Source organism: Thioalkalivibrio sulfidiphilus (assembly GCF_000377945.1).
Taxonomy (GTDB): Bacteria; Pseudomonadota; Gammaproteobacteria; order Ectothiorhodospirales; family Ectothiorhodospiraceae; genus Thioalkalivibrio_A; species Thioalkalivibrio_A sulfidiphilus_A.
This window is the reverse complement of the sequence record NZ_KB898924.1, coordinates 72186-122117: the sequence shown is the minus strand read 5'-3', so window position 1 is coordinate 122117 and position 49932 is coordinate 72186. Positions and strand designations below refer to the sequence as shown.

Below are 49932 nucleotides of genomic sequence, written 5' to 3'. Positions count from 1 at the left end.
GGTGCGGCATCGGGGTGTCCTTCTTTTGGTTACTTTTCTTGGACAAGCAAGACAAAATCGCCGGGAGCGATTTTGCGCGCAAGCCCCGAAGGGGTGAGGCGCATGGACGCGCCGAACAAAAGTAACCCGAGCCCCGTGCAACGGGGATCGGAAGCCTTTGACGTTAAATCAACCCAACCGCCCCCTACCCCCTCCCCGCCTGCACACACCGCAACACCCCATACGAATACACCCCATCCAGCGCATCAAACACCGGCCTCAACGCCGGCGCCGCCGGATCGAAATGGGTGTCAAAGGCCTCTTCCACCTGTCGAAGCTCGGCATCAGACAACCCCACCGCCTCACGCAAGGGGATCTCCCCGGCCTGCACCGAGCGGGCAAGGTGGTTGTAGACGGTGTCCACCGTCAGCCCGCGCCGGGCGGCGATGGCCTCGGCGTCGAAGCCCAGGCGGAACAGGGACAGGGTCTCCAGCACCGTGTCGCTGACACCGCTGTCATCCCCGGCCCCGGCATGCTCCAGGATCACCGACAGGAAGTCCTCGCCGTACTGGGCGAGCTTGCGCTGGCCGACGCCGGAGACCTCCGCCAGTTCGTCCAGGGTGCGGGGCTGGACCGCTACCATCTCCCTCAATGTCGCATCGTTGAAGATCACGTAGGCGGGCACGTCCTGGGCGTCGGCAAGACTGCGGCGCAGGGCGCGCAGGGCGTCGAACAGGGCCTCGCCGGGTCCGTCCACGGGGCCCGTAGACGCCCGCTTGCTGACACGCTCCTTGCGGCCCCCGCCCCGGGGCGGGCGGGCATCCTTGCGCAGCCAGACCTCCTGCTCGCCGCGCAGCACGGGGCGGCAGGCCTCGGTAAGTTTCAGGGCGCCGAATCCCTCGGCGTCCACGGTGAGCAGGCCAGCGGCCACCAGCTGGCGGAACACGGCGCGCCACTGGTGGGCATCCAGCTCCTTGCCGATGCCGTAGGTGGAGAGCTTGTCGTGGCCCAGTTGCCGGATGCGCTCGCTGCCCTTGCCCAGCAGCACGTCCAGCACGTGATTCACGCCGAAGCGCTGGCCGGTGCGGTGCACGCAGGAGAGCGCCTTCTGGGCCGCCACGGTGGCGTCCCAGGTCTCCGGCGGTTCCAGACAAGTGTCGCAGTTGCCGCAGGGCTCGGGCAGGCGCTCACCGAAGTACTCCAGCAGACGCTGGCGGCGGCAGGTGGTCAGCTCGCAGTAGCCCAGCATGGCCTCGAGCCGCGCCCGCTCGATGCGCTTGTGGGTCTCCTCCGCCTCGGAGGATTCCAGCATCTGGCGCAGCATGATCACGTCCTGCAGGCCGTAGGCCATCCAGGCATCGGCGGGCAGGCCGTCGCGGCCGGCGCGGCCGGTCTCCTGATAATAGGCCTCCAGGCTCTTGGGCAGGTCCAGGTGGGCCACGAAGCGCACGTTGGGCTTGTCGATGCCCATGCCGAAGGCGATGGTAGCCACCACGATCACCCCCTCCTCGCGCAGGAAGCGGGACTGGTGGTCCTGGCGGATCTCCTGGGCCAGACCGGCGTGATAGGGCAGCGCGGTGAGGCCCTTGCCCTCCAGCCATTGGGCCGTGTCGTCCACCTTCTTGCGCGACAGGCAGTAGACGATGCCCGCCTCGCCCTCGTGGTGGTCCTTGATGAAGCGCAACAGCTCGTTGCGGGTGCCGGCATGTTTCTGGGTCACCCGGTAGCGGATGTTGGGCCGGTCGAAGCCGCTGATGAAATGGCGCGCATCCACGAGACCCAGGCGCTCGGCGATCTCCCGGCGGGTGGGTGCGTCGGCGGTGGCGGTGAGCGCCACCCGGGGCACCTCGGGGAAACGCTCGTGCAGGGCGGAGAGCTTGAGGTACTCGGGGCGGAAGTTGTGCCCCCACTGGGACACGCAGTGGGCCTCGTCGATGGCGAACAGGGCCAGGCGGCTGCGCGTGAGCAGGTCCATCATGCGCTCGGTCATAAGCCGCTCAGGCGCCACGTAGAGCAGATCCAGCTCCCCGGCCAGCAGGGCCTGTTCTACCTCCCGGGCGGTGCGGGCGTCCAGGCTGGAGTTCAGGAACGCGGCGCGCACGCCCACCTGCCGGAGTGCGTCCACCTGGTCCTGCATCAGGGCGATCAGCGGCGAGACCACGATGCCGGTGCCTTCCCGCACCAGGGAGGGGATCTGGTAGCACAGCGACTTGCCGCCGCCGGTGGGCATGAGCACCAGGGCCTCGTTGCCCGCCACCAGGTGTTCGACGATCTCCCCCTGGGTGGGGCGGAAGTCGGGGTAGCCGAAGGTGTCCCGCAGGACCTGTCTTGCTGTATCCATGGTCGCCTCCCTGTGACCATTGAGGGTTTGGGTCATGTCTCGTCCCGGCGGTTTTCCCGGAGCATGTGCATGAACAGCTCCCCCTGCTCCCGGGCATCGTCCAACGCCACGTGGGTGTGGGGGCGCTGCTCGGAGAACCAGCGCTTGGGCAGGTAGCTCTTGCCGCTCTTGCGGTATTCAAGCCGGCGCAGGGCCATGGCGTAGGTGCGGATGTCCAGGGCGTTCTCGTGGAACGGGCGCCGGCCGGTGAAGCGCATCAGGTACCAGTACACCCACATGAAGTCCCACCCCGCCGGCCAGCCCACGAACACCGCCCGCCCGGGCAGGGCCTCGATCCAGTCCGCGTAGGCCTGCATGGCCGGCTCCGGCGCCACCAGGTCCTTGCGGCACGCGTCCCAAGCCTCGGGAAACTGCGCCCACCACTCCACCATGCGCGGATGGGCCTCGGCCCCTTCCAGGGTCTCCAGATTCACGGAGAAACTGCCCAGCTCGTTACCCTCAGGATCATAGGCCACCGATGCCAGGCTCAGCATGGAATGGGGGCCAGGGATGGGACCGTCGGCCTCGATGTCGGTGGAGACGTAGATCTCGGGATTGGTTTTGGAATCTGGCATGGTGGGTTCAGGGTATCCGAAAAGCTCGAAAAGACTTCAACGCAAAGACGCAGAGGCGCAAAGAGCGCTAAAAATATTTAAAGCAAAATAGCACTTACTATTAATAAGTTTTTGTTTTACTTATTTATTTAACTTTGCGATCTCTGCGTCTTCGCGTCTTTGCGTTGAAAGCTTTTTACGTTGAGTACCTTAACTGTCTAGCGACCATTCAACCGCCGCAGCATCTCCACCAGCGCCGAGGAATCCAGTTCACCCATGTCCTGGCCCACCAGGGCGTTGATGAACTGGGTGGCCACGGCAGAGCCGGGGGTGGCCACGCCCAGTTCGGCGGCGGTCTGCAGGGCGATGCCCATGTCCTTGCGGTGCAGCCGGGCCTTGAAGCCGGGGCGGTAGTTCCTGTCCAGCATGCGCTGGCCGTGGACCTCCAGGATGCGCGAGTAGGCGAAACCGCCCAGCAGCGCCTCCCGCACCCGGGCGGGATCGACGCCGGCGGCCTCAGCCAGGGTGAAGGCCTCGCCGATGGCCTGCAGGCTCTGGGCCACAATCATCTGGTTGCAGGTCTTGGCGATCTGGCCGGCGCCGGGGCCGCCCACGTGGGTGATGGTGCCGCCCACCACTTCCAGCAGGGGCCGCACCTTCTCCAGGGCCTCGGCCTCGCCACCCACCATCAGGGTAAGCGTGCCATCGATGGCCCCCTGTTCGCCGCCGGAGACCGGCACGTCGAGCATCTGAATGCCCTGCGCCGCCAGCTTTTCAGCCATGCGCCGGGACGCGCCGGCGGCGATGGTGCTGTGGTCCACCACGATCAGTCCCGGGCGGGCGCCGTGGATCACGCCGTTCGCGCCCAGCAGGACCACCTCCACGTCCGCGGTGTCGGAGACGTTGGTGAACACCACGTCCACCTGCCCCGCCAGCTCGGCGGGCGAGGCGGCCACCGCGGCACCGGCGGCCTTGAGCGGCTCCAGGCTCTCCGGCCGGCGCGCCCAGACGCACACCGGGTAGCCGGCCTTCAGCAGGTTCGCCGCCATGGGGCGGCCCATGATGCCCAGTCCGATGTAGCCGACCTTCATGCGCGTCTCCTGGTCTCGATCAGGCCCGATGCTCCGGCAGTGTGACATTGAGTTCCAGCACCTCGCAGTCGCCGTCGCGCTCCAGCTGGATGCTCACCGCGTCCTCGTCCACCTGCACGTACTTGCGGATCACGTTGAGGATCTCCTCCTGGAGTCGGGGCAGGTAGTCCGGGCCGTCCCGGTGCACCCGCTCCCGGGCCACGATCACCTGCAGCCGTTCCTTGGCCACCTGGGCGGACTTCTTCTTCTGGGATCGGAAGTAGTTGAAGAAATTCATCGCTTAACTCCCGAACAGGCGGCCGAACAGGCCCTTTTTCTGCACGGTGAGGAAGCGGTGCTCCCTATCCTCGCCCAGGAACCGGGCCACCGCATCCTGGTAGGCCTGACCGGCATCGGAATTCTCGTCCATGATCACCGGGGTGCCGGCGTTGGAGGCGTTGAGCACCGCCTGGGACTCGGGGATCACCCCCAGCAGGTCCACGGCCAGGATCTCCTGCACGTCCTCCACGCTCAGCATCTCGCCCTTGACCACCCGCTCCGGGGAATAACGGGTCAGCAGCAGCCGCCCGGGGATCGAGCCCTTGCCCTGCTCAGCATGGCGGGTCTTGCTGGCCAGGATGCCCAGGATGCGGTCCGAGTCACGCACGCTGGAGACCTCCGGGTTGGTGACCACGATGGCCTCATCGGCGAAGTAGGCGGCCATCAGCGCGCCGCGCTCGATGCCGGCGGGGCTGTCGCAGACGATGTAGTCGAACTCCTCGGCCAGCTCGTTCAGGACCTTTTCCACACCCTCGGTGGTCAGGGCGTCCTTGTCCCGGGTCTGGGAGGCGGGCAGGACGTAGAGCCCCTCCACCCGCTTGTCCTTGATCAGCGCCTGCTTCAGGTTGGCGTCGCCGTTGATGACGTTGACGAAGTCGTACACCACCCGGCGCTCCACGCCCATGATCAGGTCCAGGTTACGCAGGCCCACGTCGAAATCCACCACCGCGGTGCGGTGCCCGGCCTGGGCCAGTCCGGTGGAAATGGCGGCGCTGGTGGTGGTCTTGCCCACCCCGCCCTTGCCCGAGGTCACAACGACAATCTTCGCCACTGACTATCTCCGTAAGTTTTTAAAATCAATTAGTTGAGAAACATTTCTCACAAACAAAAAGAATTGAACATGAGGCCTGCGGGCCCACCCGCTACATGGGCTCGATCAACAGGCTCTCGCCCTCCAGGCGGATCTGCACCGGCCCCTCGCGCTCCGCATCGCTGATCTGTTCGCTCAGGCGGTAATGCCCGGCCACCGCCACCAGCTCGCAGTCCAGACGCTGGCAGAAGATGCGTGCGCCGGTGTCCCCCAGGACCCCGGCCATGGCCCGGCCCCGCAGGGGCGCGTAGACGTGGATATTGCCGTCCGCCATCACCTCGGCCCCGGCGCTCACCGGCGCGGTGAGGATCAGGTCCCCGCCCCGGGCATAGACCTGCTGACCGGAACGCACCGGCTGGGTCACCAGCAGGCTGCGCACCGGCTCGGCCGCCATGGGGGCTGCAGCCTCCGCTTCACGCCGGGGTGCGGCCCGGCCCCCATCCACGTTGAGCACCGCCAGTCCGGCCGCACTGGCCCGGGCGCGGATCGCCTCGCCGCTGTCGCGCAGGCCGATCAGGGTCACCCCCCGCTCCCGCAGCAGGGTGGCCAGGGCCGCCAGATCCAGCCCCCCGGCGGCCTCCCCCAGCGCTTCCAGGTCCAGCACGGTGGGCAGCCCGGCGAGCAGACCGCTGCCATCGGACAGGCAGGCGTCCAGTTCCCGGGACAGCACCTCCGGGGAGGCATCCAGCAGGCGCAGCACGGTCACCGTGATCATGCGCCCCTTGAACTGCAGGGCGGCCGGTCGGGCAGCGGCGGCGGGAGCGCTCATGGGGCGGAATTCCAGGGGGTGGGTACGGAGCTGGTGGCGGGGCTGGGGATCATCGAGGGCACGTGCGTCCTGGCGGTTCAGAGGCATGGGTTGAAGCATCCTATGGTATCAGCCGAGCCCCGGATAAGCAGGATTGACACCACAGAATCCCTGCGCCGGCGGGCGCAAAATGACCCGACAGACGCTGACAGCCCCGGGGCAGACGCGTACCATCCGGGGACACGCAAGCGATCGGAACCCTGACTCATGGCGGCCGCCCAGCCGAGCGATACCCCAGCCCGCAGCCCCAATCATCCCCTGGTCCAGGCCCACGGCCTGACCAAGCGCTATGACGGGCGCACCGTGGTGGACGGCGTGGGTCTCACGGTGCGCACCGGCGAATGCTTCGGCCTGCTGGGCCCCAACGGCGCCGGCAAGACCACCACCCTGCGCATGCTCCTGGGCCTGACCCCGCCGGACGCCGGCGAGCTCACGGTGCTGGGCGAACCCATTCCCGAGCGCGCCCGGGAGGCCCGCACCCGCATCGGCGTGGTACCCCAGTTCGACACCCTGGACCCGGACTTCACCGTGCGGGAGAACCTCATCACCTACGCCAGCTACTTCGGCCTGAAGGGCGAGACCCTCGCGCGGCGGGTGGAGGAGCTGCTGGAATTCGCCAGCCTCAAGGGCCGGGAAGACGTCAACATCCAGTCCCTGTCCGGCGGCATGAAGCGACGCCTGACCCTGGCCCGTGCGCTCATCAACCAGCCGGCCCTGGTGGTCCTGGACGAGCCCACCACGGGCCTCGACCCCCAGGCGCGCCACCACATCTGGCACCGCCTGCGCACCCTGCTGTCCCGGGACACCACCCTGATCATCACCACCCATTACATGGAAGAGGCCGAACGACTCTGCGACCGCCTGGCCATCATCGACCAGGGCCGGGTGATCGCCTGCGACAGCCCCCGGGCACTGATCCAGGCCCACATCGAGCCCCACGTGGTGGAACTCTCCGGCCATGCCGCCACCGTGTGGCTGGACAAACAGGGCGCACTCCCCGAGGGCGAGCGCCTGCACCGGGTCGGAGACATCGCCCTGATCTACACCCACGACCCGCGCCCGCTGCTGCAACGCCTGGACGCCGACGGCCTGCGCTACCTGCACCGCCCGGCGAACCTGGAGGACGTGTTTTTGAAACTCACCGGGCATGACCTGCGGGACTGATTGAAGTGTGAAGTGTGAATTGGGAAGTACGAATTGAAGTGCGAAGTGAGAATTGAGAAGTGGGACAAAGAGCAACAAACCCTATACCGCCTAAGCCGGTACGCCTGTGGTTTCCTCGCACTTCCCAATTCTCACTTCGCACTTCAATCCACGCTGTTTCCGAAGCAACCGAAACTCAACATCCTGCCGCTCTGAACAACGCCACCCCATGTCCCCCAACCTCCGCTTCCTCCACGTCTGGCGCCGCAACCTCAAGGTCTGGCGCAAGATCCTCATCCCCTCGATCATGGGCAACTTCGGCGAGCCGGTGCTCTACCTGCTGGCCTTCGGCTACGGCTTCGGCATGCTGGTGGGGGATCTGGGCGAGATGCCCTACATGGTCTTCCTGGCCTCCGGCATCATCTGCTCCAGCGCCATGTTCACGGCCAGCTTCGAGGGCATGTACTCCGCCTACACCCGCATGGACGTGCAGCACACCTGGAGCGCCATGCTGGGCGCGCCGCTCACCGTGGACGACATCGTGCTGGGCGAAGTGGCCTGGGCGGCCACCAAGGGACTGATGAGCGCGGCGGCGATCCTGGTGGTGGCCGCGGTGCTGGGCCTGGTGGCCAACGCCTGGGCCCTGCTGGCCCTGCCGGTGCTGCTGCTCACCGGCTTCACCTTCGGCGCCTGCGCCATGGTGGTCACCGCCTTCTCCAAGAGCTACGACTTCTTCCTCTACTACTTCACCCTGGTGATCACGCCAACGCTGCTGCTCTCCGGCGTGTTCTTCCCCCTGGAGCAGTTCCCGGCCCCGGTGCAGATGCTCGCCTACCTGCTGCCCCTGGCCCACACCGTGGAACTGGTGCGTCCGCTGCTGACCGGTACCATGCCGACGCAGGTGCTGCTGCATCTCGCGGTGATCGCGGCCTACGGGGTGGCGGGCCTGATGATTGCGACGCGCCTGATCCGCAGGCGGCTGATTCGCTGAGCATCGCATCGTTTACCGGACTGACGATGACAGTGTGTTTATCGCACAACTTCGTTATCACTACTGAAGACTGTGACGCCCTATTGAGCCGCGCAGGCCTGCAGGATTAATCTGAGCCTGCAATCGGCGCAGGGAAGTCCGGGCCAGTTTCCCCACCGCGGCCGATCATTCGGACAGGCTCGACACCCATGCCCCAGCAAAGCTCCCCCGGCAACACCCCGCAACCGACCTCGTTCAAGGTCGTGTTCTTCGGCCTCGGCGCCGTCGGCTCCGCCATGCTCATCTGCCTGAGTGAACTGGCGGAACGGGACGCGGTGCCGATCCACTTCGTGGTCTACACCCGCGACCCCGAGGCGGCCAGGGATGCCCTGTTCCACGCCGAGCGCCTGTTCGAGCGCATCGAGTTCATCCAGCTGCCGGAGTTCGCCCCGGTGTTCGCCCTGGCACCCGAACACGTCAAGAGCCTGGAAGGGGCCACGGTGCTGATCAACGCGGCCCTGCCGGAATTCGACCTGCCGATGATCGAACTGGCCCTGCGCATCGGTGCCCACACCGTGAGCCTCGCCTCGGACATGTACGACACCGAGACCGAGCGCAGCCTGACCTTCCCCCAGTACCGCTACGAAGCCGAACTGCGCAAGCGCGGCATCGCCGCCCTGATCAACCTGGGCATCGCCCCCGGCGCCACCGACTTCCTGATCGGCCGGCGGATGCACGACCTGCTCACCGCCGACCGCAAGGACCTGGAGGTGGAGAGTATTGATCTATTCCTGCTCGAGGACATCGATTCCGACTCCATCGTGTTCTCCTGGTCGCCCATTGTGGCCCTGGAAGAAATGGCCCAGCGGCCCCGGGTCATCCGCAACGGCCTGCTGCAGGTGCTGGACCCGTTCTCCGGCGCGCGGGAGTACCACTTCCCCCACGAGGCCGAACCCACGCGTCAGTACCCCCTGTACCAGGAAGAGCTGCTCGCGCTGCACCGCGCCTTTCCCGAGGTGGAATCCATCGGCGTCTACACGGGTGGCTCCGAGGTCGAACTGCTCAAGGCGCTGTTCCAGCTCAACCTGCTCTCCAAGCGCACCCTGCCGGATCGGCCCGACCTCACCGTGGAGGCGCTGGTGCGCTCCATCCTGCCCGGCATGAACAAGCCCCGCCGCATCGAGGCCTTCCTGCGCGACGGCGTGATCCGGCGGGCCCATTTCGCCGCCGCCGCCGAGATCCGCATCTCGGAGACCGTGCGCAACGAGCGCCAGACCGTGGTCGAGACCGTCGGGCTCAGTTACCTGCGCTATCCGGGTCTGATCGGTACGCCCTATGCAGGCGCCACCTACATCTCCTTCCCCACCGCAGTCGGCGCCGCCATCCTGGCCTGGCATGCGCTCGACTACGCGCGCTCCGGGAGCGGCTCACGCCTGACCGGCGTACTGGGCGGCGTGGACCTGGCCCGCATCCTGCCCCGCGCCCGGGCCGACGCCATCCGCCGCGACCTGGTGGCCTGGGACATCGATCTGTTCGACAGCGTGCGTGATGCGACCGAGACCTGAGACGGGGTTCTCTCGCAGAGGCGCTGAGGCGCGGGTGAAGTCAAAAAACTGGGTCTCTCGCGAAGTCGCGAAGTCGCAAAGGAATCAGATTGTTAATCGCTTGATGTCTTCCTTGGCGTCTTTGCGCCTTCGCGAGAGACCCTGCTGTTTGCCTTTCCCCCTGCAAACCATGGGTGTCCCAAACCTCCCAACTCCTTGACACTGACTTCTGTCCGCAATCTACTGTGCAGAGCCACTTCATCTCTTAAATGCCCATGAAAAAACTGACTGCCTCGGATATTGCTGAAATGCCCGTCGAGCAGCGTATCCAACTGGTCGAGGACATCTGGGACTCGATCCTTGAGTTGCCAGAATCGGTCCAGGTACCCGAATGGCACAAACAGGAGCTCGATGCGAGGCTTGAGGCCTACCACGCAGCCCCGGATCTCGGGTCTCCCTGGCATGACGTCAAGGAACGCATCCTGAGTCGCTGATCCGCATGTTACGAATTCGCAAGGAAGCGGAAAGGGACCTCAAGGAAGCGTTCGAATGGTACGAACGTCAGCGCATTCGTAGCGAGGGCGTCGATTAGTCCGATGTCGGATCAGACAGCCGACATCGTGTCACTGCGCAGGAAACCGGACATCCTCCACCCTGGCACGGAAGAACGGAAAGTAGTCCCCGGTGCCGAAGTGATTGCCACCCTCGACCCGAGTTGGCAGGGCGAAGCCGCCGAAGTCCTTGAAACCGTCGAGCGTGCCTCCAAACGGTTGTACCCGCCATTTCCCCTCCGGATTCGCGTTGCTCCAGCGCGGAATCATCACCCACAGCGGCTGCCCATCCTCTGCCACCTCGATCTCGAGCGACTGGGTCAGGGACCCGTGGGTCAACAGCGCCCGTGCCCGGCCCGGCGCGTCGCCCTCCTCCCACTGCACACCGTCCCGGGGTAGCAGTGTTGCCGGTGCCCAGAACACCGCCTCCGCCACCACCCGGCCGAATGAGGCGCGCAGGTGGTTCGCATCGGCCCCCGCCCGCACCACCGGCAGTGTCCCGAGCAGCCAGAAGCGGGTCCACGACCGCTCGCCGACCATGGCATCCGAACCGCTCATGCGTAGCGCCCCTGAGCCCGCCGACTCAAGCCGCCAGACGAAGCCATGGGGCGGCGCGAGGATCTGGCGAGCCCGCATCGGCTGATAGGCCGGAGCCTCCCGGTCGCCGAGTCCGATCTCACCGACCATCCGGATCTCGCTCACGGGATGCAGCGGCGTCCCGGGAGCGATGGTGTACAGAAAGTAGCGCCTTGCAGCCTCGGGCAGCCCCTCGACCATGGCAGGGTCGAACAGCTCGACGGGCCCAGGCGCCTCGGCCTGCAACTGCGTCCAGGCCGCGTCGGAGGCCCGCAGATCCGCCAGCCGCCAGGCCTGCATGGCCAGGAGGAGCGCAGCAATAAGCACCAGGACTGCGATCAGGGCCGTCAGCAATCTTCGTCTCATCTCATCTCATTCCGCCGCGTTGCTCGGATGTCTTGCCCTCGACCAGGAGACCCGCCAGCCGTTCCTCGATAACCCCCAGCACGTCCTCATCACTGTCGACAATGTCCCTATCCGTATTGATCTGGAACGCAATCGTCAGGCCGTACTCCGGATAATGACGCAGACTGGACACATAACCCGGTATCCAGCCGGCGTGACCATACACGGGTCCGAACCGAGGGCTTGAGGACACCGCGACACCGGCACCGTATTGGCTGTCGCCCCTCGCCTTGTTGATCGGAACCGACCTGAGTAACTCAGGAAGGTAGTCGCCGGCCATGGCCCGTCCGGTGAACAGGGCCTCTCCCCAGCGGGCCAGATCCAGGGAGGTGCTGACCAGTCCGCCACCGGCCCATTCCAATGCGGGGTGCCACAGCAAGCGGCCACGTTCGTCCAGCGTCCTGGCAGGCAAGCCGAGGGCACCGTCCTGGTGGATGTATCCGACAGCCAGTCCGCCCAACTCGCGACGATCGGCAGGCGATGTATCGGACATCGCCAGTGGAAGCAGGAACCGCTCACGAATCTCGTCGAACAAGGGCTTCCCGGTGACCGCTTCCACGACCAGTCCGGCGATGATGTAGCCCGTATCCGAATATGCCCATCCTTGTCCCGGCGGGAACAGCGCAGGCTCGTCAAGCACAAAGGCCACAAGACGATCCGGAGGCAACGGGTTGTCGGACTCGTGCAGGGCGCTCACGAACGCCGCTGCGAATGCCTCCGTGTACACATGATCCGGAAGCCCTGCGCTGTGGGTGAGCAGATGGCGCACGGTGATGGACGCGTGGTTCGGCAGCCGGTCGAACCAGTCATTGGCACTCAGCCAGCGGGACACCGGATCATCCAGGGCCAGCTGTCCTTCCAGGGCAAGCTGCACGCACAGGGCGGCCACGAAACTCTTGCCGATGCTCGCCGCGCATGCGGGAGTGCACCGTCATCGGTTCACCGGCCTCGAGGTCGGCCATGCCGGATGCCACCGTGCCGCTTGAGCCGTCGTTCAAGACGTATGCGGCCGTCATGCCCGGAAAGCCGAACTCAGCCCGCACCCGGTCGAGTTCGCCCTGGAATCGTCCCGCATGGTCGTCAGACGGAATCGTGCCGCAGCCCGCAACTGCGGCGACGCAGACCATCCAGAGCATCACTTTCATTTCGGGAGCACCTGTGTGACCGCGCCCCGGCGGGTAAACATGGAATCCCGATTGAGCCATACCACCACCACGGCAAGCGCCGCGAACAGCCAGATGTCGTAGGGTTGCGCGTCCGGCCACAGCGGGTTGATCAACTGCAGGTGAAGCAGCGCGGGGAGCAGGATGCTTCCGCGGGTGCTGTTGAACAGCGGCGTGATGATGACACTGATGGCAATGGTGCCCACGAAAAACGGGGTGAACGCCCAGGCGCTTTGGGGTGTGCCGCTGAGCACAAAGGCCGGGAGATGCCAGAGGCCCCAGATGGCGCCAAGCACCACGGCGGCCCAGATCGGCGCCATGCTGCGCTGCAGAAGCGGCAGCGCCAGCCCTCTCCAGCCGATTTCCTCGACCGGCCCCTTGATGGCCATGAGCAGCAGCGCAAGCAGATAGGCCTGCACAGACGCAAACGGAAACAGCGTGTCATACGTGCCTTCCTTGAAAAACGCCGAGACGTAGAATACCAACGGCACGCCAACGAGCAGCAGGATGTACCAGTAAACCGACGCACGCCACAGCAACAGCCGCGCGAGAAACCCCCGCAGGCCCGCGAACCCATATCGATACAGAACCACTGCCATCGCGGCAATGGCCGGCGCGTATACCGCGAGATAGAACAGGGGGTGTTCGCCGCTCAGATCACCGAACATTCCGGCCATCGGTCCCGGCGCGAAGACATAGAGCGCGAGTATCCCCCAGGAGATCAGGAAGGTGATGGCAAGAAACGGGATCAGATCACGAGGACGCATGGCAGGATCACCTCAAGGCCACTCCAATGAAGTCAGAGACAATGGAGCCGGAGACACTAGATCTAAGCGTATTCGTTCACACATCTAGGCTGAAGCATCAGAAGCGTCCGACGAATGATCCGGTCTGCCGCTGACCCCGATCATCACCCACTGATCCCCTTGCTTGAGATAGATTTCGGTCCACTTTCCGGTGACACGAAATGACGTCGCGCCCTTTGGCGCGACGGTGGCCGAGTAGGTGTAGTGAACGATGCCTGCAACGTGGTCGTAGACCTCGATGCTGAGCGGCCTGAGCTGGTAGTCCTCCACCACTGGTGAGTCACCCAGTACGGACTGGACTGCGGTGTCCCGGTCGTGGGGCACCGGGCTGTTCATATCCCAGCCCATGTACCTGGGATGCAAGGTGCTCCGGATCTTCTCGGCGTTGCGTTCCACGGACAGGGCCCACAGATCATTGACCCGCTTCCAAAGATCCTGCTGTTCAGGCGACAGGTCATCAACGCGCAGATCGGACATCATCACTCCGGCTCCGTCAGGCCCTGGGTGAGCGCTAAGGTTACAGCCCCATCAAGCCTGCCGCTCCGGTCACTGGCTGATGGAATCGATGTCGGTGTGGAAACACCCGTCCTTGCCGGACATACGGGGTCCCTGCCGGTCATGGGCCAACCTGCATTCAAGCCTGGGTCGCTTCACGCGCCTGGCGCACGTTGCGAGCGATCTCCTCCAGGTGCACATGCCCGGTGCCGCAGCAGCCGCCCCAGATGTCCATGTGCGGATAGCGCTGCGCTAGGCCGCCCATGAGGCGGCCGAGCTCTTCCGGGTCGCCCTCCTCCAGGTGGCCAAGCTGACACAAGGCGATCTTCTCCATCTTCGAGGCATTGGGCCGGAACCCCCTCATGCGCTGGATCCAGTCGCCCGTTTCGAGGCCCGGCTCGAACTCCACGGGATGGGAGCAATTCAACAGGTAGCAGACCGGCGCGGCATCGGTCTGCTCGTCGATGGCCGCCACGGCCTCAGCCAGCGATGGACCGGATTTGAGGCGTGACGTGCCGTCCACCGTCAGGGACATGACCAGGGGGACACCGGCACCGGCGGCAGCACGTGCCACACCCACAGCCTCCTCGATGTTGTTGAAGGTCATGGCACAAGCAAAATCCACACCGGCCTGGCGCAGCGTGGACAACTGGACCGAGTGATAATCCTCGGCCTCGGCAGCCGTGATATCCCGGTTCAGCTGATAGGCGTCACCCCGCGGCCCGACGATACCGCCCACCAGGGTGGTTTCGATGTCCCCCTCGTATTCCGCCGCCACATCGCGCAGGAACTCGATGGCCTGGTGATTGGCGTCGGCCAGCCCCTGAGGCGAATACCCGAGCAGCGCCCCCCAATCGGGACTGGCCCGGTAATCGAGACCCGTGAGCATGGCAGACAGGCCCTGTGCCGCCGCCACGTCCAGGCAACGACGGTAGATGTCGCGCATCACATCCAGCGCCTTGGGATCTTCAAGCAAGGGGAAGGCCGCGAAATGGGGCAACTCGAAGCCCCACTTATACATGAGTTCGGTCTCGATCCCGCCTTCGGTCAGGAAGGTCTCGGAACCGGGTTCGCTGGGAAACCCCGTATCGGTGTTCATGGGCCACCTCCTTCCGGCATAGACCGGAGCGTCGTTGGTCACCCCCTTTCGTAGCAGCCGATCCCGAAACCGTCAAAAACCCAAGGGGCCGGGGAAATACAATGCTCGTTAATCACCACCCCCATTCATGAACTCTGGGGAGGCACTGGGGAAGTCAACAACAGGGTCTCTCGCAAAGGCGCAAAGCCGCGAAGGAAAAGCTTTTTGAGTTTTTACCCCTTCAATGCCTTTCTTTGCGTCTTCGCGTCTTCGCGTCTTTGCGAGAAACAGTGCTTTTGATTTCCTCCGCGCCTCAACGCCTCCGCGAGAGACCATGCCTTTGATTTGCCGCTAAACACCGGCTGGCAGCTTGGATGACATCAGCTTTCTGCGGTCCAGCGTCCTGCCATCCACGATGAATGTCCCATCACCCACGGCATGCACGGTGCGCATTTCCTTGCGCGTCGTGTCCACGTATGCCGCCACAGCCTCCAGCACCACGATGTCGTGCTTTCTGACGATGTCGATCACCCTGCACTCGATGTTGGCCAGGCACTCCTTGATCAAGGGGGCCTTGACCAACTTCCCCGGCACCGCCGTCAACCCGAACCGGGTGAACTTGTCCGTATCCGCGCCGGAGCAGATGCCGATGCCGAGCACCTTATCCAGCATGTCCACGGTGGGGATCGCGATCACGCACTCCCGGGTCTTCTTGAGCGCGCGGAAGGAATAGTTCCAGGCCCCCGTGGTGATAGCGAACTTGGGCGTGAAGTCCATCACCATGGTCCAGGAGATGGTCATGATGTTGTTCTGCTTCCCGTCATGGGTGGTGACCAGGACAACGGGGCCGGGCTCGATGAGGGTGAAGGCCTTGCTCAGTTTCAACGATCGCATGGGGGCCCCTGCCTGGGTCAGCCAGGCATCTGAAAATGGGGTCGGTGACAAAAGAGAATCAATCGTCGCCGACCCTATGATTGGGTGATACGCCGGTACAGCCGGCAGTCTCCCGCCGCCTGCCAGGAACCTGCACCTGCGGCTGGTGCGCGCATCCAGGTACCTGCGGCGACAACGCCACCTGGACCGCGCAACTCACCCTCAAGCACCAGGATTTCGATGATGCCGTGGCCCGGCACCGGCAGCGAGGCACCGTTGGCCAGCTGCATCAAACACACATCTTCAGGATAGCCCGACTCCCGGTAGAGCACCTTCTCCTGGACCCCCGGCACACCGGTCTCCGCCCAGTCCATCCGGTCCGTGTCGAGACAGCGCGCGGCCCGTTCGCGGCCGGGGTACTGACGAAGCCGCACGAACAGGTCGCAGCCAGGCTCCGAGCGCGGTGCATGGCTACTGCCGTCCGGACTCAGGAACCAGGTGCCGGCCGGGTACTCGCCGTGCTCGTCGGCGAACACCCCGTCCAGCACCAGGATCTCCTCGCCCTCGGGATGACTGTGGGGACGGAATGCCCCACCCGGCGCGTAACGCACCAGGCTGGTCACCGGTCCAAACTCGCCGCCAAACCGGTAGAGCGGCTTGCGCCATACCGTGCCGCTGGGGCTCGGCTCCCAGGCCATCACCCCGGTGTCGACCCGTACGGCCTCGTGCGGATCAGCGTTCACGTCCGCCAGGTCATCGATAGTCTTCTGCATGTCCGCCAACAACCTGCTGTGTCGGGAAGAAAGATGCTTGCCCACGATCAAACCATATCTCGTTCATAGGCGCGAGTGACCACGCTGACAACCCTGATCACCAATCCCGTCCATGGAAAAAATGTCTATATTCCAGTCTCAAGCCTCGGCCTCATCCCCGCGACCCCCAATTCGTGGTGTGGCCACTGAACAACCCCTCCGCTTTGAAATCCTCGCATCCCGGGAGGTGCCCGATGGACGAAGCACTCAGAAACAAGATCCTGAACCTGCTGGACGAACACCGGATCATGAGCGTCGCCACCCTGCGCCCGGATGGCTGGCCCCAAGTGACCACCGTCGGCTACGTGCACGATGGCCTGACGCTTTACTTCCTGTGCGGCCTGGACAGCCAGAAGGCCCGGAACCTGGCCCATGACAACCGGGTGTCCCTGACCATCGACCACGACACCGCCGACCTGATGGCCATCAGTGGACTTTCCATGGCGGCCCATGCGGAACCGGTGGGTGATCGGGACGAAGCCCAGAAGGTCCTGGACCTGCTCGCCCAGGCGTATCCCGAACAGGACACGTCAAAACTGGATATTGAAATGCCCACCCCGGAGGACGTCCGGATATTCCGTGTCACGCCGACGGTGATCTCGGTGCTGGATTACTCGAAGGGGTTCGGGCATACGGATCTGGTGGAGGTGGGGGATGGGTGAGGCGTGTGGTGATGGCTTGGACGCATCATTTGGGTGTGAAAAGTGGGCGTTTAAGGGCCGTTTGCGCCTTATTTACCGATAAATTCTCTTGTTTTTCAGTTAGTTGCCGTGGACCGACCCCGTTATCCCCTTCTCCCCTTCCGGCACTTCGCTTGTATCCGTTTTATTAGCGCATTGAAATTTATTCCCAACCCCATGAAGTTTGGTTTCAGATCGACGATATCGTTTGCTCCAGGCAAAATTTCCGGGGTTTTAACCCGATCATTGCGCAGGTGAATAGCGAGCTCCGCGTGAACTGAAGCCAATGCGCGCCGCGTTGAATTTTGTACCCCTGCCTCGAACAGCGATGACGCAATATCGGTTCTATATGCTCGACGGTTAAACTTTAGCCCGTAGCGTGCTGCCGCCCGTTCAACACCTCCAAGGAAACCTTCAAATCTATGAAGATACCGCTCCCCCTCAAAGTAGCCTGCAACATGCTTCTTGGCGCGCTCCAGCTCATCCGTGTTATGGAATCCACCGGAGGTGCTTAGGATTCGCGATATCTCAGCATTAAACCGCTTTTCTTTGCATGAAATGACCGAAACCATAATATTCGCCACGCTCTGAAAATCGGGTACACGAAGCCGCCCGCTTTCGTATTTGATATTCGAATACAGATCATTAACTTCTTTGCGAGTCTCGCTCTCGCAGTCTTGGTCAATGTAAGCAAGCTTCGTTTTAATGAGCTTGTTTATTTCTGAATCAGTTTGCACCAGCTCTCCTGGAAACCTAACCGTGCTAACCGGCCGCGGGCCGATAGTGGTTGGTTTGAACGTAACATTTCCCCGCAGGCCCGGTTGAGCACATAGTTAGATTTCATTACCCGCCGCAGCCAGGGGGCAAATACTGAACAGACGAAATGTTGATTGTGCGGAACAGGTGGGAAACCGCATCAAGCGCGCAAGCGAAGAAACAGGAAGAAACAGGGTCAGAGAACAAATATCGCTAATATTAGAGAAAATGCCTCTCTGACCCAGGTTATATGCGAGCAATGGGACATGATGCAATCCATCAATACTCACATACACTCCATTCTCAAGAACAATATCTTTTGTGCTCCTTAAGTGATCAAATTTTGTGCACTCCCCCAGCAACGGAGACACACGATACTTTCCGGTAAGATTGCGATGCAGGTGCGCCCAATCATGCTTGAATAACTCGCAATTATCCCAAAGCATGATTATCGCCGTATTGAGGGACGGGCAAAGCTCATTGCACTTTTCAGTCGTGATTGCGCCATGCCCTCTCGTTCGATTGCGAACCGCTGCAGCGAACTCGAAAAACTGTCGCAATGCGACTCTGTTTCCAATTTTTGCGTTTATGCCTAGCCGCTCTGCGGCGCCAGCAATTATCTGCACTACAGTAAATCTCCAGTCTCCCTCTGGAACACGCTCTGTGAGTTCGCGTGAAATGTGCGTGGTCTGAGGGCGGAAGAATTGCGCCGACGGCCCAGTCAACGCAGATTGCAGAATCCCAACCCAATCCCCAATACTGTCTGCACGGACAAGCTCATACTCGAGGGAGTAACGGCTACGATCAGCATCGTCACCTAGACAAGATATAACTCCTGAAACTAGCACCTTCGTGAGGTACTCGATTTCGAGAAGCAATGCGTAGTAGTACGCAATATCGCCTTCATCCCCATCAAAGTTTATGCGGGAACGGATTTTATCTTTTAGTGGCCCTGTACTCATCCAGGAGTTCCTCGAAATCTATCAGTGAGGCCAAGCGGCAGTGCCTGCCCGGCATCTAATTGAACGCAATTATCTCCCGGGCAACATGCCTGGATTTGCGAGAAGGAGAGTTCAAATTAGGCGGAGTCATCCCTGCCAGTTCCCGCGCAGCCTTGCGATTATTCGATAACCACTTGAGACAACTGGAGAAACATGCGATTCAGGAACATCAGCGGCGCTGCTATGTCAGGCATGTCGTGACCTTCATTAAGGCCCAAAACGGACGCCGGATCAACCATTGACCTGCCGCATCATCTGCCTATCTTCTGGCATTCCCAGCGGCTCCGTGCCTCCGTGAGAGGACAACAAGCTTTTTCTCTCACCGAGACACAGAGCCACGGAGGAAACACATTTGAAGCGATACTCAACCGGACAGTGACACACCCACACATCGGATCTATCGTTATCCCATCACCCGATGCCGATCCTCGCCCCCATGCCCACCCTCCCCCACTGGCAGCACTTCCCCCACCAGGCCGACATGGGCGTGCGCGGCCATGGGGAGACCCTGGCCCAGGCCTTTGAGCAGGCGGCGATGGCGATGACCGCCGTGGTCACCGATCCCGCCGGCATTGAGCCCCGGGAGGCGCTGGAGATCCACTGCGAGGCACCGGAGGCCGAGATCCTGCTCTATGATTTTCTCAATGCCCTGGTCTATGAAATGGCGGTGGGCAAGCGCCTGTTCTCCCGCTTCGAGGTGCGCATCGAGGGCGAGAAGCTCAGCGCCACGGCCTGGGGCGAAGCGGTGGACGTGGCCCGCCACCAGCCGGCGGTGGAGGTCAAGGGCGCCACCTTCACCCAGCTCCAGGTGGCCCGGCAGCCGGACGGGCAATGGATGGCGCAGTGTGTGCTGGATATCTGAAAACCTTGTTCTCTCGCGGAGGCGCGGAGACGCGGGGGAAAGTCAAAGGCATGATCTCTCACGAAGGCGCGAAGACGCCAAGAAAGGCATTGAATAAGTTAAAGCTCAAGAACGCTTTTCCTTCGCGCCTTCGCGTCTTTGCGAGAAATAGTGTTTTGATTTTCCCCGCGCCTCCGCGCCTCTGCGAGAGTCCATGCATTTGACTTTCCCCCACGAGAGAACCGCCTTTCCTGATTTCGGAGACCCCCCATGGACCCGAATCGCTTCACGAAACTCTCCGACACCGCCTGGCAGCTTGAACCCACGGGCAAGATGCGCGTGCCGGCGATCCTCTACGCCAGCGAGGCGCTGCTGCGGGAGATGGACGACAAGGTGGCCGAGCAGGCCAGCAACGTGGCCACCCTGCCCGGCATCGTGCAGGCGAGCTACGCCATGCCCGACGCCCACTGGGGCTACGGCTTCCCCATCGGCGGCGTGGCCGCCTTCGATGCCGACGCGGGCGGCGTGGTCTCCGCCGGCGGCGTGGGCTTCGACGTCTCCTGCGGCGTGCGCACCCTGCACACGGGGCTGACCCGGGAGGCGATCGAGAAGCTCAAGCCGGCCCTGGCCGATGCCCTGTTCGAGACCATCCCGGCGGGGCTGGGCAGCACGGGCCACATCCACCTGCGGGACCAGCAGATGACCGAGATGCTGGCCGGCGGCGCGGCCTGGGCGGTGGAACAGGGCTACGGCGAGGCGGCGGACCTGGAACGCATCGAGGAACACGGCCGCATGGGCGGCGCCGATCCCCACGCGGTCTCGGAGCAGGCGCGCAAGCGCCAGCGCAACGAGATGGGCACCCTGGGTTCAGGCAATCACTATCTCGAGGTGCAGCACGTCACCGAGATCTACGATCCCGCCGTGGCCAAGGTGTTCGGCCTGGCCGTGGGCCAGGTGGTGGTGAGCATCCATTGCGGCTCCCGGGGCCTGGGCCACCAGATCGGCACCGAATTCCTGCGCGAGATGGCGGTGGCGGCGAACCGCCACGGCATCGAGCTGCCGGACCGGGAACTGGCCTGCGCGCCCATCCGCTCGGAGCTGGGCGAGCGCTACCTGGGCGCCATGCGCTCGGCCATCAACTGCGCGCTGGCCAACCGCCAGATCCTCACCCACCTGACCCGGCGCGTGTTCGCGAAGGTCCTGCCCGAGGCGCGTCTGGACCTGCTCTACGACGTCTCCCACAACACCTGCAAGGTGGAGACCCACAGCATCGACGGCAGCCCCCGCCAGCTCTACGTGCACCGCAAGGGCGCCACCCGCGCCTTCGGCCCCGGCCACCCGGACCTGCCCGACGCCCTGCGCCCGGTGGGCCAGCCGGTGCTGATCGGCGGCTCCATGGGCACGGCCTCCTACATCCTGGTGGGCACCAACGAGAGCGAGCGGCTGTCCTTCAATTCCGCCTGCCACGGCGCGGGCCGGGCCATGAGCCGGCATGCGGCGACCCGCCAGTGGCGCGGCCGCGCGCTGGTGGATGAGCTGGCGGCGCGCGGCATCCTGATCCGAAGCCCCAGCCTGCGCGGCGTGGCCGAGGAGGCGCCGGGGGCGTACAAGGACGTGAGCGAGGTGGTGAAGGCGACTCACCAGGCGGGCCTGGCGAGGATGGTGGCGCGGGTGGAGCCGCTGGTGTGCATCAAGGGGTAGCCGGTTCGGCCCGGGGTCGGGCCTCCTACATCGACCACATCGTAGGCCGGATAAGCGCAGCGCATCCGGCAGTCTTTGTATGTGTTCTCGATAACGCAAAGGGCGCAGAGACGCAGAGGACGCAAAGCTTTCTTCCGTGATGAAAAATCTTTGCGGCCTTTGCGCGGCGATCTCTGCGCCGCCAGATCTGCCAACGTGGTACGCCGGATGCGCTGCGCTTATCCGGCCTACGGTGTAAGAGACTTTTCTCTGTGACCTCTGTGCCCTCTGTGGCGAATCGCCGTTTGGTTCGTTGGGGTTCGCTTTGCTCACCCCAACCACCATGAACACGTGGGCATAGATCGCGTTTTGCCGGATCGACTTTGAACTTGCGCCTGGATCCTTGTTAGGGTGGTGAGGTACTCATCAGACCCGAAAGGAGGATCGCCATGGGTGATCGCGACACGAACCTCACCCGCCGCCGTCTGCTTGCAGGCCTCGTGGCCGTACCCGCCGCGCCCCTGATGTTCATGCCCGCCATGGCCAGCGAACGGCTGAGCGAGGATGACCCCCAGGCCCGGGCGCTGAGCTATGTCCACGACGCCAGTACCACGGACCACCCCGATTACCGCGAAGGCCAGACCTGCCTCAACTGCCAGCTGTACACCGATGCCGATGCCGCCGAATGGGGGCCCTGCGCAGTATTCCCCGGCAAGCTGGTAGCAGCGGCCGGCTGGTGCAGCGCCTGGGTGCCGAGGGCTTAACCCGCATATCTCACCGGGATCGCGGGAGCAGGCGAAGGATTCGCGTTTGTAGGCGCCGCTCTGGAGCGAAACCCATAGCGTTGCTATGGGTTGAGTGAAGAGCAAGCCTACGAACGCGAAGACGAGCCTGAACCGCGATAGGACACCGGCGGGAACAGACTGTGATGCTGAGGTTGCCGACCATTTCAGTGTATTCCACTTGCATTTCAGCCTGTTACGCGTCCGCCGGTGTCCGACCGGTGAGATATGCGGGTTAAGTGCGTAGCTTGGGGTGAACAGCGTGAACCCCAACAGGGGCAATACCGGTCACACCGCCCCGTTGGGCTTGGCGGTGCTCAGCCCAGGCTACCGCTGACAAGCCAAGCATCACTCGCCCCGGGGTCGGGGCGCCTGCGCGATGACTGGACAAAGAAAAAGGCCGGCGTGATCCGCGATCACGCCGGCCTTTTTCATGTACACATCAGATCAATGACGGTGATGATTGTGCTGCTGGTGCTGACCGTGACCCTGGTGGTGACCGCCCATGGTCATGCGGCGAACGGGGGCCATGATCTCCAGGGTGCTGCCGTCGTCGAACTCCAGGGTCAGGGGCACGTCGGTGCCGGGCTGCAGGTCGGTGTTCAGGTCCATGAGCATGATGTGCAGGCCGCCGGGCTCCAGCGCCACGGTCTGGCCGGCGGGCAGGTCGATGTGCTCCACGTGACGCATCTGCATCATGCCGGTCTGCATGTCGTGCACGTGGGTGTGCAGTTCCACCCGACCCGAGACCGGAGAGTGGGCAGCCACCAGTCGGCGGTCGGTGTCGGAGATGTTGCGCAGGCTCATGTAGCCGGCGGTGATCTTCATGTTGGGGGGCGTGGAACGGACCCAGGGTTCCCCCACCACCTCGACATCGCAGACGGCATGATGGGCGAACACGGGGCTGGCGAAGGCAAGGCTGGCGAGCAGCAGGCTGATGAAGAGATTTTTCATATCGGTTGTACCGTGTGCTGTATTGAGCGGAATGTCGTGCAATCCTGATAGCGGTCACCGGGACCGGTGCTCATACAGCGGGCGGGGCGCGCACGGGCGGTCGTTCGTGGACCGGCGCGAGCGCTGGCAGCGCGATGCTGCCTGAAGTCGGTGTCTCAACGGCCCCGGCATGCGCGGCGGGCGGCACTCCGGGCGGCAGCACGACCGCCTGCAACAGCTTGCAGGTGAGGCAGTCGCACACAGGCATCTCGTGGCCCGCCTGCTGATTCGCATGATCCGGATCGGCCGCGTCCAGGGACACCGGCTGTCCGCAGAACTCGCCGTGCAGGCTGGCGAGCCAGAGGGCATCGTCCTGACCCGCCGGCATGGCGTGCAGCACCGGCATCAGCAACTGCAGGCACACCGCCAGCAGGCCGAGCCAGCGGCCTGCGCGGTGGGTCAGTCGTGATGTCCGGGAGCGTGCGCGCACCTGCACCTCGAAGTCATTCGGATCAATGACTGCCATTAAACCCCACGCGGGCGGCTTTGAACAGCACCGCCCGGCGCGGGGAACCGGCCGCGAGCAGGCTGTTGAAAAAGTCTCCGGCGGATGCCAGGCAAGGCGGAAAGCGGCGAAAAAGCGCAGTGTACAGGCGAGTACATGAGCATTTTGAGCCGCTTTCCAACGCAGCATGGCGCCGCCCGAGGGTTTTTCAACAGCTTGCTAGGACTTGCCCGCCGTGAAGCCGCCATCCACCAGCAGGTTGGCGCCGGTGATGAAGCTGGCATCATCAGAGGCCAGGAAGCTCACCGCCTTGGCCACCTCCTCCGAACGGCCCAGGCGGCCGATGGGATGCAGGGCGATGAGCGCCTTGAGGGTGGCCTCGTCCAGGTCCCGCAGCAGGGGCGTGTCGATGTAGGCGGGCGAGACGGTGTTGACCCGCACGCCGTGGGGCGCCATCTCCAGGGCCAGGGTGCGGGTGAGGTTGACCACCCCGCCCTTGGCGGCGGAATAGGCGGCGGTCATGGACTGGCCCACGTTGCCGAGGATGGAGGCGCAGTTGATCAGGCTGCCTGAGCCCTGACGCTTCATGTGGCCGAGGGCGTGCTTGGCCACCAGGAACACGCCGGTCAGGTTGATGTCGATGATGCGCTGCCAGTCTTCGAGCGGATAGCTCTCCGCCGCGGCCATGCCGCCGATGCCGGCGTTGTTGAACACCGCGTCCACGGTGCCCAGGCGCGAGACGGTGGTCTCGAAAAGGGTCTCCACCTGGGTCTCGTCGCTCACGTCCACGGGCTGGAAGTGGCGCAGCCTTCCTGCCGCTCGTTGAGTTTCAGCGCCAGGGCCTCGCCCAGCTGCTCGTCCATGTCGGCGATCACCACCCGGGCGCCTTCGTTGATCATGTCCACCACCGTGGCCTCGCCGATGCCGCTGGCACCGCCGGTGACCACCGCGATCTTGTTCTTGAGTCGCATGTTGACCTCCTGAAATGCGTCTGGCAGGCGGTTGTTCAACAGCCTGCTAGGCTCTATGCATCACTGATTGGGTTTCTTTCACCCTGGACTATCTAGCGACCAGATTCCACAAGGAGTGGTTCAACTATGAAAATCGTCAGACACCGATTGCATCTGCACGACAACGACCCCTGCGAATACCGCAAGAGCCCCTGCCAAGGCGGCAAGATGACACCGCGCCTGCTGGTGATCCACTTCACCGCCGGGGCCAGCGCGGAATCCTCCATCAACTGGTTCCTCAACCCCCAGGCCAAGGCCTCGGCGCACCTGGTGATCGACCGGGACGGCCACATCACCCAGATGGTGCCCTTCGACACCGTGGCCTGGCACGCGGGGGCGAGCCGCTGGAACGATCTCAGCGGCCTCAACCGACACAGCATCGGCATCGAACTGGACAACGCCGGGCGCCTGCAGCCCCACGGGGACCAATGGCGATCCTGGTTCGGACGGGATTACCACGATGACGAGGTGCTGGTGGCCCGCCACAAGCACGAGACGGAGCCCAGCGGCTGGCAGCTCTACACCCGGGAGCAGATCGAGGCCACCCTGGAGGTGGCCCAGTGCCTGTTCGCCCGCTACGGCCTGGAGGACATCGTCGGCCACGAAGACATCTCCCCGGGCCGCAAGTCCGACCCGGGCCCCGCCTTCCCCATGGGCTCGCTGCGCGCCCGGCTGCTGGGCCGACAGGAGGACAGCCTGCCGGTGATGCGCACCACCACGGGACTCAACATCCGCAGCGGCCCGGGCGTGAGGCACCCGCTGCTGCCCAGCGGCCCGCTACCCCTGGGAGTGAAACTGGAAGTGATAGACCAGGACGGGGACTGGCGCCGGGTCAGCGTGCTGGAGGCGGTCAACGGGCTGTCGGACCTGGAGGGGTGGGTGCACGGGCGGTATCTGGAGGCGGTGGAGGCATGACGACGGGGTTCCCGCAGGTCGGCCTGAAGGCCGATGGGCGGGGCTTCGATAGACACCGGCTGTCGGGCTGAAGCCCGACCTACGGGACGGCGGGCTTCAGCCCTGGGCGCCGTGCTGCTTGAGCCAGGCCAGGCGCCAGAGCTTGAGGGCGAGCAGCACCACGGGGGCCAGGTGCATGAACAGGTCGAAGATGTCCAGGGGCCGGGTGAGCGTGCCCTCGAACAGCATGCGGGTCTTCTCGACCAGGTGGGGCTCCGGCACGAAGGGCGCAAGGCCCAGGCCGATACCGAAGAACAGGGCGAACATCAGCGGGACGCTGTCGATGAATCTGAGGGCGCGATCTTTCATGGGGCGCGATTGTACACAAGCGGGCACCAGGATGCCCGTGATGCCTGGCCCGTCAGTCGCCCAGGGCGTCGAGATTGACCCGCAGCAGGTCCTCGGGCCGGTCCAGGTCGGCCAGCGGCTCCAGGCACTGTACGGCAAGCCCCGCGTCGCGGGCCCGTGCGAGCGTCTCTGCAAACACCCGCTCCGTCCCCCAGGGCATGTGGGTGAACAGGACCGGCTCAGGCCGCCCCGCGCCGATGAGCACGTAACCGCCGTCCTCGGCGGGTCCCAGCACCAGGTCCGCGCCCGACTCGAGCCAGTCCCTGGCACGGCGCAGGTGGTCCGCCGAGAGTGCCGGGCAGTCGGTGCCCACCAGCACCGCATGCTCGCCCGCCGCCCGGGCATCGCGGAGCGCCGCGAACATGCGCGCCCCCAGGTCACCCTCGGGCTGTTCCCGTAGCACTACCCCGTAACGATCCTCGCAGGTCCCGAAGAAATCATCCCCGGCATCGGGGCTGCACCAGAGTTCAACAGTCCCCGGCGCGGCCTCCCGGGCCACCCGCAGGGTGCGATGGACGAGCCGGGCATGCAGCGCGGCCGCCCCCTCGGCCCCCAGGGCCGGGATCAGCCGGGTCTTGGTCTGCCCGGGTCGGGGCGCGCGGGCGAAGACCTGGATGCGGGTCACCGGTACCACCTCGCCAGGCGCGCCGGCTTCACGCCCAGGGCATAGGCCAGGCGCAGCCACCACATGAGCAGAACGGTGCGCAGGATGCCGCGGGTCTCCCAGCGTCGGCTGGAGGTGGTGAGCGGCACGCGCACACAGGCGGGGCGGCCCAGGGCGCGCTTCAGGCGCTTGCTGAGGGCGATGTCCTCCATGAGTTCGATGGCGGGAAAACCGCCCAGAGACTGGAAGTCCTCACGCCCCAGGAACATCCCCTGGTCGCCGGTAGCGATGCCGGTCAGGCAGGAGCGCAGGTTCATGGCCCGCTCCACCACCCTCAGCATCGGCTGCTCACCGGAGAGTCGCACGTCGAAGCGACCCCAGGCCCGCCGGGACAGGGCCTCGCGGATGTGTTCATCGGCCTCCTCGGGAATGCGGCTGTCGCCGTGCAGGAACCACAGCACCTCGCCCCGGGCCACCGCGGCCCCGGCATTCATCTGCCGCGCCCTGCCCCGCCCCCGTTGCAGCAGACGGTCCACCCGGCCGGCGGCAATTTCGCGGGTGCCGTCGCTGCTGCCGCCATCAACCAGGATGAGTTCGGCGCCACGTTCGCGCAGGGGCGCCAGTTGCTCCAGCAGCTGGCCGATGCCCTCGGCCTCGTTGAGCACGGGGATCACCACCGACAGCCAGGGTGTCTCGCGACGATCCATGCGCAGGCTTCAGCGGCTGACCGGCAGGCCGGCCCGGGTCCAGGCCTCCATGCCGCCGGCCACCACCCGGGCATCCACCACCCCGGCCCTGGCCAGGGCCTGCCAGGCCTTGGCGGAGCGCCGGTCGGTGCGGCAGATGATGGCCAGCGGACCGCCATGGGCCTCGGCCACCCGCTGGGGATCGGCGAGCAACTGGTCCACGGGGATGTGCACCGCGCCCTGGACATGTCCCTCGGCGAACTCGTCCGCGCCGCGCACGTCGAGCAGGGTGACCCGTCCCGCATCCAGGCGCTCGTGGAGTTCCTGTACCGACAGGTCCCGGCCCCGGCGCATGCGGGTGACCAGGCGCGGCAGGAACATCACCGCGGCCAGGATCGCCAGGGCGATGAGCACGGTCTGGATCACACCCTCGCCGCCGGCCACCGCCTCCCGCCCGGCGTAGCCCAGCCAGGTGTAGGCAAAGGCCCCCGGGGCCATGCACACGAAGGTAGCCAGGACGTAGTGCCAGAACGGGATGCGGGTCAGGCCCAGGGCGTAGTTGAGCAGGTTGTAGGGGAACAGGGGCACCAGCCGCGTGAAGGCCACGAAACGCCAGCCTTCCTGCTCCACGCCGCGCACCAGCATCGACAGCCGGCCACCGGCCCGCCGCTGGGTCCAGTCGGCGGCCAGATAGCGGGACACCAGGAAGGCCAGGGTCGCGCCCACGGTGGCGCCCACCAGGCTGTAGACGGTGCCCCAGACGGGACCGAACAGGGCCCCGCCGGCCAGGGTCAGCACCGAGCCGGGCAGGAAGAACACCGCCGCCAGGGCGTAGAGACCCATGAAGAGCAGCGGCGCGGTGTAGCCCAGTTCTGCCATCCGGGTCTCCAGGGCCTCTACGGTGAAGGCATCCCGATACAGGACCGCGAGCACGATGCCCGCCAGCACCAGCAGGCCCAGGCCGATGCGCAGCCACACCCTGCCGCTTCTCACGGCTTCCTCTCCCACTGGCGACGGTTGATGGCGTAGTCGGTGACCTTGCCCACGAAGGGCATCAGCAGCATGCCCTTGAGGCCGTCGCACTGGCGGGGATCGCGGAAGGTGTCGATGCCGATGGTCATGCCCTCGTGACCTTCCCGGGGCTGGGCCTTGTAGGTGCCGAACAGGCGATCCCACCAGGGCAGATTGAAGCCGAAGTTCGAGTTGGTCTCGTCATCGGCCACGGAATGATGCACCCGGTGCATGTCCGGGGTGACCACGAACAGACGCAGCACCCGGTCCAGACCCAGGGGCAGGCGCAGGTTGCTGTGGTTGAACATGGAGGTGGCGTTCAACAGGATCTCGAAGAGGATCACCGCCAGCACCGGCGGGCCCAGCACCGCGATCACGGCGAACTTGATCCCCATGGACAGGATGATCTCCAGGGGGTGGAAGCGCAGGCCGGTGGTGACATCGAAGTCCAGGTCCGCGTGGTGCACCCGGTGCAGGCGCCACAGGGCGGGCACCGCGTGGACCATCACGTGCTGCAGCCAGATCATGAAATCCAGCACCAGCACCGACACCAGCACCGCGATCCAGAAAGGCACCTCGAAGGTGTTGAACACCCCCCAGCCCGCCGACTGGGCGAACACCGCCATGCCCACCGCCGCCGCGGGGAACAGCAGGCGCAGGAGCACGGTGTTGATCACCACGATCCCTAAGTTGCTGGTCCAGCGCTGCAGTCGGGTGAGCAGACGCTGGCGCCGGGGCAACAGGGCCTCGGCGATGCCCAGCAGCAGCAGGATGCCCAGAAAGAAACCGAGCCGCAGGGCGGCCTCGTTGGCGGTGATCCATTCGGTCATGGCGGACTCTCTAGAGTGCGTGAGGCGTGAGGTGTCAGGGGTGAGGCGACATGGTTCTAGCCCGCATATCTCACCACCGTTCTACTGCGGCCGCCGATCTGCTCGCTGTGACGGGGCGTGCTCACTTCAGCCGGCTTGACGTAGTGTCGGCTACGCCGGCGCCGTCTTGCGCTCCGCGCGCCCCGTCACAGCGGCATCTCGACGCCCTCGCTACGAACGGTGGTGAGATATGCGGGCTAGCTTGACGATACGAACCGTACGTCTCTCGCTTTACGCCTCTCTCCTCACCCCGGGCAATATTCAATAAATCAATTGAATATTGATTGTGGCGCAGTTTCGCGCTCTAATGCCCCCATGTCAAGCGCGAACATCAAGCACCTGCTGCTGGCCCAGTTCGCCCGACTGGGCAAGGCCCTGAGCCATCCGAACCGCCTGGAGCTGCTGGAGTTCCTGGCCCAGGGATCCCGGGGTGTGGATGAGCTGGCGGGCCTCAGCGGCCAGAGCGTGGCCAACACCTCCCAGCACCTGCAGCAGCTGCGCCAGGCGGGCCTGGTGCAGTCACGGCGCCAGGGTCAGCGGGTGCTCTACAGCCTGGCGGGCGATGACGTGGTCGCCCTCATGGATGCCCTGCGCCGGGTGGCCCGGCAGCACATCCCCGACGTGGATCACCTGGTGCACCGGCACCTGGATCCCCGGGACGCCATGGAACCGGTGCCCGTGGATCAGCTGCTGGAACGCATTCGCCGGGGCGAAGTGACCGTGGTGGACGTGCGCCCCGAAGCGGAATTCCAAGCCGGTCACGTGCCCGGCGCCATCAACATCCCCCTCGATGAACTGGAGGCCCGCCTCGGCCAGCTGGACCCCGGGCGCGAGGTGATCGCCTATTGCCGGGGACCCTACTGCGTGCTCGCCTACGACGCGGTCCACAACCTGCGCGAAAAGGGCTTCCGCGCCCGGCGCATGGAAGACGGCTACCCGGAATGGAAGAACGCCGGCCTGCCGGTGGAGAAGGCGGCATCGTAGGTTGGGGTGAGCGCAGCGAACCCTAACCTACGACACTAGCCCGCATATCTCACCGGTCGGACACCGGCGGGCGCGCAACAAGCCGAAACATCAGTGGAATACATTGAAATGGTCGGCAGCCTCAGCATGACAGACTGTTCCCGCCGGTGTCCTATCGCGGTTCAGGCTCGTCTTCGCGTTCGTAGGCTTGCTCTTCACTCAACCCATAGCTACGGCTATGGGTTTCACTCCAGAGCGGCGCCTACGAACGCGAATCCTTCGCCTGCTCCCGCGATACCGGTGAGATATGCGGGCTAGATTGATGAGTCCCCTCCCCCTCATGGGGGAGGGCCAGGGTGAGGGTGGTTTCACCCCTCACCCCTCACCCCTTTCATCCATCACCCTTCCTCCCTCATCCTTGCAGCCATGGACACCCTGCAGGCCCTCATCGCGAGCCTCTCCGCCCTGCTGGTGCTGGGCATCGCCCTCTACAGCGCGGCACATGCCCTGCTCAACAAACGCGACACCCGGGCGGTGATCGCCTGGGTGGGGCTGATCATGCTCCTGCCCCTGGGCGGATCGATCCTGTACTGGCTGCTCGGGGTCAACCGCATCAAGAGCCGCGCCCGGGCCCTGCGCGAGGCGGCGGGGCACCCACAGGCACCGCTGCCACGAACCGTGGTGCCGGCACCCATCGATGCGCGCTGGCGGCCCCTGGTGCGCGCCGGGGATGCCCTGAGCCCTTTCCCCTACACCGGCGGCAACCGGCTGGAACCCCTGGTCAACGGCGAGGCCGCCTATCCGGCCATGCTCGAGGCCATCAACGGCGCGAAGCACAGTGTGGCCCTGGCCACCTACATCTTCGACCACGATCCCACGGGCAAGGAATTCCGCGACGCCCTGATCCGCGCTCATGAACGGGGCGTGGCGGTGCGCGTGCTCATCGACGGGGTGGGTGTGCGCTACAGCCGGCGCAGCATGCAGCGGGCGCTGCGCCGTGCCGGCGTGCCGGCGCGGCTGTTCCTGCCCATGCACCTGCCACGCACGCTCGCGGCCTTCAACCTGCGCAACCACCGCAAGCTGCTGGTGGTGGACGGACACACCGGCTTCACCGGCGGCATGAACCTGCGCGCCGGACATCGGATCGACCTGGACGTACGCCACCCGGTGCAGGACCTGCACTTCCAGGTGCAGGGACCGGTGGTGGCGCAGATGCAGCGGGTATTCGCCGACGACTGGCGCTTCGCCACCGGCGAAACACTGCAAGGCGGCGACTGGTTCCCGGAACTCCCGCCCGTGGGCGCTGTGCCCGCGCGCGGCGTCCCCGACGGGCCCGACGAGCACTTCGAGACCCTGCGCCAGCTGATGCTCGCCGCGCTCGCCGAGGCCCGGGAGAGCATCACCGTGATGACCCCCTACTTCCTGCCCGACGGCTCGCTGATCTCGGCACTCAACAGCGCCGCCCTGCGGGGTCTCGAGGTGGACATCCTGCTGCCGGCACGGGGCAACCTGCCCCTGGTGCAATGGGCCTCCGAGGCCATGCACTGGATGGTGCTGGAACGGGGCTGCCGCATCTGGCTCACGCCACCCCCCTTCGATCACTCCAAGCTGCTGCTGGTGGACGGCCAGTGGGTGCTGCTCGGCTCCGCCAACTGGGACCCGCGCAGCCTGCGGCTCAATTTCGAGTTCAACCTGGAATGCCTGGACCCGGCACTGGGCCGGCAGATGCAGGACTGGGTGGAGGAACGCAAGCGCGAGGCGCGCCTGCTGACGCTCGAGGAAAGCCTGGGGCGATCCCTGCCCGTGCGGCTCAGGAACGGCGCAGCAAGGTTGCTGACGCCGTATCTGTGAAAGGCATTCAACATTCAAAATTCAAAATTCAAAGGGTTGTGTCGTAGGAGCGGCGACCCCGCCGCGAACAGCGGAGTTTCTTCACGCACCGCTGTTCGGCCCGGGGTCGGGCCTCCTACATTAGGCCGGCGAGTCCCGCCATTCCCTTTGAATCTTGAATCTTGAATCTTGAATCTGCCCCTTAAACTTTAAACTGCCCCACCATCCCCTGAAGCTCCGCGGCCAGGCGCGCCAGTTCGTCGCTGGCGGTGCTGATCTGCTGGGAGCCGGAGGCGGTTTCGTCCACGGCCTGGCTGATGTTCACCACGTTGCGGTTGATCTCCTCGGCCACGGCGGACTGCTCCTCGGCGGCGCTGGCGATCTGGGTGTTCATGTCGGTGATGCGCGCCACGGCGCCGGTGATGGTCTTGAGGGACTCTCCCGCCTTGGCGGCCTGCTGCACGCTGCCGCTGGCCTGGACACGGCCCTTCTCCATGACGGTCACCGCGCTGCTGGCATTGCCCTGCAGGCGTTCGATCATCTCCTGGATGGTGTGGGTGGACTCCTGGGTCCGGGAGGCGAGCGTGCGCACCTCGTCGGCCACCACGGCGAAGCCCCGGCCCTGCTCGCCGGCGCGGGCCGCCTCGATGGCGGCATTCAGGGCCAGCAGGTTGGTCTGCTCGGCGATACCGCGGATCACGTCCAGTACCTTGCCGATCTCCTCGCTGTCCGCGGACAGGCGCTGGATCACGCCGGCGGCGTTCTCCACCTCGGAGGCCAGGGCCTCGATGGAGCGGATGGTGGCACCCACCACGTCGCGGCCGGCGTTGGCCTCCTGGTCGGTCTCCCGGGCGGCGGCCGCCGCCTCGGTGGCGTTGCGCGCCACTTCCTGTACCGTGGCGGTCATCTCGTTCATGGCCGTGGCCACCTGGTCCGTCTCGTTCTGCTGGCGGCGCACCTGGTTGGTGGTCTGCTCCGCGGTGGCGGACAGCTCCTCGGAGGCGGCGGCCAGCTGCGAGGTGGCACCCGCCACCTGGCGCACCACGTCCTGGATCTTGGAGACGAAGGCATTGAAGGCCACCGCCAGCTGAGTGAGTTCGTTCTTGCCTTCCACCGGCAGACGTTGGGTCAGGTCACCCTCGCCCTGGGCGATGTCATCCAGGCGCGCCACGGTCTCGCACAGGGGCTTGACGATACTGCGGGCAATCACCCAGGCAAGCCCCATGCCCAGCACCAGCACCAGCAGGCCCACACCCAGCACGGAGAACAGGGCCTCCCGGTAACCGGACACGTACTCGCTGCGGTCCACCATGAGTTCCAGCACACCCACAGGCTGTCCGGCGAAATCGTTGATCACCCGGCCGTAGACGGCCACGGGGGTACCCCGATGCTCGGCCTGGCGCAGTACGGTCTCACCGCGCAGGGCACGACCCAATTCATCGCGAGTCAGCAGGGCCTGCTCGCCGATGGAGCTGGCGAAGCGGTTGAAGGCGCCAGCATCGCCGGGGATGTGCAGCGCGGCGCCTGCGCCGTACTGACGGGTGAAATCATCGAAGAAGGGCTGGCCGAAGGTCAGGCCGAACTCCACGGAGCCGGTGTGCTGCCCCTGGTGGAACATGGGCACCACGCCGCGCACGCCGAGACCTGCGACGCCGCGTTCCAGACCCTGAACCGGGCGGCGGCTGCGATTGGTCTCCACGACGGTGTTGCGGAAGGCGGACAGGTCATCGCCGTGGCGATCCGGGCGGTGCACGCGCAGGAATGAGGTCGCAGGGGCAAGATGGAACTGGAACTGGTCGATGCCGTGGCTCTGGCCCATGGTCTGAAAGATGGGCACGGTCAACTCGGTCAGACGCTCACGGTCCCGGGCGGCGAAGGCGGCCTGGATCTCGGGGATGTTGCTCACGGTGGCGGCCATGGCCTCGGCCCGCTGAGACTGGGCGTCGATGGCAGCACGTAGAGATTCAAACAGATCCTGGAGTTGGCGTTCCTCCGCCCGCTGGCTCATCTGGCCCAGGCTGGAGAGCACCACCGGCAGCATGAGACCGACGGTAAGTAACAGGAGGATGGCGATGCCGCCCAGCAGGCGAACGCTGATCTTGAGATTGTTGAACATGGAGCATGACCTCTGAGAGTCCGGTGCGACCGTTTGCTCGCCCTGGATCACGGGCGGCCCGAGCCTTATTTTTCTGTTTCGTTGATTTTGCTTCTTGTGAACCTTGTAGCGACATCTGTCACGCAAACTTAAGTCACTACAAGGGGCGGCATTATACGGATCGCCCAGGCCCGGATGGCTCCACTCGTCCCGCGGATAGGTCCGCTCATAACACACAGCACATCCCACAATGAAAAAAGGCGCCCGGAATTGTCCCGGGTGCCTTGTCTCCATCCGTCCTTAAGCCCGGCTCTGGCCCGGTTCAGGCGTAGTAATCCACCAACCCATGCCCCTGGCGCGCGGCCTGGGCCTCGCCGGGCACGCCGGACTGATCCGCACCCTCACCCGCTTGGGTACCACCGCCGGCGCCCTGGCCGTCGGACTCGCCCCGGGCCTGGCGGGCATCCTGGTGGGACACCGACACATCCAGGGTCATGCCGCCCTCGGCGAACATCTCCCGCAGTCGCGGCAGGGCGGCGTCGATGGCCTCACGGACAGCCGCCTGGGGGGCGACGAAGTTCACCTGGGTGCGATCCCCGTCCACCTGCACGCGGATCTCGATGGGACCCAGACTGGGCGGATTGAGACGCAGCTCTGCCACCTGCACCTTCTGGTTGACCATCCACTGCACCCGGTCGCCCAGGGAACGGTCCCAGCCCGGCTGCCCCATGGGGATATCGAGGCTCAGCTGACGAGGAGTTGTGCGCGTGGCGGCGGCAGCCTGGGTGGTCTCCAGGCTGATCGCGTTGGCCATGTTGGCCTGGATGTCTGCGACCTTGCCCTGGGAGGCGATCACGCTCAGGGCGCGCTTGCCGACGATCTCATCGTCCGCGGACATGGCCGCCGCCTGCACTGCGGCCGCCATGAGGTGTTCGCGCATACGCGCCGCACCGGAGAGGTGCTCCGTGTCAGCCGTGTCGGCATCCGCGCTCCCTGTCGCGACCTGCATCAAGGCGGCCTGGGGCGGCAAGTTCTTGCCGTCCTGCGGCAAGGGCCTACCCACCGGCAGGGCCTCGTCATTGCCCAGGCTGGCGGCCAGCCAGGCGGCCAGGCCCTCGGCGTCCAGTTCCTCGGGCAGGGCCTCGGCCACCTGCTCCAGGCCCTGTAGATGGATAGCCAAACGCATCCAGAAGTCGCCCTGCTCGCCCAGGGCACGGGCCCCGTCCGGCATGGCATCCAGGTCGCCCAGGGCCTGCATCAGGGGCCCCGGCAGATTCATTGGGAAGGCGGCAAGCTGCATGTGTGTCGTCCCGTGTCAGGTGCTTTGTGCTTTGTGCTTTGTGCTTTGTGCATCAAGATACGTGCCAAGAGTTAGTCTTGGTTGTTGCCACGCGGCCTCTGACCGAATTCGTCGTTTTCCTTCTGTTCCCGCCGGTCCTCGGCGCGGCGCTCGTCGGCCTGCATGCGTTCCACCACCTTGTTCACCGCGTCACTGTGCACCCGGGTGGCGGTCCACTGGCCACGGCTCTGTTCCAGGGCGGCCCGGGCCTGCTCCACCCGACGGGCCTGCTCCTCGATGGCCTCGTTGAGCCGCGAGAGGAACAGCCGGTAGTCGCGCATGTTGATGCCCGCCATGGACTCGGCACCGTCCTCGAAGCGCTTGGCGTATTCGTCGCGGTAGTTGTTGAGTTCCTGCAGGCGGTTCTGCTGATCATCCAGGGCCCGCTGCCGCTCGCCCATCACGCGCGCGGCGTTCTGCTGACGGTTGTGGACCACGTTGGCCACGGGTTGCATGCGTTTGGAACGGGTCATAAAGCCCCTCCGGGGCAGAGACAAGTTGCTAGTGACAAGATACAAGTTAAGGGTGAGGAGTTAGGGGATAGGCGTGAGCTGTGAGACCACCTCTACCTGGTCGTCCCCGCTTGAGCACTCCTCACACCTCTCACCTCACTCCTCACGATCTCCCATCAGCGCGTCCAGCGCCCGCAGGCTTTCCTTGAAATCCACGGCCTCGCGCATGTCCTGGGAGAGGTACTGTTCGAGGTGAGGATAGTACTGGATGGCGGCGTCCACCCTGGGGTCGGCGCCCTTCTGGTAGGCGCCCACGCTGATCAGGTCCCGGTTCTGCTGGTAGGTGGCGTAGATCTGCTTGAACAGGCGCGCGGCCTGGATCTGGCCCGGATCGGCGATCTCGTTCATGAGCCGGCTCACCGAGGCCTCGATGTCGATGGCGGGATAGCGACCGGCCTCGGCGATGCGCCGGGACAGGACCACGTGTCCGTCGAGGATCGCCCGGGCCGCATCGGCGATGGGGTCGTTCTGGTCATCGCCCTCGGTCAGCACGGTGTAGAAGGCGGTCATGGTGCCCTCGCCCCGGTCGCTGTTGCCGGCCCGCTCCACCAGGTGCGGCAGGCGCGCGAACACGGACGGCGTATAACCCTTGGTGGCGGGCGGCTCGCCGATGGCCAGCGAGATCTCCCGCTGGGCCTGGGCGAAACGGGTCAGGGAATCCATGAGCAGCAGCACGTTCAGGCCCTGGTCGCGGAAGTACTCGGCGATGGAGGTGGCCAGCATGGCGCCGTGCAGGCGCATCAGCGGCGGATGGTCGGCGGGCACCGCCACCACCACTGCCCGGGCCATGCCCTCGGGTCCGAGGATGTTCTGCACGAATTCGTTCACTTCTCGGCCGCGCTCGCCGATCAGCCCCACCACCGTGACATCGGCATTGGTGTAGCGGGTCATCATGCCCAGCAGCACGCTCTTGCCCACGCCGCTGCCGGCGAACAGGCCCATGCGCTGGCCACGGCCGACGGTGAGCAGGCCGTTGATGGCGCGCACGCCAACGTCCAGAGGCTCGTGGATGGGACGCCGCGCCATGGGATTGATGGGCCGGCCGTTCAGGGACACGCTGGCCTCGCAGTCCGGCGCCGGCAGACCGTCCAGGGGACGGCCCGCACCGTCCAGCACGCGACCCAGCAGAGCCTCGCCCACCCGGGCCTCCCGGGCATGCTGGGTGGGAATCACCCGGGCATTGGGGGTGAGCCCGCTGATGTCGCCCACGGGCATGAGGAACACCCGCTCGCCGGAGAAGCCCACCACCTCGGCCTCCACCTCGGCGCCGCCGGCGCTCACCACCCGGCAACGGCCGCCCACGGGCATGCGCACGCCCTCGGCCTCCAGGGTCAGGCCCACCATGCGCACCAGCCGGCCTTCCGCGGTCAGCGGTCTGGCCTGCTCTACGCGCCGGGCACCCCGGCGCAGGCTGTCCCGCAGCCGGGCCAGGCGCAGTTCCGGGTCCAGTCGTTCAGGGAGCACCATGGTCGTCTCCGGCATCGCTGCCGGCTCCGCGATCGATGGCCTCGTGTTCATCACCCTGCTCGTCCTGACGGCGTTCGCCGCCCCAGAGTTCCGCGATCAGGGCATTGAGGCGGGTCTCCAGGGTGGCATCCACCCGGGAGGTCTCGGTCTCCAGGCGGGCACCGCCACGGCTCAGGGTGGGGTCCTCGATCACCTTCCAGGGCTGTGCCAGTTCCGACAGGTGCAGGGCGTCGCGCACGATGCGCGCGTCCTCGGGATGCAGGTGCAGGCGGATGGTGCGCTCGGTGCTGGGCAGTACGCCCAGGGCCTCGCGCACCACGGCCACGATCTGGCCCGGGTCGGCGCGCAGTTCGCGGCGCACCAGCTGACGGGTCACCGTGGTGACCAGGTGCAGCAGATCGGATTCCAGCTGCTGGTCCAGAGCCTGCACGCTGGGCACCAGGGACTCCAGCACCTGTTTGAGAAACTCGGCCTCGGCGCGCACCGCCGCCTCGCCGGCCTTCCTGCCTTCCTGAAGACCCTGCTCGAATCCCTCGGCCCTGCCCTCTTCCCGGGCAGCCCGCCGGATCTCCTCGATCTCCCGGGCGGTCGGCAGCGCCGGCCGGTCCGTCACGGCCTCGGAACGCGCCTGGACACCCGGCTTGCGCGATGCCGCCGCAGCATCACCCACCGCCGGCGCCTCCCAGCGCCGCGCAGTCTCCACCTCCTCGCCACTGATGATGCGCTGACTCATGAACTCAGCTTCTCATTTCTTGCCTCTGGCGCCTTCATACAAACTCGTCTCCGCCCTTGCCGCCCAGCACGATCTCGCCGCTTTCGGCCATGCGCCGGGCGACGGTGAGGATCTCCTTCTGGGCGCCTTCCACTTCGCTCAGGCGCACCGGGCCCTTGGCCTCCAGATCGTCGCGCAGCATCTCGGCGGCGCGCTTGGACATGTTCTTGAAGATCTTCTCCTTGAGGGCATCCTCGGCACCCTTGAGGGCCAGCACCAGGGACTCGGTGGAGATCTCCCGCAGCAGGGCCTGGATGCCGCGATCGTCCACATCCACCAGGTTGTCGAACACGAACATGAGGTCTTCGATCTTTTGGCTGAGATCCTCGTCCACCTCGCGGATGCGGTCCACGATGGTGGCCTCCTTGGAGGGCTCCATGAAGTTGAGGATGTTGGCGGCGCTCTTGATGCCGCCCACCGCCGAGGACTTGACGTTGCTGTTGCCGGAGAACTGGCGTTCCAGGATCTCGTCCAGTTCCTGCAGGGCGTTGGGCTGGATGCCGTCAAGGCTGGCGATGCGCATGAGGATGTCCGGCTGGGTGCGCTCGGGCAGGAATGAGAGCACCTCGGCGGCGTGATCCGGGTCCAGGTAAGAGAGCACGATGGAGATGATCTGGGGGTGCTCCAGGCGGATCACCTCGGCCACCGCCCGGGGCTCCATCCACTTGAGCGCCTCCAGGCCCTTGGAGTTGCGGCCCAGCAGGATGCGATTGATCAGGCCGCCGGCCTTGTCCTCGCCGAGCGCCGAGGTGAGCACCTTGCGGATGTACTCGTCGGTGCCCACGCCCAGGGCGGTCTGCTCTTCCACCGCCTGGGTGAACTCGTCGAGCACCTTCTGCACCTCGGTCCGGGAGACGTTGGCCAGGGTGGCCATGGCGGTGCCCAGGCGCTGCACCTCCTTCGGCCCCATGTGCTTGAGCACCTCGGCGGCGGCCTCCTCGCCGAGGCTCATGAGGAACACCGCGGCACGCTCGGTGCCGGTGAACTTACTGTTTTCAGGCGCCTGCGCCATCGCTCGCGATCCACGTTTTCATCAATTGGGCCACCCGCTTGGGATCCTCGCGCACCAGGGTGCGGGCAGAATCCAGCTGGTCATCATAGGTCTTCTTGGTGCCGGGGCCGGGCAGCGCGCCCTGGGCCTGGGGTTGCTGGCCGAGTTGCAGTTGTTCCCCGCCCAACTGACCCTCGGGCAGGGCCAGGTGACCCAGTTGATCCTCGCGGCGGGCGGCCGCGCCCTTCTCGGCCAGTCCCTTGAGCAGCGGGCGCACCACCGTCAGGGCCAGCACGATCACCATCACCACCGCCAGTATAGTCTTGGCGAGATCCACCACCCAGGGTTCCTGCCAGATAGGCGGTTCAGGCGGCAGTTCCAGTGCCTCCACCGGTCGGAACGAGGCATTGATCACGTTGATGCTGTCGCCGCGGCGAACATCGAAACCCACCGCCTCGCGCACCAGGGTGGTAATGCGTTCCATCTCCTCCTCGGTGAACGGCACACGGACCAGCTCGCCTTGCTCGTTGCGTTCCTCCTTGTGGTCCACCACCACCGCCACGGAAAGACGGCGCAGACCGCCCGGGGCCTCGCGGATGTGGCTGACGGTGCGGTCCACCTCGTAGTTGCGCACCGTGCGGCGGCTGGTAGAGCCGGGTATCAGGGCCTGGCCGTTCGTGCCGTTGCCTTCCTCGGCGATCACGCCCGCCTCGGGGGGCTGGTTGGTGAGCGCGCCGGGCACGCCCATCATGCCGCTACCGCGGCTCTCGTCTTCGGAGATCTGCTCGCTGCGCACCACGGAGAACTCGGGATCGAAGGCCTCGGTGGTGCGTTCGATGCGGGAGAAGTCCAGGTCCGCCGCCACCTGGGCGCGTACTGCGTCGGGACCCAGGATGGGGCTCAGGATGTCCATGATGCGCCGCACGTAGCTTTCCTCCATGCGGCGGGTGAAATCCAGCTGCTGGGTGCTGGCCATGATGCCGTCCACGTCACCGGCCGGCTGGGTCAGCAGGCGTCCGCGCTGGTCCACCACCGTGACCCGCTCCGGCTCAAGGTCTGGGACGCTGGAGGCCACCAGGTGCACGATACCCGCGATGCGGCTCTCGTCCAGGGTGCGACCGGCGTAGAGGTTGAGCAGCACCGAGGCGCTGGGCTTGGTACGGTCGCGCACGAACACCGACTGGCGCGGCAGGGCCAGGTGCACCCGGGCGCTCTCCACGCTGCTCAGGGTGGCGATGGAGCGGGCCAGTTCACCCTCGATGGCGCGGTGGTAACGGGCGTTCTCGATCAGGCGGCTGGTGCCCAGGCCCTGGTCCTGCTCCAGCAGCTCGAAGCCGAAACCGCTGGCCTTGGGCAGGCCCTCGGTGGCCAGCTTCAGGCGGGCGTCGTGCACATGGCGGGCAGGTACGGTGACCGCGCCGGTGGCGGAATCCAGACGGTAGGGAATGTTGTGACGCCCCAGGGCTTCGGCCACCTGGGCGCTTTCCTGCTCCGCCAGGTTGGGATACAGCACCGTGTAGCTGGGGCGCGTCATCCACATGAAGATGCTCGACACCAGCGCCACCGCCGCCGCCAGCGCCACGATCAGACCGATCTGGCGCTCCATGGGCAGCCTGCCGAAGCCCCTGACCTGGTTGCTGAAGACTGCAATCGAATTCGCCATAGACGTCTATCCCGCGCCGGTCAGACCGGCATGCTCATGATTTCCTGGTAGGCGTTCAGCAGGCGGTTGCGCACCTGGTTGACCGCCTCGAAGGACACGCTCGCCTTCTGCATGGCCACCATCACCTGGGCCAGATTCACATTGGGATCACCCATCTCGAAGGCCTGCGCCATCTCCCGGGAGGCCTGCTGGGTCTGGTTCACCTGGTCCAGGCTCTGCTTGAGCATCTGGGCGAAGTTGACCCCGGACGGTTCCTGGGCAGGCGTGGCGTTGAGACCGGAGTTCGCCGCCAGCGCCCGCATCTGGGCGAGCACCTGGTTGATCTGCATGTCGCTCATGACGACCTCCTGACGGAGGTCGGCATGAGCAGTGGCAAGTGGCTAGTGGCTAGTGGCAAGAGAAGACCTTGCGCTGGCGCGCTGCCGGGTGAATTCAACCATGTGCTCTGCATCTTGAACCTCCTCGAATCAGACATCTTTTCTGTTTCCTTGCCACTAGCCACTAGCCACTTGCCACTGTCAGCCCGCGCAGACGCAAGCCAAACTCAGGGAATGGCTACACCCGCTTCACGAAGCCGCGCCAGCTTGTACCGCAACGTCCGCGGGCTGATCCCCAGCCGTGCGGCGGCCTCCTTGCGGCTGCCCTGTTCGCAGCGCAGGGCGTCCAGGATCAGCTGCTCCTCGCGGGAACGCAGGCTGGCGTCCAGGGCCCGGGCGGCGCGCTGCCCGTTCACGGCCTGGGGCGGTGCCAGGGATTCGACGCCGGCGTTCACCCGGGGCTCCACGGCGCCCGGAGAAACATGCTCGAAACGGATGCAGGCCGCGTCGATCTGGCGGCCGCGGCGCAGGATCAGCGCGCGCTGGATCACGTTGTCCAGCTCGCGCACGTTGCCGGGCCAGCCGTGGTTCATCAGGCGGTTCGCCGCGCAGGGGGCCAGATCGGCGGTATCAATGCCCCGGCCATGGCGTTCCAGGAAGGCACGGGCCAGGGGCAGGATGTCGCCGGGGCGCTCTCGCAGGGGCGGGATCAGCAGCGGGAACACGCTCAGGCGATAGAACAGGTCCTCGCGGAAGCGGCCCGCGGCGACCGCCTCGCGCAAGTCCCGGTTGGAGGTGGCGATGACGCGCACGTCCAGCTTGAGGGTCTTGCGGGCGCCCAGGCGCTCCACTTCCCGTTCCTGCAGCACGCGCAGCAGCTTGGCCTGCAGGCCCATGTCCATCTCGGTGATCTCGTCCAGCAGCAGCGTACCGCCCTGGGCCTGCTCGAACTTGCCCGGGCGCGACTCGTGGGCGCCGGTGAAGGCGCCGCGCTCATAACCGAACAAGAGGGCCTCCAGCATGTTCTCGGGGATGGCGGCGCAGTTGACCGCCACGAAGGGACCGGCGGCCCGGGAAGAATGGTTGTGCAGGTAGCGGGCGAAGACCTCCTTGCCCACCCCGGATTCACCGTTGAGCATCACGGTGACCTCGGAACCGGCCACCCGGGCGGCCAGGTCCAGCAGTTCGCGGCTGCGGGGGTCTTCCAGCACCATGCCGTCGGTGGGGGTGCGCACGGTGAGCTGGCGTACCCGCTCGGACACGGCGCCCACCCGGAAGGGCTTCACCAGGAAATCCGTGGCCCCCTCGCGCATGGCGGTCACCGCGGTGTGGATGCTGCCGTCGCCGCTGGTCAGCACCACCGGCAGGTCCGGCTGTTCCCGGCGCAGGCGGCGCAGCAGGGACAGGCCGTCCATGGGTCGGGTCTCGCGGCTGGCGAACACGATACTGACCGGTTCCCGGCCCAGCAGATCCAGGGCGGCATCGCCGTGATCCGCCTCGAGCACGCGACAACGATCCGCCAGCAGGTGTTCGCGGACCTGGGCACGCAGACCCGCATCCTCTTCCACGAGCAGCACGGTCAGGGACTGGGTCATCGGGACACTCCTCGCATCACTGGACTCCCTTGCAGGGGTTCTTGAAACCGTGGCGGTGACGGTGCGCCGACGCACCGGCCGCCTCAGCCCATGCAAAGCAGGAATGATGCCAGGAGTATTTTTTGTTGAATTATCAGTGGGCTAAGAAAAGGCCCGCAACGGGAAGTCAAATTTCCGTCGCGTCCTCGGGGCGGGAGATGCCGAACTTGCGCATCTTCTCCACCAGGGTGGTCCGGCGCATGCCGAGCAGCTTGGCGGCGTGGGCCACCACCCCGTTGGATTCGTCCAGAGCCCGGCGGATCAGGCCCATCTCGAGATCGTTGAGGTATTCCTTCAGATCGATGCCCTCGCTGGGCAGGCCGGGGGCACCGGGCAGATAGCCGGGCGGCAGGCCCTCGCCGTCCATCTCCGCCTGGGCCAGTTCCGCCAGCTCCTCGTCGCCTTCCCGGCGGAACTTGGCCGGCAGGTCCGAGACCTCCACGGTCTCGCCGGGATGCATGATGGCCAGGCGCTCGATCAGATTCGCCAGCTCGCGCACGTTGCCCGGCCAGTCGTACACGGACAGGGCGCGCATGGCCGATTCCCCCAGGCGCACGCTGCCGCGCCCCTCGCCTTCCATGCGCGCGGTCAGCTCGCTGATCAGCAGGGGCAGGTCGCTGCGGCGGTGGCGCAGGGGCGGCACCTCGATGGGGAACACGTTGAGGCGGTAATAGAGGTCTTCCCGGAAGGTGCCTTCGTCGATGGCCAGTTCCAGGTCCCGGTGGGTGGCGGCGATGATGCGCACGTCGCACTGGATGCTGCGGTTACTGCCCACCCGCTCGAAGGTGCGTTCCTGGAGCACCCGCAGCAGCTTCACCTGCATGGGCAGGGGCATGTCGCCGATCTCGTCCAGAAACAGGGTGCCGCCCTGGGCCAGCTCGAAGCGGCCCTGGCGGCTGGTGAGCGCGCCGGTGAAGGCGCCCTTCTCGTGGCCGAACAGCTCGCTTTCCAGCAGGTCGGCGGGGATGGCGCCGCAGTTGACCGCCACGAAGGGCCGCTCGCGGCGGCTGGAGGCGCTGTGGATGTTGCGCGCCACCACTTCCTTGCCGGTGCCGGTCTCGCCCAGTACCAGCACGTTGGCGTCCGTAGCCGCCACCTGGCCGATGAGCCGGCGGATGCGCTGCACCATGGGGTTGCGCCCCACCAGGGAGCGGAACAGTTCCAGGGAACGGGCCCCGTCCAGCCCGCCGTTGGCCACCGCGTGGCGGGCGCACTGCAGGGCGTGGGAGAGCTGGGGATAGCGTACGGGGAAGGAGACCCGGCGCACCACCTGGGTCCGGGCCGCCTGGGTCAGCGAAGGGAATTCCGCTTCCTCGCCCACCAGCACCACGGGGATGCCGGGCGCCCGTTCCGGCAGTTCGTTAAGCAGGTCTTCCAGGGCATCGCCCAGACAGCTGCTGATGAGCCAGGCGAGACAGCCTTCCCCGACGGACACCTGGTCTGGGGGCGAGGTGTGCAGGCGGGGTTCGCACTCCAGGAAGTCGAGCACGGTTTCGAGCCGACTGGCCCGCTCCGGGTCGGCGGCCAGCACCATGATGCGTTTCGGGAGCTCGACGCTCACCGTGCCGTCCGTCTGCATCACCTCTTCAGGCAGGCTCATGCAAGCACTCCCGGGAGACGACGTCGCACCAAGGCCATTCGAATCATGAATACCGGAGGGTTAAGAGGAATACGGCGCTATGTTAGGTGGTTTGCGAAGCCCGGGGCAAGGCGTGGATGGTGAGTGGTCGATTGTCAGTGGTCAGTGGTCCAAGCCAATACTCATCCTCTCACGGAGCCACGGGGACACGGGGAAGGCGTTTCGGACATCAAAACCGTAACACCCATTCTCACGCGGAGGCGCAGAGACGCGGGGGAAGTCAAAAGCATGGTCTCTCGCGAAGACGCGAAGACGCCAAGAAAGGCATTGAATAAGCTGAAACTCAAAAAAGCTTTTCCTTTGCGGCTTCGCGTCTTTGCGAGAAATATTGTCTTTGATTTTCCCCGCGCCTCCGCGCCTCTGCGAGAGAACAAGGCCTTTACGCCTTGCCGCGCCGCTGCGCCACCTCGCGGCGGTGGCGGCGGAAGATCATGCGCTCCAGCCCGTCCCGCACCGCCTCGGACAGCCCCTAGAAGGCCAGCACCGTGCGCACCCCGTCCGCACCTTCCTCGCGCGCCACCACCCGCCCGAACAGGGTCATCGCCCTGGGAAAGGACGGACAGACATGCAGTTCCACGCGCACCAGCCCGCCCGGGTCCGGCCCCTGATCCGCCCACCACTCCAGGCCCTGGGCATTGAAGCGCACCCGGCGGGATTCCGGCTGCCCGCCCTGGACACGCAGCCAGTCGCCCAGCAGCTCCAGCACCAGGTTCAGCTTGGCCTCGACCCGCGCCAGTTCGTGGGCCAGTTCCGGAGACTCCTCCGAAGGCCGGTGGGACTCCTCCAGCCCCTCGCAGGCCCGGATCAGGGCCTCGTTGGTCACGTTGATCGCCGCCAGACGCTGCTCCGAGGGCAAGGCCTCCACCTCGGTCCAGGCCAGGGGCAGATCGTCCTCGTGGACCAGGCCTTCATTCAGGGGGTTGTCCGTTGTCATGCGTCGCTCGTCCGTCGTTGCGCGGGCCGTGCCCGCCTCCCAGCCATTGCAGGATCATAGGGCGGGCCATGCCCGCCAACCTCCCACATCGCCCCACCATAGGGCGGGCCATGCCCGCCGCCTCCATTGTGTCAGATCCAAGGGCTGATGGCGGCCATGGGCCGCCCTATGCGAATGAAAAATGTCACCGACCCCATTTCCATTTCTATTTCTATTTCTATTGTCCGCCTCATGGCCACATCCTATAGTCATTGTGGAGTTTGCAAGCCGGACACTTTGAAGGTATCAAGCATGGCACCAACCCGAGTCTCCAGATACGAATTCCAGGCCAAGGCACTCGAATACCTGCGCCATGTCGAAGCCACAGGCGAGACAGTTGTCGTTACCGATAACGGACGGCCCACTGTCGAACTTCGCCGCTTCCGCAAGGATCGGCGATGTCCGCTGGAGCGCTTGCGTGGAAGCATTGTTGAATACCGTGGTCCATTTGAGCCCTCAGCCTAATACAACCGGAAGACCCTGACCTGAACGCGCTCCCAACTGATCATCCATTTCACGAGAGCTAAGGCTTGAAATTGGAATGCGAGATAGCACAAAAAGCGAGAAGCGGATAACCAACCACCCAATTGATTTATCAGGTGAAATAGATCCTGACTGTCAAAACGCCGGATTACTTTTGAATGACCATCACGATTGAAAAACTGAGAGCACAGCGGGAAGACATTCTCCGGTTAGCGAAGCAATGGGGAGCCCGTGATGTGCGGATTTTCGGCTCCGTCGCTCGAGGTGATTCAGGGCCACAGAGCGACGTGGATTTCCTTGTGCGTTTTGATCAGAATCGCAGCCTCTTGGACCACGGTGGTCTGCTGATGGATCTCAAGGATCTGCTCGGCTGCGATGTGGATGTGGTCAGCGAAGGAGGTATGCGGCCGAGATTTCGTGATCGTGTGTTAAAAGAGGCCGTGCCGTTATATAGTCAAACCGATCTAAGCATCAAGAGACAGCTCATGCAGACCGTAAAAGATATCGTCCACGATGTGGCAGATCACCTGCCAGAGCAGGCCACCCTCGACGACGCGATGCACGCCCTCTACGTACGACAGAAACTTGCCCGCTCGCTGGAAGCGGCAGAACGAGGCGAACTGACCTTGCAGGAGGACATGGAGAAGCGCTACCTGAATATCGAGTGATGTATCGGCTGGACAAGGACCGTGTTCTGATCCTCGCCGTCATGCACGGCAGCAGAGATGTCACTGGGCAGGACGATAAGCCTTGGGGCAAAGAGTCATGACCGAATGACAGGCTGGAGTAATTGATGTCAGTTGTCAGGATCGTGTAGCCAGCGATGCGTATTTCAAGGTTTTGAACAACTGACTACGGACCACTGACAACGGACAAACCAGTCAACTACCGATTCTCCTCATACGCCCGCGTCCCCACCCTGCCCTTCACCGACTGGCGCACGTCGTTGGCCAGCCGGTCCCGTTCGGTCTCGGCCAGGGTGAGCAGATCACGGTAGCGTTCGCGGATGGTGGAGAGACCGTCGGCCAGCGGTTCAGGGTCGAGATTCCCGGCATTGTCCACCAGGGCTTCCACCTGGGCGCGGCACTGTCGGTCCCGTTCGCCGGCGGCTTCCCATTCGCCCGCGCGGGCATGGGCCAGCGCCGCCTCCACGTGGGCCATGGCCAGGGCAAGCCCTTCGTGCAGGTCCCCCGTAGGCGCAGTGCCGTCGCCGAGCTGGGATTCTTTCGCTATCCGTTCCCCGTCTTCCATGATCGATCTCAAAACACCGTAGGATGGGCAAAGCGCAGCGTGCCCATGCCGGACTCGGTTCGATGGGCACGCTGCGCTTTGCCCATCCTACGGGTCAGGACAGCGATAGGGGATGCAACCTCCATTCGGCCCGGGGTCGTGCCTCCTACGGGAGGAGAGGACGGGTCTGGCTTGTCAGCCACGTTCGCCTTCGGCGGCCTGCTGGGCGGGGATGGCGTCCCAACCGGCCTTCACTTCCCGCAACAGATTGGCCACCTCGTCCAGCATGGCCGGGTCGTTGCGCAGGTTGGCCTCGGTCAGACGCCGGCCCATGTATTCGTACAGGGCGTCCAGGTTTGCAGCCACCTCGCCACCCTTCTCCATGTCCAGGTGGGCGCGCAGACCATCGATGATGCCGATGGCCTTGCTGATGCGCTCGCCCTTCACCGCCACGTTGCCCTGCTGCATGGCCCCCTTGGCGGTGGCGATGCGCTCCAGGGCACCGTCGAACAGCATCTGGATGAGCCGGTGGGGATTGGCCTCGTTGACTTCGGCCAGGGCGCCGTCGCGGTACTGGTTCAGTGCCTGGTGGATGCCGGTCTGGTACATGGCGGAACCTCGTGTGATGTGGTTTTGTGCTTTGTGCTTTGTGCTTGGTGCTTGGTGCTTTGTGCTTTGTCAAAGTACCAATTACCAAGCACAAAGCACCTCCTTGACCTTTACCTGTTCCTGGTCCTGCTCTGATTGAGCATGGCGTTCAGGGCACCCAGCTGCTGGTCCAGGTAGCGGCTGGTGTTCTGAAGCTGCCCCACCATGGCGTCCATGGCGCTGAACTGGCGCACCAGACGGGCCTCGAACTTTTCCATCCGCAGTTCGAGCACCTCCCGCTGGCGGTCGATGTCGCGGATGCGGGTGCGCAGGCCTTCGGAACGGTTGTCCAGCAGGCCCCCGGTCTGGGAAAACCCCTCGACGCGTTCTTTCAGCCCGCCGGAGACATCATTGAGCAGAGCCACCACGCCTTCCATGTCCCGGTTCATGGCCGCATCCAGGGCGGATGAATCCAGGCTCAGCTTGCCGTTGCGGTCGGAGCGGATGCCCAGGTTCACCAGGTTGGTCAGCTCCGAGCCCTCCAGGCCGCCGGCCTGCAGCAGTCCCTCGGAAAGCCGGCTGCGGATGCTGCGCAAGGTGCCATCTCCGACCAATACGGCACCCCGCTGAGTTTCCGGATCGTATTTGGTGAGTTCCCTGACCTGGTCCACCACCCCGTTGTAGGCCTCGATGAAGGCATTGACCGCATTGCGCACGCTGGCGCGGTTTTCGCCCACGGTGACGGTCAGGGGCACACCCTCCTGGGTGGTGCCCCGCAGGTTCAGGGTCAGGCCCTCGACGGCGTTGTCCAGGGTGTTGCTGGCACTGGTGACGGTCAGCCCGTTGATGATCACCTCGGCATCTGCGGCCGCCACCACCTGCTCCAGGTTGTTCGAGGCCAGGCGGGACAGACCGGCCAGATCGGCATCGTCGCCATCCTCATCGCTCACCGTGACGCTGATGGTGTTGGAGGCGCCGGTGCTGCTGGAAGTCAGCACCAGGCGGGCGCCGGTGCCGTCGTTGACGATGCTGGCCTGGACACCGGCGCCGGACTGGTTGATGGCGTCACGCACGCCACGCAGGCTGTTGTTGTCCTCGTCGATGACGATGTCGACACTGCTGCCGTCGCCCACCTGCAGGGTCAGCGTGCCGGTACCCACCTCGGCATCGGCGCTGTCGAAACGGAACTCCGAGGCCAGGGACTGGGCGCGTGCCAGGGCATTGACCTGGATGGAATAGCTGCCCAGATCGGCGGACTGACTCACGGTGGCGGTGAGGCGAGTGGAATCGGACGAGGACACGGTGCGCCCGACCTGCAGCGTCTTGAGCGCGTCGAGGGCGCTCGAGAGGCCGGAAAGCCCGCTCTTGACGGTGCCGAAGGCGGAAAGCTGGGCCTGGAGGTTCGCCTCGCGCCGCAGCAGGCGGTTTTCCGCCGGCTGACGTTCGGCCGTCACCAACTGCCTGACCAGTGCCGACAGATCCAGTCCGGAACCGATACCGAGTGAGCCGATGGCCATGGTGAATACCTCTCTCTATGCGTGGTCAGCCCCGTAGGAGGCCCGACCCCGGGCCGAATGCCGTGGCCCGATGATACTGCGCTGTTCGCGGCGAGTCGCCGCTCCTACATCTCAGGTCTCACCCCCCGTGTAGGAGGCCCGACCCCGGGCCGAACACCATGGCCCGATGATACTGCGCTGTTCGCGGCGCGGTCGCCGCTCCTACAACAACGGAAACAGGAACCGGGAGATGGTCCTGGGCGCCCACCTCCCGATTCCCTCTTTCCTATTCATCGAATACAACATCTGTGCCACTAAGCCTTCTCGGCCACCCCGAAGCTGTCGAGGCCACCCTGGTCGCGCAGGTACTCGGCCAGGGCCTGCACCGACTCCGGCGGGATCTGGCGGATCACCTCCTGGCTCTCGGAGTCCAGCACGGTGATCACGGTCCTGCCGCTGAAATCATCCACCGAGAAACGCAGGTCCCGCCTCACCGACTGCATATAGTCGTTGAGCGATTCCACCACCCCGGAGAGATCCAGTTCGGGCATCTCCGGTGCCGAGGGGACAGGCAGGTCCTTGCCGGCCGCCGCTGCCGGGGGCGGTTCGGTCTTGCCGCCCGCTGCCACTGCCTGGGCCACTGCCTGGGCCGCCGCCTCCGGCTTCCTCGCCGGTGCCGGGGCAGGCACGGAGGCCTGTGGCATGGGGTTGATGAGCATATCCTTCATGTTCATTCCCTCAACGGATTACAGGGAAAAGGGCGGGCCCGGCAAACCGGACCCACCCTTCGCGCCTTCCCTGGCGCGCCATCATCCTGTGTCGAGGCTGGGCCCGGTCGCTTACTGCAGCAGGGCCAGCACGCTCTGGGGCACCGCGTTGGCCTGGGCCAGCACCGAGATACCGGCCTGCTGCAGGATCTGGGC

The 49932-nt window shown here is 65.2% G+C and carries 52 protein-coding genes and 1 pseudogene; 13 read left to right on the top strand and 40 right to left on the bottom strand.

All coding sequences use genetic code 11. The annotated features are described in order from the left end of the window. Positions 1–184: 184 nt before the first annotated feature. The 6 genes from recQ to minC form a co-directional block, all read right to left on the bottom strand. Positions 185–2320: a DNA helicase RecQ gene (recQ, locus tag D580_RS0102695; RefSeq protein WP_155999681.1), complete on the bottom strand. Its 2136-nt coding sequence runs from the start codon at positions 2318–2320 to the stop codon at positions 185–187. Between the two features lie 32 nt (positions 2321–2352). Next, the gene (locus D580_RS0102690; RefSeq protein ID WP_018952898.1) at positions 2353–2934 is read right to left on the bottom strand and encodes an exonuclease domain-containing protein; all 582 of its coding nucleotides are present in this window, start codon (positions 2932–2934) and stop codon (positions 2353–2355) included. Between the two features lie 197 nt (positions 2935–3131). After that, positions 3132–4004, bottom strand: coding sequence for an NAD(P)-dependent oxidoreductase (locus D580_RS0102685; RefSeq protein WP_018952897.1), 873 nt, complete (start codon positions 4002–4004; stop codon positions 3132–3134). Positions 4005–4023: 19 nt separating this feature from the next. Continuing rightward, on the bottom strand, positions 4024–4281 hold the full coding sequence (gene minE / locus D580_RS0102680) for a cell division topological specificity factor MinE (RefSeq protein WP_018952896.1): 258 nt from the start codon (positions 4279–4281) through the stop codon (positions 4024–4026). Positions 4282–4284: 3 nt separating this feature from the next. Beyond that, positions 4285–5094, bottom strand: a complete 810-nt coding sequence (gene minD / locus D580_RS0102675; protein WP_026289643.1) for a septum site-determining protein MinD — start codon at positions 5092–5094, stop codon at positions 4285–4287. A gap of 91 nt (positions 5095–5185) precedes the next feature. Continuing rightward, positions 5186–5902 (bottom strand): septum site-determining protein MinC, encoded by a 717-nt coding sequence (gene minC / locus D580_RS0102670; RefSeq protein WP_026289642.1) that lies wholly within the window; start codon positions 5900–5902, stop codon positions 5186–5188. Between the two features lie 246 nt (positions 5903–6148). Between minC and D580_RS0102665 the strand changes: the two genes are divergently transcribed. From D580_RS0102665 to D580_RS0102650, 5 genes are all read left to right on the top strand, one after another. After that, positions 6149–7105: an ATP-binding cassette domain-containing protein gene (locus tag D580_RS0102665; RefSeq protein WP_018952893.1), complete on the top strand. Its 957-nt coding sequence runs from the start codon at positions 6149–6151 to the stop codon at positions 7103–7105. A 208-nt stretch (positions 7106–7313) separates the two neighbouring features. Further along, positions 7314–8075 (top strand): ABC transporter permease, encoded by a 762-nt coding sequence (locus D580_RS0102660; protein WP_018952892.1) that lies wholly within the window; start codon positions 7314–7316, stop codon positions 8073–8075. Between the two features lie 7 nt (positions 8076–8082). Then, a complete protein-coding gene (locus D580_RS17035) occupies positions 8083–8142 on the top strand; it encodes a hypothetical protein (protein ID WP_081617225.1) in 60 nt (19 codons plus the stop codon). 121 nt (positions 8143–8263) lie between these two features. Further along, positions 8264–9619, top strand: coding sequence for a saccharopine dehydrogenase NADP-binding domain-containing protein (locus tag D580_RS0102655; protein ID WP_018952891.1), 1356 nt, complete (start codon positions 8264–8266; stop codon positions 9617–9619). Positions 9620–9873: 254 nt separating this feature from the next. Beyond that, positions 9874–10092, top strand: coding sequence for an addiction module protein (locus D580_RS0102650; RefSeq protein WP_026289640.1), 219 nt, complete (start codon positions 9874–9876; stop codon positions 10090–10092). Between the two features lie 129 nt (positions 10093–10221). Here the strand turns inward: D580_RS0102650 and D580_RS0102645 are convergent, their stop codons facing one another. The 8 genes from D580_RS0102645 to D580_RS0102610 form a co-directional block, all read right to left on the bottom strand. Further along, positions 10222–11079, bottom strand: a complete 858-nt coding sequence (locus D580_RS0102645; RefSeq protein ID WP_018952889.1) for a DUF6544 family protein — start codon at positions 11077–11079, stop codon at positions 10222–10224. A 13-nt stretch (positions 11080–11092) separates the two neighbouring features. Then, the gene (locus D580_RS15085) at positions 11093–12019 is read right to left on the bottom strand and encodes a serine hydrolase domain-containing protein (protein WP_018952888.1); all 927 of its coding nucleotides are present in this window, start codon (positions 12017–12019) and stop codon (positions 11093–11095) included. After that, positions 11967–12275 carry a hypothetical protein gene (locus D580_RS16520; protein WP_155999679.1) on the bottom strand — a complete coding sequence of 103 codons (309 nt, stop codon included), beginning with the start codon at positions 12273–12275 and terminating at the stop codon, positions 11967–11969. The genes D580_RS15085 and D580_RS16520 overlap by 53 nt, the downstream gene beginning before the upstream one ends. Then, positions 12272–13060: a CPBP family intramembrane glutamic endopeptidase gene (locus D580_RS0102635; protein WP_018952887.1), complete on the bottom strand. Its 789-nt coding sequence runs from the start codon at positions 13058–13060 to the stop codon at positions 12272–12274. The genes D580_RS16520 and D580_RS0102635 overlap by 4 nt, the downstream gene beginning before the upstream one ends. Positions 13061–13144: 84 nt before the next feature. After that, positions 13145–13579 carry a nuclear transport factor 2 family protein gene (locus tag D580_RS0102630; RefSeq protein WP_018952886.1) on the bottom strand — a complete coding sequence of 145 codons (435 nt, stop codon included), beginning with the start codon at positions 13577–13579 and terminating at the stop codon, positions 13145–13147. Positions 13580–13733: 154 nt separating this feature from the next. After that, positions 13734–14693: a homocysteine S-methyltransferase family protein gene (locus D580_RS0102620; protein WP_018952885.1), complete on the bottom strand. Its 960-nt coding sequence runs from the start codon at positions 14691–14693 to the stop codon at positions 13734–13736. 330 nt (positions 14694–15023) lie between these two features. Further along, positions 15024–15566: a flavin reductase family protein gene (locus tag D580_RS0102615; protein ID WP_026289638.1), complete on the bottom strand. Its 543-nt coding sequence runs from the start codon at positions 15564–15566 to the stop codon at positions 15024–15026. A gap of 74 nt (positions 15567–15640) precedes the next feature. Continuing rightward, the gene (locus D580_RS0102610) at positions 15641–16318 is read right to left on the bottom strand and encodes a cupin domain-containing protein (protein WP_018952883.1); all 678 of its coding nucleotides are present in this window, start codon (positions 16316–16318) and stop codon (positions 15641–15643) included. A gap of 233 nt (positions 16319–16551) precedes the next feature. Between D580_RS0102610 and D580_RS0102605 the strand changes: the two genes are divergently transcribed. Further along, positions 16552–17019, top strand: a complete 468-nt coding sequence (locus tag D580_RS0102605; RefSeq protein WP_018952882.1) for a pyridoxamine 5'-phosphate oxidase family protein — start codon at positions 16552–16554, stop codon at positions 17017–17019. A gap of 122 nt (positions 17020–17141) precedes the next feature. Here the strand turns inward: D580_RS0102605 and D580_RS16515 are convergent, their stop codons facing one another. Both D580_RS16515 and D580_RS16510 read right to left on the bottom strand, forming a co-directional pair. Beyond that, entirely contained in the window at positions 17142–17774 is a 633-nt protein-coding gene (locus D580_RS16515) for a hypothetical protein (RefSeq protein WP_155999676.1), read from the bottom strand. Positions 17775–17870: 96 nt separating this feature from the next. Next, a complete protein-coding gene (locus tag D580_RS16510) occupies positions 17871–18755 on the bottom strand; it encodes a hypothetical protein (protein WP_155999673.1) in 885 nt (294 codons plus the stop codon). Between the two features lie 475 nt (positions 18756–19230). On the opposite strand from D580_RS16510, the gene D580_RS0102590 reads away from it, so the two are divergent. The 3 genes from D580_RS0102590 (at position 19231) to D580_RS0102580 (ending at position 22079) form a co-directional block, all read left to right on the top strand. Further along, the gene (locus D580_RS0102590) at positions 19231–19656 is read left to right on the top strand and encodes an archease (protein WP_026289637.1); all 426 of its coding nucleotides are present in this window, start codon (positions 19231–19233) and stop codon (positions 19654–19656) included. Between the two features lie 249 nt (positions 19657–19905). Then, positions 19906–21336: an RtcB family protein gene (locus tag D580_RS0102585; protein WP_018952878.1), complete on the top strand. Its 1431-nt coding sequence runs from the start codon at positions 19906–19908 to the stop codon at positions 21334–21336. Between the two features lie 428 nt (positions 21337–21764). After that, positions 21765–22079, top strand: a complete 315-nt coding sequence (locus D580_RS0102580; protein ID WP_018952877.1) for a high-potential iron-sulfur protein — start codon at positions 21765–21767, stop codon at positions 22077–22079. A gap of 465 nt (positions 22080–22544) precedes the next feature. Here D580_RS0102580 and D580_RS0102575 read toward each other — a convergent pair whose 3' ends face one another. The 3 genes and pseudogenes from D580_RS0102575 to D580_RS0102565 form a co-directional block, all read right to left on the bottom strand. Then, positions 22545–23051: a copper chaperone PCu(A)C gene (locus D580_RS0102575; RefSeq protein ID WP_018952876.1), complete on the bottom strand. Its 507-nt coding sequence runs from the start codon at positions 23049–23051 to the stop codon at positions 22545–22547. Between the two features lie 70 nt (positions 23052–23121). Beyond that, positions 23122–23556, bottom strand: a complete 435-nt coding sequence (locus tag D580_RS0102570) for a DUF2946 domain-containing protein (RefSeq protein ID WP_018952875.1) — start codon at positions 23554–23556, stop codon at positions 23122–23124. A gap of 198 nt (positions 23557–23754) precedes the next feature. Beyond that, positions 23755–24434: pseudogene (locus tag D580_RS0102565) on the bottom strand (SDR family NAD(P)-dependent oxidoreductase). Positions 24435–24632: 198 nt separating this feature from the next. Between D580_RS0102565 and D580_RS0102555 the strand changes: the two are divergent. Further along, positions 24633–25460, top strand: coding sequence for an N-acetylmuramoyl-L-alanine amidase (locus tag D580_RS0102555; RefSeq protein ID WP_026289636.1), 828 nt, complete (start codon positions 24633–24635; stop codon positions 25458–25460). A 96-nt stretch (positions 25461–25556) separates the two neighbouring features. Here the strand turns inward: D580_RS0102555 and D580_RS0102550 are convergent, their stop codons facing one another. From D580_RS0102550 to D580_RS0102530, 5 genes are read right to left on the bottom strand one after another with little or no spacing between them, the layout of a single operon-like run. Next, entirely contained in the window at positions 25557–25808 is a 252-nt protein-coding gene (locus D580_RS0102550) for a hypothetical protein (protein WP_018952871.1), read from the bottom strand. Positions 25809–25860: 52 nt separating this feature from the next. Continuing rightward, positions 25861–26472: a TIGR04282 family arsenosugar biosynthesis glycosyltransferase gene (locus D580_RS0102545; protein WP_018952870.1), complete on the bottom strand. Its 612-nt coding sequence runs from the start codon at positions 26470–26472 to the stop codon at positions 25861–25863. Further along, positions 26469–27158 carry a TIGR04283 family arsenosugar biosynthesis glycosyltransferase gene (locus D580_RS0102540; RefSeq protein ID WP_018952869.1) on the bottom strand — a complete coding sequence of 230 codons (690 nt, stop codon included), beginning with the start codon at positions 27156–27158 and terminating at the stop codon, positions 26469–26471. The genes D580_RS0102545 and D580_RS0102540 overlap by 4 nt, the downstream gene beginning before the upstream one ends. Positions 27159–27167: 9 nt before the next feature. Then, positions 27168–28130, bottom strand: coding sequence for a VTT domain-containing protein (locus D580_RS0102535; protein WP_026289635.1), 963 nt, complete (start codon positions 28128–28130; stop codon positions 27168–27170). Then, a complete protein-coding gene (locus D580_RS0102530; protein WP_018952867.1) occupies positions 28127–28978 on the bottom strand; it encodes a sterol desaturase family protein in 852 nt (283 codons plus the stop codon). Before D580_RS0102530 ends, D580_RS0102535 begins: the two co-directional genes overlap by 4 nt. 354 nt (positions 28979–29332) lie before the next feature. On the opposite strand from D580_RS0102530, the gene D580_RS0102525 reads away from it, so the two are divergent. Both D580_RS0102525 and D580_RS0102520 read left to right on the top strand, forming a co-directional pair. After that, positions 29333–30001 (top strand): ArsR/SmtB family transcription factor, encoded by a 669-nt coding sequence (locus tag D580_RS0102525; RefSeq protein WP_018952866.1) that lies wholly within the window; start codon positions 29333–29335, stop codon positions 29999–30001. Positions 30002–30406: 405 nt separating this feature from the next. After that, entirely contained in the window at positions 30407–31831 is a 1425-nt protein-coding gene (locus D580_RS0102520) for a phospholipase D-like domain-containing protein (RefSeq protein ID WP_018952865.1), read from the top strand. 181 nt (positions 31832–32012) lie between these two features. On the opposite strand, the gene D580_RS0102515 is transcribed toward D580_RS0102520, so the two are convergent. The 11 genes from D580_RS0102515 to D580_RS0102460 form a co-directional block, all read right to left on the bottom strand. After that, positions 32013–33926 carry a methyl-accepting chemotaxis protein gene (locus D580_RS0102515; RefSeq protein ID WP_018952864.1) on the bottom strand — a complete coding sequence of 638 codons (1914 nt, stop codon included), beginning with the start codon at positions 33924–33926 and terminating at the stop codon, positions 32013–32015. Between the two features lie 301 nt (positions 33927–34227). After that, entirely contained in the window at positions 34228–35205 is a 978-nt protein-coding gene (locus D580_RS0102510; RefSeq protein WP_155999670.1) for a flagellar hook-length control protein FliK, read from the bottom strand. A gap of 71 nt (positions 35206–35276) precedes the next feature. After that, on the bottom strand, positions 35277–35717 hold the full coding sequence (gene fliJ / locus D580_RS0102505; RefSeq protein WP_018952862.1) for a flagellar export protein FliJ: 441 nt from the start codon (positions 35715–35717) through the stop codon (positions 35277–35279). Positions 35718–35852: 135 nt separating this feature from the next. Continuing rightward, entirely contained in the window at positions 35853–37238 is a 1386-nt protein-coding gene (fliI, locus tag D580_RS0102500; protein WP_026289634.1) for a flagellar protein export ATPase FliI, read from the bottom strand. Beyond that, positions 37210–37956 (bottom strand): flagellar assembly protein FliH, encoded by a 747-nt coding sequence (locus tag D580_RS0102495; RefSeq protein ID WP_018952860.1) that lies wholly within the window; start codon positions 37954–37956, stop codon positions 37210–37212. Before D580_RS0102495 ends, fliI begins: the two co-directional genes overlap by 29 nt. 34 nt (positions 37957–37990) lie before the next feature. Further along, the gene (gene fliG / locus D580_RS0102490) at positions 37991–39007 is read right to left on the bottom strand and encodes a flagellar motor switch protein FliG (RefSeq protein WP_018952859.1); all 1017 of its coding nucleotides are present in this window, start codon (positions 39005–39007) and stop codon (positions 37991–37993) included. Beyond that, a complete protein-coding gene (fliF, locus tag D580_RS0102485) occupies positions 38991–40649 on the bottom strand; it encodes a flagellar basal-body MS-ring/collar protein FliF (protein WP_018952858.1) in 1659 nt (552 codons plus the stop codon). Before fliF ends, fliG begins: the two co-directional genes overlap by 17 nt. A 20-nt stretch (positions 40650–40669) precedes the next feature. Beyond that, entirely contained in the window at positions 40670–40987 is a 318-nt protein-coding gene (fliE, locus tag D580_RS0102480) for a flagellar hook-basal body complex protein FliE (RefSeq protein ID WP_018952857.1), read from the bottom strand. Positions 40988–41193: 206 nt separating this feature from the next. Then, complete coding sequence (locus tag D580_RS0102475; RefSeq protein WP_018952856.1) at positions 41194–42561, bottom strand: sigma-54-dependent transcriptional regulator; 1368 nt, start codon at positions 42559–42561, stop codon at positions 41194–41196. 166 nt (positions 42562–42727) lie between these two features. After that, positions 42728–44200 (bottom strand): sigma-54 dependent transcriptional regulator, encoded by a 1473-nt coding sequence (locus D580_RS0102465; RefSeq protein WP_018952855.1) that lies wholly within the window; start codon positions 44198–44200, stop codon positions 42728–42730. A gap of 508 nt (positions 44201–44708) precedes the next feature. Beyond that, positions 44709–45173, bottom strand: a complete 465-nt coding sequence (locus D580_RS0102460) for a PilZ domain-containing protein (RefSeq protein WP_018952854.1) — start codon at positions 45171–45173, stop codon at positions 44709–44711. Between the two features lie 680 nt (positions 45174–45853). On the opposite strand from D580_RS0102460, the gene D580_RS16755 reads away from it, so the two are divergent. Then, entirely contained in the window at positions 45854–46363 is a 510-nt protein-coding gene (locus D580_RS16755) for a nucleotidyltransferase family protein (protein ID WP_018952853.1), read from the top strand. Positions 46364–46580: 217 nt separating this feature from the next. Here D580_RS16755 and D580_RS0102440 read toward each other — a convergent pair whose 3' ends face one another. The 5 genes from D580_RS0102440 to D580_RS17030 form a co-directional block, all read right to left on the bottom strand. Continuing rightward, the gene (locus D580_RS0102440) at positions 46581–46946 is read right to left on the bottom strand and encodes a flagellar protein FliT (protein WP_018952852.1); all 366 of its coding nucleotides are present in this window, start codon (positions 46944–46946) and stop codon (positions 46581–46583) included. Between the two features lie 174 nt (positions 46947–47120). Further along, positions 47121–47534: a flagellar export chaperone FliS gene (gene fliS / locus D580_RS0102435; RefSeq protein WP_018952851.1), complete on the bottom strand. Its 414-nt coding sequence runs from the start codon at positions 47532–47534 to the stop codon at positions 47121–47123. A gap of 110 nt (positions 47535–47644) precedes the next feature. Beyond that, the gene (gene fliD, locus D580_RS0102430; protein ID WP_018952850.1) at positions 47645–49030 is read right to left on the bottom strand and encodes a flagellar filament capping protein FliD; all 1386 of its coding nucleotides are present in this window, start codon (positions 49028–49030) and stop codon (positions 47645–47647) included. A 293-nt stretch (positions 49031–49323) separates the two neighbouring features. Then, positions 49324–49737: a flagellar protein FlaG gene (locus D580_RS16015; protein ID WP_155999666.1), complete on the bottom strand. Its 414-nt coding sequence runs from the start codon at positions 49735–49737 to the stop codon at positions 49324–49326. A 111-nt stretch (positions 49738–49848) separates the two neighbouring features. Next, positions 49849–49932 (bottom strand): flagellin (locus tag D580_RS17030; protein WP_155999685.1); only part of this gene is annotated, 84 nt, incomplete at its 5' end.

Bases quoted from the DNA above. Each gene is read 5' to 3' on its own strand.
- minE (WP_018952896.1), bottom strand. From the start codon at position 4,281: ATGAATTTCTTCAACTACTTCCGATCCCAGAAGAAGAAGTCCGCCCAG.
- D580_RS0102520 (WP_018952865.1), top strand. From the start codon at position 30,407: ATGGACACCCTGCAGGCCCTCATCGCGAGCCTCTCCGCCCTGCTGGTG.
- D580_RS0102540 (WP_018952869.1), bottom strand. From the start codon at position 27,158: ATGGATCGTCGCGAGACACCCTGGCTGTCGGTGGTGATCCCCGTGCTC.
- D580_RS0102475 (WP_018952856.1), bottom strand. From the start codon at position 42,561: ATGACCCAGTCCCTGACCGTGCTGCTCGTGGAAGAGGATGCGGGTCTG.
- D580_RS16015 (WP_155999666.1), bottom strand. From the start codon at position 49,737: ATGAAGGATATGCTCATCAACCCCATGCCACAGGCCTCCGTGCCTGCC.
- D580_RS0102580 (WP_018952877.1), top strand. From the start codon at position 21,765: ATGGGTGATCGCGACACGAACCTCACCCGCCGCCGTCTGCTTGCAGGC.
- D580_RS16755 (WP_018952853.1), top strand. From the start codon at position 45,854: ATGACCATCACGATTGAAAAACTGAGAGCACAGCGGGAAGACATTCTC.
- recQ (WP_155999681.1), bottom strand. From the start codon at position 2,320: ATGGATACAGCAAGACAGGTCCTGCGGGACACCTTCGGCTACCCCGAC.
- D580_RS0102660 (WP_018952892.1), top strand. From the start codon at position 7,314: ATGTCCCCCAACCTCCGCTTCCTCCACGTCTGGCGCCGCAACCTCAAG.
- D580_RS0102515 (WP_018952864.1), bottom strand. From the start codon at position 33,926: ATGTTCAACAATCTCAAGATCAGCGTTCGCCTGCTGGGCGGCATCGCC.
- D580_RS0102690 (WP_018952898.1), bottom strand. From the start codon at position 2,934: ATGCCAGATTCCAAAACCAATCCCGAGATCTACGTCTCCACCGACATC.
- D580_RS0102460 (WP_018952854.1), bottom strand. From the start codon at position 45,173: ATGACAACGGACAACCCCCTGAATGAAGGCCTGGTCCACGAGGACGAT.
- D580_RS0102635 (WP_018952887.1), bottom strand. From the start codon at position 13,060: ATGCGTCCTCGTGATCTGATCCCGTTTCTTGCCATCACCTTCCTGATC.
- fliF (WP_018952858.1), bottom strand. From the start codon at position 40,649: ATGGCGAATTCGATTGCAGTCTTCAGCAACCAGGTCAGGGGCTTCGGC.
- D580_RS0102575 (WP_018952876.1), bottom strand. From the start codon at position 23,051: ATGAAAAATCTCTTCATCAGCCTGCTGCTCGCCAGCCTTGCCTTCGCC.
- fliI (WP_026289634.1), bottom strand. From the start codon at position 37,238: ATGCCGGAGACGACCATGGTGCTCCCTGAACGACTGGACCCGGAACTG.
- fliG (WP_018952859.1), bottom strand. From the start codon at position 39,007: ATGGCGCAGGCGCCTGAAAACAGTAAGTTCACCGGCACCGAGCGTGCC.
- D580_RS0102620 (WP_018952885.1), bottom strand. From the start codon at position 14,693: ATGAACACCGATACGGGGTTTCCCAGCGAACCCGGTTCCGAGACCTTC.
- D580_RS0102655 (WP_018952891.1), top strand. From the start codon at position 8,264: ATGCCCCAGCAAAGCTCCCCCGGCAACACCCCGCAACCGACCTCGTTC.
- D580_RS0102465 (WP_018952855.1), bottom strand. From the start codon at position 44,200: ATGAGCCTGCCTGAAGAGGTGATGCAGACGGACGGCACGGTGAGCGTC.
- D580_RS0102615 (WP_026289638.1), bottom strand. From the start codon at position 15,566: ATGCGATCGTTGAAACTGAGCAAGGCCTTCACCCTCATCGAGCCCGGC.
- D580_RS0102590 (WP_026289637.1), top strand. From the start codon at position 19,231: ATGCCCACCCTCCCCCACTGGCAGCACTTCCCCCACCAGGCCGACATG.
- D580_RS0102605 (WP_018952882.1), top strand. From the start codon at position 16,552: ATGGACGAAGCACTCAGAAACAAGATCCTGAACCTGCTGGACGAACAC.
- D580_RS0102495 (WP_018952860.1), bottom strand. From the start codon at position 37,956: ATGAGTCAGCGCATCATCAGTGGCGAGGAGGTGGAGACTGCGCGGCGC.
- fliD (WP_018952850.1), bottom strand. From the start codon at position 49,030: ATGGCCATCGGCTCACTCGGTATCGGTTCCGGACTGGATCTGTCGGCA.
- fliE (WP_018952857.1), bottom strand. From the start codon at position 40,987: ATGAGCGACATGCAGATCAACCAGGTGCTCGCCCAGATGCGGGCGCTG.
- D580_RS0102525 (WP_018952866.1), top strand. From the start codon at position 29,333: ATGTCAAGCGCGAACATCAAGCACCTGCTGCTGGCCCAGTTCGCCCGA.
- D580_RS0102440 (WP_018952852.1), bottom strand. From the start codon at position 46,946: ATGGAAGACGGGGAACGGATAGCGAAAGAATCCCAGCTCGGCGACGGC.
- D580_RS0102570 (WP_018952875.1), bottom strand. From the start codon at position 23,556: ATGGCAGTCATTGATCCGAATGACTTCGAGGTGCAGGTGCGCGCACGC.
- fliS (WP_018952851.1), bottom strand. From the start codon at position 47,534: ATGTACCAGACCGGCATCCACCAGGCACTGAACCAGTACCGCGACGGC.
- D580_RS0102685 (WP_018952897.1), bottom strand. From the start codon at position 4,004: ATGAAGGTCGGCTACATCGGACTGGGCATCATGGGCCGCCCCATGGCG.
- D580_RS0102550 (WP_018952871.1), bottom strand. From the start codon at position 25,808: ATGAAAGATCGCGCCCTCAGATTCATCGACAGCGTCCCGCTGATGTTC.
- D580_RS0102510 (WP_155999670.1), bottom strand. From the start codon at position 35,205: ATGCAGCTTGCCGCCTTCCCAATGAATCTGCCGGGGCCCCTGATGCAG.
- D580_RS0102585 (WP_018952878.1), top strand. From the start codon at position 19,906: ATGGACCCGAATCGCTTCACGAAACTCTCCGACACCGCCTGGCAGCTT.
- D580_RS0102555 (WP_026289636.1), top strand. From the start codon at position 24,633: ATGAAAATCGTCAGACACCGATTGCATCTGCACGACAACGACCCCTGC.
- D580_RS0102530 (WP_018952867.1), bottom strand. From the start codon at position 28,978: ATGACCGAATGGATCACCGCCAACGAGGCCGCCCTGCGGCTCGGTTTC.
- D580_RS0102650 (WP_026289640.1), top strand. From the start codon at position 9,874: ATGAAAAAACTGACTGCCTCGGATATTGCTGAAATGCCCGTCGAGCAG.
- D580_RS16520 (WP_155999679.1), bottom strand. From the start codon at position 12,275: ATGAAAGTGATGCTCTGGATGGTCTGCGTCGCCGCAGTTGCGGGCTGC.
- D580_RS0102610 (WP_018952883.1), bottom strand. From the start codon at position 16,318: ATGCAGAAGACTATCGATGACCTGGCGGACGTGAACGCTGATCCGCAC.
- D580_RS0102665 (WP_018952893.1), top strand. From the start codon at position 6,149: ATGGCGGCCGCCCAGCCGAGCGATACCCCAGCCCGCAGCCCCAATCAT.
- fliJ (WP_018952862.1), bottom strand. From the start codon at position 35,717: ATGACCCGTTCCAAACGCATGCAACCCGTGGCCAACGTGGTCCACAAC.
- D580_RS0102630 (WP_018952886.1), bottom strand. From the start codon at position 13,579: ATGATGTCCGATCTGCGCGTTGATGACCTGTCGCCTGAACAGCAGGAT.
- minC (WP_026289642.1), bottom strand. From the start codon at position 5,902: ATGAGCGCTCCCGCCGCCGCTGCCCGACCGGCCGCCCTGCAGTTCAAG.
- D580_RS16510 (WP_155999673.1), bottom strand. From the start codon at position 18,755: ATGAGTACAGGGCCACTAAAAGATAAAATCCGTTCCCGCATAAACTTT.